The sequence below is a fragment of the Microbacterium sp. CCNWLW134 genome (assembly GCF_037083565.1).
Taxonomy (GTDB): Bacteria; Actinomycetota; Actinomycetes; order Actinomycetales; family Microbacteriaceae; genus Microbacterium.
In genome coordinates this window covers 673,295-730,965 of sequence record NZ_JBAOJU010000002.1, presented here as the reverse complement: position 1 = coordinate 730,965, position 57,671 = coordinate 673,295, and the positions used below count along the sequence as shown (strand labels likewise).

The window sequence follows — 57,671 nt, the reverse complement described above, 5'->3', positions numbered from 1 at the left end:
GTTGATCCTCACCGTGGCCGAGACCGGCGGCGACCCCGAGCGGGAGCGCAAGATCCTGCAGACCCTGCGCGGCCAGCGGCCCCAGGGGTTGATCCTCGGGGCGGGCGTCGCGGGGGTCGAAGGGCCTGTCGCGGCCGAGATCAGCGCGCTCCAGGCCATGGGGACGAGAGTGGTGACGCTCTCCCCCGAAAGCGTCGATGACGACGCGGATGCGGCGGCCCGCGCGATCCGCGTGATCCGGAACCTCCCCGAGGACTGATCCGGGCTCTGCCACCGCGTGCGGCAGGATGGAGCCATGTCTTGGCTTGTCACCGGCGGAGCCGGCTACATCGGCGCGCACATCGTCAGAGCTCTGGATGCGGCGGGCCTTCCCCCCGTCGTCATCGACGACCTCTCCAGCGGTCACCCGGGATTCGTCCCCGACGGCGTCCCCTTCGTGCGGGGCAGCATCCTCGACCGCGAGCTCGTCGAGCAGACCCTCCGCGACCACGCCGTCACGGGCGTCATCCATGTCGCGGGCTTCAAGTACGCCGGCGTCTCGGTGAAGCGGCCCCTGCACACCTACGCGCAGAACGTCGAGGGCACGCGGATCGTCCTCGAGGCGATGGAGTCGGCGGGGGTGGCGAACCTGGTGTTCTCCTCCAGCGCCGCGGTCTACGGCACCCCCGACGTGCCGCTCGTCACCGAGGACCTCCCCAAGCGCCCCGCGAGCCCGTACGGCGAGTCGAAGCTGATCGGCGAGTGGCTGATCCGCGATCAGGCGGTCGCCACCGCCGAGACGGCCGCTCCCCTTCGCCACACCTCGCTGCGCTACTTCAACGTGGTGGGCTCGGGCGACCGCGCGATCTACGACACCTCACCGCACAACCTCTTCCCGCTGGTCTTCGAAGCGCTGATCGAGGGACGCACCCCCCGCATCAACGGCGCCGACTACGACACCCCCGACGGCACGAACGTGCGTGACTACGTTCACGTCGCCGACATCGCCGCCGCGCACGCGGTCGCCGCGCAGCGCCTGACCGCGGGCGATCCTGTCGAGGCCGCCTACAACCTGGGCTCGGGCGACGGCCTGTCGGTGCGCCAGATCATGGACGCCATGGCACGGGTCACCGGTATCGACTTCACGCCCGAGATCGGCGCTCGCCGCCCCGGCGACCCCGACCGCATCGTCGCCACCGGAGAGCTCGCCGCCCGCGACCTCGACTGGAAGATGCGCTACAGCGTCGACGAGATGGTCCGCACCGGGTGGGAGGCGCGACGCGCCGCGACCGTCTGATCCGGTCAGCGCAGAGGAGCGGTGCTGGCTCGGACGATGAGCGTCGGAGTGAGCGTCTCGACCATCGGTGCCGTGACACCCGTCGACTCGACATCGTCGATGAGAACGGCGACGGCCCTCGCACCGAGGGCATCGAAGTCCTGACGAACGGTCGTCAGCGGAGGACGGTACTGCGCAGCATCGGCGATGTCGTCGAAGCCGACCACGCTGACATCGCGCGGCACCTCCTGGCCGGCGTCGGCCAGGGCCCGCAGGGCGCCGAGCGCCATCTGGTCGTTCGCCACGAAGACGGCGGTGGCATCGCCGAGGCTGCCGGCGGCGGCATGACCGGATGCTGCGCTCCAGTCGCCGCGCACCGGCGCGCCCGGCTGCAGCGCGGCCTCGGCGAGGGCCCGCCGCCATCCCCGCTCCCGCTCCGCGGCGGCGAACGAGTCGGACGGCCCGGCGATGTGCGCGATACGACGATGACCGAGGGAGAGAAGGTGGGCGGTGGCCTCGTAGGCGCCCGCCGCGTGGTCGGTCTGAACGACGTGCACTCCCGACGACTCGCCCCCGCTCGGTCGCGGAACGACGGGCGCGTCGACGAGGACGAGGCGGAAGCCCGCGGCGGCAGGAACCGCCGCGGCGAACGGCGTCGCCTCGTTCAGCACGACGGCGCCGTCGACCCCCTGATCGGCGAGTCGCGCGAAGGCGTCGTCGGCTGACTCCGGTCCGGCCACGGTGGCGACGGCCAGGCCGTACCCGCGCCCGGCGGCGGCCGCCGCCACAGCCTGCAGCATGCGGGAGTTCCCCACGGTATCGAGGGTGGCCACGACGAGGCCGATCGTCTGAGTGCGGCCGGTGCGCAGGGCCCGCGCGGCCCGGTGGGGGCGGTAGCCGAGCCGGGCCATGGCCTCCTCGACCCGTGACCGCGTGGCCGGATCCACCCGCGGGCTGGCATTCACCACCCGGGAGACGGTCTGACCCGATACCCCGGCCGCCGCGGCGACATCGGCCATCGACACTCGACGCATGCCCACTCCCACCGACACAACTCCGGCAATTCGAAGCATGTTGACGTTATCACGGCCCTCCGGCTATCGTGTTGACGTGAACATGCAGGAGTTCGGCGCCCCCGACGCCCCGTCGACGACCCCCGATGTCGAGGACCTGACCGGAGGTGTCACCAAGCGCTCGACCCGCCTCGCCGATGGACGCGAGCTGATCTACTTCGACGACCCCGACACGACCCTCGGCCCGGAGCGGTCCGTCGACGCGCGCGCTCTGGACCCTCGCCCCGAGACCGCGACCATGCGGCTGGACGTCCTGACCGGCGATTGGATCTCGGTGGCGGCCTCCCGCCAGAACCGCGCCTTCCTGCCGCCGGCCGAGCTCGATCCCCTCGCGCCGCAGACGCCCACCAACCCGTCGGAGATCCCCTCGCGTTACGACGTCGCGGTCTTCGAGAACCGGTCGCCGTCGTTCGGGCCGGCCCTGAGCACCGCGCACGGCGACGCTCCCGCCGCCGTCGACCCGCCGCTCGACCTGGAAGATCTCGGCGAGCTCTCGCTCGGCCGCACCCGCACCTCGGTCGGCCGCTGCGAAGTGGTCTGCTTCAGCCCCGCCCACGAGGGCTCGTTCGGCACGCAGACCCCCATCCGTGCGCGGACGGTCATCGAGGCGTGGGCCGATCGCACGGCCGCTCTCTCGGCCCTTCCCGGAATCGAGCAGGTCTTCCCGTTCGAGAACCGCGGCGAGGCCATCGGCGTCACCCTCGCCCACCCGCACGGGCAGATCTACGCCTACCCCTACGTCACCCCGCGCACGCAGGCGCTGCTGCGCTCGATCGAGAGGACCGGACCCGACCTCTTCTCGCGCATCCTCGACAGCGAGCGGGCATCGGATCGGGTAATCCTCGCCGGCGAGCACTGGACGGCCTTCGTGCCCTTCGCCGCCCGCTGGCCGATCGAGGTGCACCTGCTCCCCCATCGCCACGTGGCCGACTTCGCCGAGACCACGGCGGCCGAGCGGGATGAGCTCGCGCCGCTGTACCTCCGCCTCCTCCGCGGCATCGACGCCCTGTACGACTCCCCCACCCCCTACATCGCCGCCTGGCACCAGGCCCCCGTCCACGTCGCACGCGACAGCGCGCGCCTGCACCTCCAGCTGACGTCGCCGCGTCGCGCGGCCGACAAGCTGAAGTTCCTCGCCGGTTCCGAGGCGGCGATGGGGGCGTGGATCGGCGACATCCCGCCCGAGTCCGCCGCCGAGCGCCTGCGCGAGGCCGTGGCATCCGTTCCCGAGGTGACCCTGTGACCAACCCCTCCCCCGCCATGGCCGCGACCCCGGCCCCCCGCGACGCGGCGCTCGACGCCCTCGCCCGCCTCACCGACGCCGCGCCTGCCGGTGTCTGGTCGTCGCCCGGGCGCGTCAACCTGATCGGCGAGCACACCGACTACAACGATGGGTTCGTGCTGCCGCTGGCGATCCCTCATCGCACGGCGGCCGCCGTCGCCCCGAACACCGAGGGGGTGCTGCGGGTCACCTCGACCTTCGCCGACGAGCCGGTGGTCGTCGCGCTCGACGATCTTCCGACCCTCTTCCCCGCCCGCCGCGAGAGCATCACCGAGTGGGCACGTTACCCGCTCGGCGTCGCCTGGGCACTGGGCGAGTCCGCCCCCGATGCCGCAGCGGCCCACGCGACCGGGCTCGACATCGCCATCGCATCGAACGTGCCCGTCGGTGCCGGCCTGTCGTCGTCGGCGGCGATCGAGGGCGCCGTCGCCATCGCACTGAACGATCTGTGGCAGCTGGGTCTCGATCGGCCCGCCCTGGCGCGCGCGGGACGGCGTGCCGAGAACGAGGCCGTCGGCGCCCCCACCGGCATCATGGACCAGATGGCCTCGATCCTCGGGGCCGCCGACGCGGCGATCCTGCTCGACTGCCGCAGCCTCGAGGTCGAGATCGTCGACCTGGGGTTCGATGCCGCGGGGCTCACCCTGCTCGTGATGGACACCCGCGTGCAGCACTCCCACGCCTCGGGTGGGTACGGTGAGCGCCGCGCCTCGTGCGAGGCGGGTGCGGCGGCGCTCGGTGTCGCGTCTCTCCGCGATCTCGGGGTCGGCGACCTCGCCCGCGCCGAGCGCGAGCTCGATGACGTCATCTTCCGGCGTGTCCGACACGTGGTGACCGAGAATCAGCGGGTGCTCGACACGGTGCGGATGCTGCGGGCCGACGGTCCTCGATCGATCGGCGAGCTGCTCGTCGCGTCGCACGCATCGATGCGCGACGACTTCGAGATCTCGGTTCCGGAACTCGACACCGCCGTCGATGCGGCGCTCGAGGCGGGGGCGATCGGAGCGCGGATGACCGGTGGCGGATTCGGCGGCGCGGCGATCGCGCTGGTCGACCGCGACCGCGTTCCCGAGGTGACCGACACCGTGACGAGGGCCTTCGCCCGCAGCGGTTTCGACGAACCGACGATCTTCGCGGTCACCGCCGCCGAGGGCGCGCGCCGCGAGGCGTGACGCCTACTCCCCCGCCCCGCGACGCGCAAGACCTCCCGCCACCACCTCCGCCGTTCTACGCTGACGGTCGGCGCCGCGGCGCCCGTCGATACCGGTGCACATCGTGAACAGTAGGGAACCCGCATGGCTTTCGTCACCGTCGGAACGGACAACTCGTCGGACATCCAGCTCTTCTACACCGACCAGGGATCGGGTCAGGCGGTCGTGCTCATCCACGGCTTCCCTCTCGACAGCGAATCGTGGAACAAGCAGCAGGCGGCTCTGCTGGATGCCGGCTATCGCGTGATCGCCTACGACCGCCGGGGGTTCGGCGCCTCGAGCAAGGTCGGTTCCGGCTACGACTACGACACCTTCGCCTCCGACCTCGACGCGCTGATGAAGCGCCTCGACCTGGCCGACGCCGTGCTGGTGGGCTTCTCGATGGGCACCGGTGAGATCGCCCGCTACCTGGGGACGTACGGCAGCGGCCAGGTGTCCAAGGCCGCCTTCCTCGGTTCCCTGGAGCCCTTCCTGCTCAAGACGGACGAGAATCCCGATGGCGCGGCCCCGCAGGAGTTCTTCGATGAGACCGCCGCAGCGGTGAAGAACGACCGCTACGCGTTCCTGACCGGGTTCTTCACGGACTTCTACAACCTCGACGAGAACCTCGGCTCCCGCATCTCGCAGGAGGCCGTAGACGCAAGCGTTCAGACCGCCAACCGCGCGGGCAACACCGCGATCGCGGCGGCGCCGCTCACCTGGCCGACCGACTTCCGCGCCGACATCGAGAAGATCGACGTACCGACCCTGATCGTCCACGGCACGGCCGACAACATCCTGCCGATCGATGCCACGGGGCGGCGCTTCCGCGAGATGCTCCCGGATGCGACCTACGTCGAGATCGAGGGAGCCCCCCACGGCATGCTCTGGACCCACGGCGATGAGGTCAACGAGGCGCTGCTGAAGTTCCTCGCATCCTGAACCCCGCCCGGGCGGGAGCTCACTGCGAGAGAAGCCGGTCCAGCAGTGCCAGGATGCGTTCGTAGTCGAGAGTCGGCTCGAGCAGCCACTGCGACTGCAGGCCGTCGGAAGCGGCGATGACGAGAGCAGCCACCTCGTGGGGATCGACGTCGGCGCGGATCCGGCCCGACGCCTGCGTGCGGCGCACCTGCTCGGCCAGCTCCTCCCGGAGGCGCTCGAACCGCGCGGCGACGAAGTCGCGGGCGATGGGGCGGCCGTCCTCGAGCGCGGTCGCGACAAGGGTCGAATACAGCTGCACGAGACCCGGGATCTCGCGGTTGCGCTCGGCGGACAGCCGCATGAGCTCGGTCGGCGTCATCCCGGCCGACAGCTCCACGGCATGATCGCGCTGGGCCTGGCGGTACACCTCGACGAGCAGTTCCTCGAGAGACCCGAAGTAGTGGCGGAGGGCAGCGTGGGTCACCCCGACCTCGGTCGCGATCGCGCGGAGGCTCGTGCGGTCCGATCCTCGCTGCGCGAAGACCTCGATCGCGCGGTCCAGGATCTCCTGCCGCCGCGCGATGCCCTTCGGTGAGGCGCCCCGGCTCCCCGACGACGCCGACTCCGCGGCCATCTCCTCAGAGGGTCCGGGCGAAGGGGTCGAAGTCTCCGTCGATGACGGGCACCGGGTCGACGGTGCTCTCCACGCGGACCGACTCGCCGGTCTCGATCGACTGCTCCGCCGACAGCATGACGTCCAGGACGTGCAGCGCCAGGTCGCCGCTCGCGACGTGAGGACGCCCCTCGGCGATCGCGCGCACCATGTCGAGCAGGCCGAGCCCGCGCCCCACGACGACGCCTTCCTGCGCGATGTCGATCCACTCCTGCTCGACGCTCATGCCGTCGCGAAGAACCCCCAGCGGCGTGACGTAGGCGATCCGCCCCGCGAACTGGTTGGGGTCGGGCAGGACGATCGACCCCTCGGTGCCGTGCACCTCGAAGACGCCGGTGCGCTCGAGCGCCGAGTCGAAGCTCAGCAGGCTCTGCGCCTGCCGACCGCTCTCGAAAGTGGTGACCACCTGCACGGTGGTCGGCACCTCGACCGGGAACGTCGCGCCGGCGTTCGGCCCGGTGTGGATGACGCGCTCAGCGCGCGCCTTGCGGCCGACGGCCGACACCCGGTCGACGGGGCCGAAGAGGCTGACGAGTCCCGTGAAGTAATACGGGCCCATGTCGAGGAGCGGCCCGGCGCCCCGGGCGAAGAGGAACTGCGGTGCGGGATGCCACAGGTCGGGCCCCTGCGTCTGGAACACCGTCTGCGCGAAGAGCGGCTCGCCGATCACGCCCGCGGCGATCGCGCGCTTGGCGGTCTGGAAACCGGGGCCGAGGACGGTGTCGGGGGCGGAACCGACCCGGAGTCCGGCCGCCGCAGCGGCGGCGAGGAGCTCGGCGGCGCCGTCGCGATCGAGACCGATCGGCTTCTCGGTCCACACGTGCTTGCCCGCCCCGATCGCACGCATCGACACCTCGATGTGCGCAGCGGGGATCGTGAGGTTGACGACGACCTGCACGTCGGGATCGGCCAGCACATCGTCGACGCTTCCCCAGCGGGGGACGCCGTGCCTGCGAGCCTGGGCCTCGGCGCGATCGACGAGGAGGTCGCCGACGCTGACCACGTCCACATCGGGGAAGGACTGCAGGTTCTCGAGGTAGGTGTCGCTGATGACCCCGGCGCCGATGACGCCGACGCCGACCGCGCCGCTCATCGCACGAACCCCCCGTCGCGGAGGAAGGCGAGGCTGGCGGCGATGTCGTCGAAGACGTCGCCCGGCGGGTTGTCGTACTCGATGACGGCGTAGCGGATCGCGCCCTCGCCGGCGCGGAGCGCCGCGGCCAGGGGCACCTCACCGGTGCCGGCATGACGCTGCTCGAGCGCGCCCGAGCCGAAGGCGGGAGCATCGGGGGCGAAGGGATTGGATGCCGGAACAGGACCGTCCTTCACGTGCACGGCCCGCAGCCGCTCACCCAGGCGCGACACGAGGGCGGGGCCGTCCTGCCCGCCGGCGGCCGCCCAGTACAGGTCGAGTTCGAGGGCGACGCGTGAATCGGTGAGGGAGATGAAGCGCTCGTAGGCGGTGACGCCGTCGAAGCTCGCGACGAACTCCTGGGAGTGGTTGTGGTAGCCCACGGACAGCCCGAAGGTCGCGGCGAGGTCGGCGACGCGGTTCAGGCGCTCCGCGAGCTCGGCCACCGAGTCTTCGGTCAGCCAGCGCTCCACCGGCACGAACGGGTCGAAGACGGTCTGCAGGCCGATCCGCGCGGCGGCCTCGAGCACGACCTCAGGTGCCGGAGTGGGAATGGCGCCGTCCGGCGTCCACAGCTCGTCGCTGAGAAGGGGCGCATGCCCTGTCGGGGCGTCGAGCCCGCTGGCGTCGAGAGCCGCGCGGATCTCGTCGGGCCGGTCGACGAACGCGAACGCCTCGACGTGACGCAGCCCGATCTCGGCGAGGCGGTCGAGAGACCGGCCGGGATCGGCGGTGAACTGCTCGGCCAGGGTGTACAGCTGGACCGACGCTTCGGGCAGGACTTCCGGATGCGCCATCGCGACCTCTCTTCTCACGTCGATCTGTCGACCGATCGGGACGATGAGGCGAGGCTAGCAGAAAACCTCCACGTGGAGGTTTTCTGCTCTGTGGTGGCGAACGACGGACGCCGTACGATGACCAGCGTGAACGATGCGGTCATCAGCCTCTCCTGCGGCGCGGTGCGGGGCCTGTGGCGGGGAGAGCCGGGCGACCCTGGATCATCCGCAGCGTTCCTCGGCATCCCGTTCGCCGAACCGCCTGTCGGCGAGAGGCGCTTCGCACCCCCTTCCCCTGTCCCACCGTGGGACGGTGTGCGCGACGCCACGGCGTACGGTGCCACCGCTCAGCGCGGCGACACCGGGATCACGCTGATCCCCGAGCCCTCGGTCGAGGGCGAGTCGACCCTGAACGTCAATGTCTTCACCCCGCGCCCCGGCGACGCCGACGCGGCGCTGCCGGTGCTGGTCTACATCCACGGCGGCGGCTTCACCTCGGGGTCGCCGGCGAGCCCCTGGTACGACGGACGCGCGTTCAACCGCGACGGGGTCGTCACCGTCACGGTCTCCTACCGCCTCGGCTTCGACGGATTCGGTGAGATCCCCGGGGTGCCGAGCAACCGGGGGGTCCGCGACTGGCTCGCCGCGCTGGAGTGGGTGCAGCAGCACATCCGCGACTTCGGCGGCGATCCGTCCCGCGTGACGATCGCGGGGCAATCCGCCGGCGGCGGGGCGGTGCTGACCCTCCTCGCCATGCCGGCCGCCCAGCACCTCTTCCATGCGGCGTGGGCGCTCTCACCCGCCCTCGGCGACATCCCGGCGCCGCTCGCCCGGGAGCGCTCGGAGCGCCTCGCCGACCTGGCGGGCGTCGCCGCCACCCTCGAGGGGTTCCGATCCGTCTCCGAGGAGCGGCTGCTCGCGCTGCAGCGGGATGCCGCGAAGGTGGCGTCGAGGGATCCGCTGGCGCCGCTGACCGGCATCCTCCGCGACGGACTCCCCTGGGGGCCCGTCATCGACGGCGAGCTCCTCCCCCGGGCGACGATCGAATCGCTTCGCGCCGGCGTGGGCGCAGAAAAGGCGCTCGTCGTCGGGGCCACCGACGACGAATTCACGATGATCACCGACGGGATCCGCGTGCCGCTGCGGTTGATTCCGGCGGCGCTCCTGCTGCGACGGATCGGCGTCGATCCCGAGGTCGTCGGACCCTACCTCGCCGCGAACGGGTCGCAGCGGCGCAAGGGTGGCGCGGCCGTGATCGGACGCTTCATCAGCGACAGCATCTTCCGCTCGACCGTGGTGCGCGCCGCCGACGCGCGCGGCGGGGCCGACACGTGGGTGTACGCCTTCTCGTGGCCGTCGCCGACCCGCAGGTGGTCGCTGCACTGCCTCGACGTGCCGTTCTGGTTCGACGGCCTCGACCTCGACGGGGTGTCGGCGATCGCCGGCGATGACCCGCCCCGCAGTCTCGCCGACGCCGTGCACGGCTCGGCAGTGGCACTCGTCCGCGACCGTGACCCGGGGTGGCCGACGTGGGCGAGCGCCCCGGGCACGGCGCGCGTCTTCGGCGGCCCGTCCTCGGCGCCCGACGTGGTGCGGGACGCCTACGCGAGCGTCGCCGCGCTCGTGTGATGCGGCGCCGCTCGGACATCCTCCTTCGCGCGGAGATCCGCGCTCGGGCGGATCCACAGCGGGCTGAGACCCGCAGGAGCGTGGAAGCCCGCGGGAGCGTGGAAGCTCAGCGCAGCGCGGAGACGACCTGACGCTCGAACTCGCTGACGCCCGAGCGGTCGTACGCGTGCTCGGGGAAGTAGTGGATGGCGTAGCCGAGACCGCGTTCGCGGAGCGCCGCGAGGCGCTCGGCGACCTGCTCGGGGGTGCCGACGAGGCCGCGGTCTGAGCGGTACTCGGCCATGAAGGCCGCGGTGCGATCGCCCAGGTAGGGGGTGACACGCTGCTCGATGCGGTCCAGACGCGCCGCGACATCCTTCTCGTTCTCACCGATGACGGTGTTGAAGTTCGCCGACCGCACGATCTCGGCCTGGTCGCGACCGAGGTCGTCGGCGTGGGCGCGCAGGATCTCGTCCTTGCGGGTGAACTCCTCCGGCTCACTCGACCAGTTCGTGTACTGCGCGTACTTCGCCGCGATCTTGAGCGTCACCTTCTCGCCGCCGCCCGCGATCCACAGGGGGATCCCGCCCTCCTGCAGGGGCAGCGGGCGCACGAGCGCGCCGTCGACGTCGTAGTGACGACCGTGGAGCGTGGCGGTGCCGGTCGTCCAGGCCTGGCGCATGATCTCCACGCCCTCCTCGAGCATGCCGAGACGATCGCCGATCTTCGGGAACCCGTAGCCGTAGGCCCGCCACTCGTGCTCGTACCAGCCGCCGCCGATTCCCATCTCGGTGCGTCCGCCCGAGACGATGTCGACGGTGGCGGCGACCTTCGCCAGGTAAGCGGGATTGCGGTACCCCATGCACGTGCACATCTGGCCGAGACGGATTCGGTCGGTCACCGCGGCGAACGAGGCCATCAGTGTCCACGCCTCGTGCGTCGCCTCCTCGCTCGGCACAGGCACGGTGTGGAAGTGGTCGTAGACCCACAGCGATTCCCACGGACCGCGGTCGGCGTGCTGCGCGAGCTCGCGCATCACCCGCCACTGATCGGCGGGTTCGATGTCGACGAGGTCGTGGCGCCAGCCCTGGGGGATGAAGAGTCCGTATCGCACGGGCCTCAGCCTACGGGAGCGGCTCCAGGGCGGCATCCGATCGGGCGACCTGCTCGAAAGGAACGGATGTCACGAGCTCCGCGTCGGGGATGCGGCGGCGGATCACCTCGATCGCGGCAGGGTTGTCGTCGACGAGCACTGCATTGCGGCCGAGGGATGCCGCGACGGCGGCGGTCGTGCCGCTCCCGGCGAAGAAGTCGAGCACCCGGTCGCCGGGGCGGCTCGAGGCCTGCACGATGCGGCGGAGGATCCCCTCGGGCTTCTGCGTCGGATAGCCCGTCTTCTCCCGGCCGGTGGTGGGGACGATGGTGTGCCACCAGACGTCGGTGGGGAGCTTGCCGCGCGCGGCCTTCTCGGGGGTCACGAGGCCTGGAGCCATGTAGGGCTCGCGGTCGACGCCGTCGGAGTCGAACCAGTAGCGATCGGGGTCCTTGACGTAGACGAGGATCGTGTCGTGCTTGGTCGGCCAGCGGCGCCGCGTCTTCGCGCCGTAGTCGTAGGCCCAGACGAGCTCGTTGAGGAAGTTCTCGCGGCCGAACAGGGCGTCCATCAGCACCTTGGCGTAGTGCGCCTCGCGGAAGTCGAGGTGCAGGTACAGCGTGCCGTCAGGCGCGAGGAGGCGCCAGGCCTCCTCCAGGCGTGGCTCGAGGAACCCCCAGTAGTCGTCGAATCGGTCGTCGTAGGTGCGGAGGTCGCCGCGCAGCCGCTCGTACTCGCGCCCGTGGAACCCGCGCCGGACGACGCCCGCCGGGGCCTCGGGAACGGTCGCGCGGGCGCGCTCGACGCTCCGCTCCCGCATGCGTCCGGTGTTGAACGGCGGGTCGAGGTAGATCAGCGTGAACGACGCGTCGGGGAAGTTCCGGATCACGTCGAGGTTGTCGCCGTGGTGGACGGTGACCGAGCCCCGCGGCGCTGCGGGTGGAGACGGGGTGGTCACGGCACGCGATGCAGCCAGGCCGAGGTGGCGAACTTGCTCTCGACGAGCGCCTGAGCCGCGGCGTACTCCTCATCGGTGACCGCGCCGGGTTCGGCGCCGTAGAGCGTGGAGAAGGTCTCGATGAAGCGCTCGATGATCGCCTCGCGGGGCAGGCCCGTCTGCCGCCGCAGCGGATCGACCCGCTTGGCGGCCGACGCCGTGCCCTTGTCGCTGAGCTTCTCGCGGCCGATACGGAGCACCTCGGTCATCACCTGACCGTCCATGTCGTAGCTGAGGGTGGCGTGGTGGAGCACGCCGCCGTTGGCGAGTCGCTTCTGCGCGGCACCGCCGATCTTGCCCTCTGGGGAGGCGATGTCGTTCAGCGGCTGGTAGACCGCCTCGACGCCGAGCGACCGCAGGGCCTGCAGCACCCAATCGTCGAGGAAGGCGTATGAATCGGCGAAGGTCATGCCCGCCACGAGCGAGGCCGGCACGTACAGCGAATACGTGACGATCGAGTTGGCGCCCATGAGCATCGCCCCGCCGCCCGAGATGCGCCGGACGACGTCGAACCCGTGACGGTTCGCCCCTTCGGGGTCGACCTCGTTGCGATACGACTGGAACGACCCGATCACGACGGCCGATTCGTTCCACTCCCACAGTCGCAGGGTCGGGCGGCGCCGACCGTCGCCGACGCGCTCGGTGAGCACCTCATCGAGCGCCAGGTTCATCCGGGGCGAGACCGGGGCGTCATGAACGACCTCCCAGTCGAAGTCGCGCCACCCGGGCGCGGTGACGAGCGCGCGGCGCACGGCCGTCCCCACCGCCTCCGGGGTGAAGCCGAGAAGCTGCGCCCCCTCGGGGAGGGCCGAGCGCACCGCAGCCGCGATGCCGGCGACGTCGGTCTCGACGGGAAGCCCGGTGACGGCGGAATCGATGAGGGGCAGCGCGTCGTCGGGCTCGAGGAAGAAGTCGCCGGCGAGGCGGAAGTCGGCGATGCGCCCGCCCTGCACCTCGAGGTCGACGACCACGAGTTTTCCGCCGGGAACCTTGTACTCGCCGTGCATGGCCTCAGCCTATTCGCTGTCCACCCCGCGTCGGCCCGCCCGCGCATGCCGCACGCGATCGACCGCGAGCGCGGCGATGCCGGCCGCGAGCGCAGCGAAGGCGAGTTTTCCGAGCCAGAGAACGATGACCTCAGCGCCGTCCGCGCTGCGTCCGTCGTCCGTGAGGAATTGGACCAGGGGAGCGAGGCCGCGGCCTGAATACGACGCTCCGGTCATCAGGGAGTAGGCGCCCATCAGCAAGGGCGCGGTCACGACGAGAAGCAGCATCGGCGGCACGACCCACCACGACCAGGAGACGGCCTGTCCGCGCCGGTGCGCCGCGGCGAGTCGGACAGCGGTCGAGACGGCGGTGACGAAGATCGCACCGACCGACCACCCCGCGCCGTAGGCGATGGCCCACAGGCCGGCACCGAGCAGGATGAACACCAGTTCCCCCGCATCCGACACCCCGGCGGCGATGCGCACGACCGTCCGCCCCAGGGCTGCGACGACGAAGAGAGTGGCCGACCACGTGGCATCCGACAGCGATAGCGGTCCCACCACCCGAAGCGCCGCCGTCCCGGGATACCGGCCGTTGTCGGTGGTCACCGATCGCGCCAGCCCGGCCGACGAGCCGACCGGAACGGCACCCATGCGAAGCGACGAGACGACGGCGGCGAGCGCGAGGAGCACGGCGGCGATGAGCAGCGCGGGATTGCGCCGCGGTTCCTCGGCCGGATCGATCACGAGGGTCAGGATCGACGCCGCCAGGGCGCTCAGGATCACGACGGCGGCGCGCACCGCCCCCCATCGCGCCACAGCGAGCGTCGGAGAGAGCATCCCGCGACCATATCCGCTCACCTCGTCGCGCCGCTGCACCCGGCGCATTCAGCTTGGCGGTCCGCCGGCCTGCTACGGTTGTCCTGCGGCAGTTCCTTGCCGCTGCGTCGTCGTCACGCTTCCGCCTCCTGTGAGGCCACCGGCAGATTTCCCGATCCGCCACACGACGAACGGCGAACCGATGCGCGATCCCGCGCCGTCGCCTCCTTCCGCTCTTCGCTCACATCGCAGCGCCGAGCCTCACCGAAAGCTTCCATGTCTTCTTTCACCTCTCTCGGCGTGCCCGAGAACCTCGCCGCCGTCCTCCTCGCGGACGGCAAGACCGAGCCCTTCGCGATTCAGCGCGACACGCTCCCCGACTCCCTCGCCGGCCGTGACGTGCTCGGCCGAGGCCGCACCGGCAGCGGCAAGACCATCGCGTTCGCGCTGCCGCTGGTCGCCCGTCTCGCGGGGGGCCGCCGCGAGCCTCGCCGCCCTCGCGGCCTCGTGCTCGCCCCGACCCGCGAGCTCGCGACCCAGATCGCCGCGACGATCGCCCCGCTCGCCGCCGCCGCGAACCTCACCGTCACCACGGTCTTCGGCGGCGTCAGCCAGAAGCCCCAGGAGCAGGCGCTGAACCGCGGCGTCGACATCGTCGTGGCCTGCCCCGGGCGCCTCGAAGACCTCATGAAGCAGGGAGTCATCCGGCTGGATGCCGTGCAGATCGCTGTGCTCGACGAGGCCGACCACATGGCCGACCTCGGGTTCCTCCCCGGAGTGACCCGCATCCTCGCCGCCACCCCGCAGGGTGGGCAGCGTCTGCTCTTCAGCGCCACGCTCGACCGCGGCGTCGACGCGCTCGTCCGCCGCTTCCTGCAGAACGAAGTGCGCCACGAGGTCGACGAGGAGAGTGTCCCCGCCGGCGTCATGACCCACCGCGTCTTCGTCGTTCCCTCCGACGGCAAGGCGGCGCTCGTGCGCCACCTCGCGTCGGGCCGCGGGCGTCGCATCCTCTTCACCCGCACCAAGCACCAGGCCAAGAAGCTCGCCAAGCAGCTCACCGCCGCGGGTATCCCCGCGGTCGACCTGCACGGGAACCTCGGTCAGAACGCTCGTGAGCGCAACCTCGCCGCCTTCGGCGCCCCCGCCGACCAGGGCGGTGTGCGCGTGCTCGTCGCGACCGACGTCGCCGCGCGCGGTGTGCACGTCGACGAGGTCGAGCTCGTGGTGCACGTCGACCCGCCGGTCGAGCACAAGGCGTACCTGCACCGTTCGGGCCGCACCGCCCGCGCGGGCGCCGAGGGCGTCGTCGTCACCGTCGCGACACCCGACCAGCGTCGCGAGGTCGGCGATCTGCTGCGCAAGGCTCACGTGACCGCACCCCTCGAGCAGGTCGCGGCCGATGACACCACGGTCGCCGCGCTCGTCGGCGCCGTCGCCGAACACGTCACCCCGGCGCCGGTCGTCGCCTCGTCGGGTCGCGGAGGCAGCGGCAACGGCAGCGGCGGGCGCGGTCGCTCGAGCTCGGGTGGCGGTTCCGCGCGGAACGCGGACGGCGCCGGTGGCGGCCGGGGCCGCTCCCGCGGACGGCGCCCGGCGGGCGAGCGCTCCGCGCAGTCCGGCGAGCGCGCCGCAGCCTCGACCGCCGGCGCGCGGTCGGGGCAGAACGGTGCCCGCGCCGGTCAGGCCGCCGGCAGCGCCGCCCGCACCCAGACGGCTCCCCGCTTCACCACCGGCAGCACCGTCGCCGACATCCAGCGAGGCACCCGCCGGCCGCGCCGCGCGCGCGGCTGAGTCGCCTACGGCGGCCGCATCGCGGCATCCACTCGTCTGTTCCGTCATCGCCGTCGGAGAATCGCGCGAGCGTCTCAGGAATCCGTCCGGATCCTGCGACGACGGCGCGTTTCTCCGACGACGGCGACGGGCCGGCGACGAGCCGGCGACGCGCTGCGGCTCAATCCCGCGCGGGAAAGCGCGGGTCGAGCCACGCCAGCAGGTCGGCACGCACCTCGGCCTGCACCACCTCGTTGAAGATCTCGTGCCGCGCGTCGGGGTAGACGAGGGTGGTGACATCGGCGAACCCCGACCGTTCGCGGTAGGCCGCGGCGAGGCGATGGACGCTCCGCGGACCGCCCACGGTGTCATCGCGCCCGACCATCAGCAGCACGGGGATGTCATGACCGGCCGCTTGCGCGAGTCCGCGGCCCGGGCGTTCGAACAGCCGTGCGGAGTCGAAGAGTCCGAACAGCTTCCGCAGCGGCGTCGTGGTCGTCAGCGGATCGTCGAGGAAGTCACGACCGACTTCCGCGTCGGATGACAGCCACTCGACCCCGGTCGCACCCTCCCCGGCCCACGGCGCGTTCAGGTCGCCGGGATTCAGCGACCCGGGCCACATGAGCGCCGAGCCGCTGAGGACGAGGGCGTCGTAGGCATCGGGGTGACGGTTGAGCAGCATCTGCGCAAGGAACGAACCCCACGAGTGCCCGAGCAGGATCAGCGGCAGGTCCGGGTGGGCGTCGCGGATGAGCTCGGTGAACTGCCAGACCGCGTCGCGCGTGGCCGGCATGCCCCCGGGACCGAGCCGGCCGAGTCGGGAGTGGTCGCCGTCGTGCTGCCGCAGGCCCGTGCGACCGTGCCCGCGGTGGTCATCGGCGTAGACGGTGTACCCCGCGGTGGTGAGCGTCTGCGTCAGGCGCGTGTAACGTCCGGCGTGCTCGCCGACGCCGTGCAGCAGCTGTACGACGGCCCGAGGCGCGGGCGTCTCGGCCGGGTGGACGTCGTAGACGATCGCGATGCCGTGTGCGTCGATGAACTCGGGCATGGCTTGAGCCTAGCCGCGGCACCCGCCCGCGCATCCCTCGCGCTCGCGCAGGGCCCCTCCCCACCCCTCCATTCGTTCGTTCGTCGGAGGTGTACGACGTGACCCCCCTTTGGCGTACATCTGCGACGAACGAACGGCTTGGAAGCGGCGGGCGGGGTTGTGTCCACCGGCGACTGCGCGCCTCGCTGCGCGCTCGCATCCTGCGCACCGCCCCTTCCCGCTCGCCCCTCGGGCGCGACGCTTTCCGCCGCGCCCCCCCGCCCCCTCCCTTCGTTCGCTCGTCGGAAATGTACGGCGGAACCCCCCTTTTGCGTACATCTGCGACGAACGAATCGACGTGGGGGCGACCCGTGGAGCGGAGGCGTGGGAGCGGCGGCGTGGGAGCGACCGGCGTGGGAGCGACCGGCGTGGGAGGGACGGGGGACGAACGGGCCGCTGCGCAGGGCACGGGAAGAGCCGTCGCGACGCGAGCCCGTGCTGCCCGGCGGTCTTCGCACCGACTCCAACACTTAGCAAGACTAATGAGCTAGGCTAAGGAATAGCATGAGCACCCCCGAAAACCTGTCCGACGAGGCATCCGACTTCCGCATGGCGACCTTCCGCCTCGCCCGCAGGCTTCGCGCGGAACGCGCGATCGACAGCATGAGCGACGGGCAGTTCGCCGTGCTCGCCGTGCTGAAGATGTTCGGCTCGCACACCCTCGGCGAACTCGCCGAGCGCGAGCGGGTCACCGCACCCTCGATGAACCGGACGGTCAACTGCCTCGAAGAAGCCGGGTACCTCACCAGGACTCCGGATGACACCGACCGACGCAAGGTCAACATCACCCTGACCCCCGCCGGCCGCGAGGTCGTCGACGAGACCGTGCGCCGCCGCGACGCGTGGCTCGAGCAGGCTCTCTCGGAGTTGACGCCGGCCGACCGCCGCCTTCTCGCCGAAGCCGCCGACCTCATGCGGAAGGTGGCCGACCGATGAGCGCGATGTTCCGTTCATTCTCGATCTTCAACTACCGCGTGTGGTTCATCGGCGCGCTGGTGTCGAACATCGGCCAGTGGATGCAGGCCACCGCCCTCAGCTGGGTGGTGCTCACGCAGCTGACCGACAACGACGCCGCGGCGATGGGCGTGACGATGGCCCTGCAGTTCGCACCCCCGCTGCTCCTCGTCGGCGTCACCGGCTGGGTCGCCGACCGGTTCGACCGGCGGAGACTGCTCGTGGTGACCCAGAGCCTCCTCATGGTGCTCGGCATCGTCATCGGCATCCTGCTGCTGGTCGGCGTGATGACGCTGTGGCTGATGTACGCCTTCGCGCTTGCACTCGGCGTCATCGCCGCGTTCGACAACCCCGCCCGGCAGGCTTTCGTCTCCGATCTGGTCGCACGCGAGAACGCCTCGAATGCCGTGGCACTGAACGCCGCGTCGTTCAACGGCGCCCGGATGATCGGACCCGCCGTAGCCGGTATCGTCATCGTCGCCGTCGGCACCGGGTGGGTGTTCCTGCTCAACGGCGCCACCTTCCTCGCGATGATCGTCGCGCTCGCCCTCATCCGCCCGCACGAACTCATCCCCCGGATCAAGGCGCCCGGCGCCTCGCGACTCGCGGACGGCTTCCGCTACGTGGCCCGCCGCCCCGACCTCATCGTGACGTTCTCGATGGTGTTCCTCCTGGGCGCGTTCGGAATGAACTTCCCGATCTTCGCCTCGACCATGGCGCTGGAGTTCGGCCGGGACGCCGACGGGTACGGCCTGCTCAGCTCGATCCTCGCGATCGGGTCGCTGTTCGGCGCCTTGCTCGCGGCACGCCGCGACCGGGCCCGCATCCGCGTCGTGATCGGCGGCGCGCTGCTGTTCGTGGTGGCCGCCGTCGTCTCGGCATTCATGCCCGTCTACTGGTTGTATGCCGTGACGCTCATGTTCACCGGCTTCGCCGTCGTGACCATGCTGACCACCGCGAACGGATACGTGCAGACCACGACCGACCCGGCCCTCCGCGGTCGCGTGCTGGCCCTCTACATGGCGATCCTCATGGGCGGCACACCGATCGGCGCGCCGATCGTCGGCTGGGTGGCCGCGGAGTTCGGCCCCCGCGCCGCGATTCTGCTGGGCGCGGGCGCGGGCTTCGTCGCCTTCGCGATCGGTGCCACCTGGCTCATCGTCTCGGGACGCCTGCACCGCCGCGAGAACGCCCGCTTCCGCCTGACGATCGACGAGACCCGCCCGCTGTCGGTGGTTCAGGCCTCGCCGGAGGAGTTCAGCGACGAAGTCGCCGAAACCACGCCGATCGCGCTGCCGATCGGCGACAAGGGCCGACCGGCCCCCGCCCGGCGCGCCGGCTGATCCCGCCGGAGCAGACCGCTACCCGATCACACCCACGAGATCGGCATCGCCCGCGGCATCGCGGATCACCTGCTCGCGACGCACCTGGTGTCGGAAGAGAATCGTCACCGCGGCGGCGAGAAGGCACCCGCCGGCGATGATCGAGAGCGTGGCGAAGAGGCCGAGCTCTGCCTGCAGGATCGGGAAGAAGAAGGTGCCGACCGCCGCGCCGGCCTTCCCCGCGGCGGCAGCGAAGCCCGCGCCCGCGCCGCGCACCTCGGCGGGGAATGCCGCGGTCGGCATCGCGAAGGTGGTGGCGTTGGGTCCGCCGTTCATGAACAGGTTGAACGCGGCGAACGCGAGGAAGATGACCGCCACCTGCACCGGTGACGGCGCCACGAGCTGCGTCGATCCGAGCGCGACCAGGGCCACCGCCATCACGACGAACCCCACCGACTGCATGAGGATGAGTCCCAGACGCCGGACCAGCAGGATGGCGGCGGCGAAGCCGACGACGAGGAACAGGTCGAGCACGGCGGCGCCCTCGGTCGAGGTGATGTCATCGGCGATGAACGGGGTGCTCGCCGAGGAGCCGAGCGCGAGTGCGGCGATGATCGTCGGGGTGAACACACCGACCCCGTAGGTGGCGATGTCCATGAAGAACCACGGCACGGTCGTGAGCGCGGTCGCCTTCCGGTACTCGCCCGCGAACAGTGCGCGCTTGCGCACGGTCGGCACGATCCCCGTCGCACGCACCAGAACGGGGTGATCCGCCGAGGGCGAGACATCCCGGATCTCCGTCTCGACGACCTGGCGCCCGGCGAACCGGCTCATCACCGCGGCCGCCTGCAGGTATCTCGCCTGGGAAGCCAGCCAGATCGGGCTCTCCGGCACTCGCCGGCGGAGGGCCACGATGATGACCGCCGGGACGACGCCGGCCGCCAGCATCCATCTCCAGGCCTCGGGGTGCGGATCGACGGTGAGGACGACGAGCCCGACGAGCGCACCCAGGAGCTGTCCCACGGCCTGGAAGCTGAAGGCCCCGATCAGCAGCCTCGGACGCAGCCGCCCCGGTGAGATCTCGGCGACGTAGCTCGCTGCGATCGGGTAATCGGCGCCGATCCCCACCCCGAGCAGGAACCGGAAGGCGATCAGCCACCAGATGTCGGGGGCGAAGGCGGAGGCGACGGCGAAGACGACGAACATGCCGAGGTCGATGCGGAACGCGAGCTTCCGCCCGATGCGGTCGGAGAGCGGCCCCATGATCGCCGCGCCGAAGATGGCACCCACCACCGCGGCGCTGGTGAGAAGCCCCGTCTCGAGCGGGGTGATCCCCCAGTCGGCGACGATGAGCGGCACCGCGACACCGACGATGAAGAAGTCGAAGCCGTCGAGCAGAATGCCCATGGCCGACAGCCACCACACCCGCCGGTGGAGGGGGCCGAATCTCAGCCGGTCGAGGAATCGAAGGGCCGCGCGCTCTCGCATGCCCGCATCCTGTCGACACGTCATGGCCGCGCGGGGCTCCGACACGTGAATGGGGGGTGAACGATCACACCTCGGCGCCTGAGAGGATGTCGGGATGCGTGCTTCCGGTCAGCCGAATCCCCCGCCTCCCTCGGGACGCACATCCGCGCGCTCGAACTCGGGAGCCACGACCGGATCGAACGAGCCGAGCCCGTTCCCGCCACTCCGACACGTTCTGAGCAACCCGTTCGTCCTCACCGTGACGGTGCTCGCGGTCATCCTCACCGTCGTGTCCACCGTGTTCGCCGCCGCTGATGCCGACGGAGACGCTCTGATCGGCAACGGCATGTTCGCGGGTCCGATGCTCGCGACGTTCGCCGTGGTGATGCAGGTGCTCTGGCGCCGCGGCGGCAACGTACTCGACACGCTCCGTCGCACGATGGTCTACAGCCCGGTGGTCGCCTTCCTCACCGCCGTCGCGGGATTCGTCACCACGTGGGTGCCGTCCGTGGCCGGCGCGATGGCCTCGTCGCGTCGGCCGAGCGGCTTCCACTACTGGTTCGAAGAGCCGCACCCGTTCGTGCTGCCCTTCCTCGCCGGCTGGTTCCTCGGCATGCTCGCGGGGCTTGTCGCGACCCTCCTCGTCGTGCTGATCTTCGCCTACCGCCGGCCCCGCGACTTCGCCGCGGCGAACATGAACGACCTGTCGCCGAAGCACGCCGTCCGGGTGCGGCGGGCGAACATCGCCCTCGCGTGGCTGTTGATCCTCGTCTTCCTCGTCCCGACCCTCATCGTGTGGGGCGCGGAGGAGGCGCGCGCGGGGTCTGTCCTCGAAGCCGCGCAGAACACGCTTCTGTTGTTCACCGATCCGGGCTCGTACCTCGCCGACGCCGCGTGGATCGTCGGCCTCGCGCTCATCCCGGTCGGGATCGGACTGACGATCTTCATCGTGCGCACGCAGCGCGTCGACCGCGCTGCGCGTCGCGCGGCCGGGGTGCCGGTCGGACTGAGCGCGCAGGATGACGACGCGGAGCGCTCAGCCTGAAGTGAACCGGCCTCGCGCGAAGGGGAGGATCGGGGCGCGGTAGTGCAGGGTCGGCGGGTCGGCCGGGGAGAGGATCACCTGCGCGTCACCGAACCGCCAGCCGCGGGCGAACAGGTACACGCCGAGCTCGACAGGCTCGTCCGCCGCCACCTGCCAGGTGCCCGCACCCCACTGGACCGGCTGCCCGCGGCCTCCGATCACCAGAGTCGGGCGGATGCCCGCCCACAGCGTCAGGGCCGGTCTGCCGAGGGTCAGCTGGATGCGCCGGGTCGCCGGCGGCGTGGCATCCACTCCTCAGGCCATCCACGAGCGCCGGCCGAAGCGCTCCCAGCGCTCCACGACCCGCGGGGCGGAATCGTCGCCCGCGGGCTCGAGCACCGGCGCGCCTCCGATGAAGACCTGCTCGACGGCCGAGTCGACGTCGAGCGGATCGCCCGACCAGACGACGACGTCGCCGTCGAGTCCCTCGGCGAGCGCCCCCACCCGATCATCCAAGCGGAGGATCGATGCGGGGTTGACGGTGAGAGCCTCGAGCGCCGTCCGAGGGGCGAGACCTTCGCGGACGGCGAGGATCGCCTGCAACCGGATCTGCTCGATCGGCACCACGGGGTGGTCGGTGGTGATCGCGACCTTCACGCCGGCGGCGGCGATCAGCGCCAGGTTGCCGATCGCCCGGTCGCGCAGTTCGACCTTCGAGCGCGACGTCAGCATCGGTCCGAAGATCACCGGGATGTCCTTCTCCGCCAGCACGTCGGCGATCTTGTGCCCCTCGGTGCCGTGGTTGACGACGAGGCGGTACCCGAACTCCTCCGAGAGGCGGATCGCGGTGGCGATGTCGTCGTGGCGGTGGCAGTGCTGGTCCCACAGCAGGTCGCCGTCGAGGACGGACGCCAGGGTCTCCTTGCCGAGATCGCGCTCGAACGGCTCGCCCTTCGTCGCCGCGGCCGCGCACTTCTCGGCGTACGTGCGCGCCTCGACGAACGCCTGACGCAGCACCGCCGCGACCCCGAGGCGGGTCGAGGGCGTCTGCTTCTTCTCGCCGTAGACCCGCTTGGGGTTCTCACCGAGGGCGGACTTGACCGACACGTCGTGCGCGAGCACCTGCTCGTCGACCGTGCGGCCACCCCAGGTCTTCATGGCCACCGTGCGCCCGCCGATGGGGTTTCCCGATCCGGGTTTGATGACCGCTGTCGTCACCCCGCCGCGGAGCGCGTCGCGGAAGCCGACCTCTTCGATGTCGATGCCGTCGAGCGCCCGGAAGCGGGCGCCGTTGGGGTCGGTCATCTCGTTGGTGTCGTTGCCCGACCATCCCTCGCCGTCCTCGTGGACGCCGAGGTGGCCGTGGGCCTCGACGAATCCGGGGAGCACCCACTTCCCCGTCGCATCCACGACGCGGGCGCCGTCGGGAACCTCGGTCTCCGCACCACCGACGGCGGTGATGACACCGTCGACGACGACGACCGTCCCCCCGTCGATCGGGTCCCCGACGACGGGGACGACGTAACCACCGGTGATCGCGAGTGCGTCAGACATCCCTCCACCCTAGGCGCGCGGCGCTGCGCCGCCGCCGCTCGTCCGAGACGGCAGGTTTCCGCCGAGACCGACCACGTCAGGTGTCGTCTCGGCGGGGAGGTGGTGTCTCGACGCCACACGAAGCTTGACTCGAAACAATAACTAGATAATCTAGCGATATGGCAGATCTGTCGCGCCGCCGGTGGGCGGGCCTGGTGTTCATCAGCATCGCGGTGTCGCTCATCATCGTCGACTCCACCATCGTCAACGTCGCCATCCCCGCGATCGTCGACGACCTCGGCATCTCCTCCACCGAGGTGCAGTGGGTCCAAGAGGCCTACACCCTCGTCTTCGCCGCGCTCCTGCTCGTCTTCGGCAGCGTCGCCGATCGCATCGGCCGGAAGCGGATGCTGCTGATCGGCGTCGTCATCTTCGCGGCATCCTCGATCCTCGCCGCCCTGTCGACCTCGGGCGGCATGCTCATCGCCGCGCGCTTCGTCCAGGGTGTGGGCGGGGCGATGATCCTGCCGACGACCCTGTCGCTCATCAACGCCACCTTCCGGGGTCGCGAGCGGGGCATCGCCTTCGCAGTGTGGGGGTCGACGATCGGCGGGATGGCCGCCGTCGGCCCGCTCCTCGGCGGCTGGCTGACCACCGCGTTCTCGTGGCACTGGGCCTTCGGCATCAACATCCCCCTCGGCATCCTCATCTTCGTCGGCGTGATGGTGACCGTCGCCGAGTCGCGCGGCACCGACACCCGCCGCACCGACGCCGTCGGCGCCGTGCTCTCGGTGATCACGATGGCCGCGCTGGTGTTCGGTCTCATCGAGGGGCGCAACTACGGCTGGTGGACGACGGACGGCTCGATCGAGCTCGCCGGGATCACCTGGCCGTGGGATCTTTCCCCCGTTCCCATCGCCCTCGCGATCGCGGTGCTCGGGCTCATCGCCTTCATCGCGTGGGGCCTGCGACGCCGGCGGCTCGGGCGCTCGACGCTCCTGAGCTTCGACCTCTTCCGCATCCCGTCGTTCCGCAACGGCAACATCGCGGCGACGATCGTCTCGCTCGGCGAGTTCGGCGTCATCCTCGCCCTCCCGCTCTGGCTGCAGTTCGTGCTGGGCTTCGACGCCCTGCAGACGGGGTTCATCCTCCTCGCGCTCGCGATCGGATCCTTCGTGGCGAGCGGCCTCGCCGGCGCCGCGAGCGGGAGGGTCGCGCCGGTGCGGGTGGTGCGGGCGGGCCTCGTCGCCGAGATCATCGGCATCGGCGGCCTCGGGTTCGTCATCACCCCCGACGCGAACTGGGTGCTCCTGCTTCCCTTCCTCTTCGTCTACGGCCTGGGGGTCGGTCTCGCCACCGCGCAGCTGACCGGGGTGGTCCTCGCCGATGTGCCGGTCGCCGAGGGTGGCCAGGCGTCGGGCACGCAGTCCACCGCGCGCCAGGTCGGGGCGGCACTCGGCATCGCGGTGCTCGGCACGATCCTCTTCACCAGCACCTCCGCCGCCCTCACGGCCTCGCTCGATGGCCAGGGGGTCCCGGCCGCGCAACGCGATCAGGTCGTCTCGTCGGTGGTGGACAGCGCCGGGGGCGCGATCGCAGGCTTGCGTGAGAATCCCCAGACGGCTCAGATCGCGGATGCCGCGGCGGAGGCGTTCTCGGACGGCACCCGTTACGCGACGTGGGCGGCCGCCGGGTTCCTCGTGATCGGCCTCGCCGCCACGGCATCGCTGGGGAGCGGTGCCGGCGGGACCGGCGGGCGGTCACGCACCGATGAGGAGGCCGACGCAAGCCCTGCGAGCGATCGGGTGCCCGGGCCTACCGTGGAGACATGAGCGAGCATCACGACCGTCCCGACGAGCACGACCAGACCGACGAGACCCCTGTCGGCGAGACCTCCGGCGACGGACCCGCCGGCGGCGACGAGAAGACCGAGAACCGCCTCGAGGCTGACAACGCCGTCGAGGAGGATCAGATCCGCGCCCTCGACCCCGACGCACCGACCGGCTGACTCCGTTGCGGTGACGCATGGCGGGCAGACCCGCCCGGCGGCGCCTCATCCCCCACCCTGCGACACGTGCACCACGGGTCTTGCATCCGTGATCACGATCAGGTGGCGGGAACGTCCTCTCCGGGCAAGCGACCGACGGCCGCGACGATATGGCCACCGCGCACCGTGACCTCGCGCACCGAACCGGGTGCGGCGTCGCGCGCGACGAAGCGCCACGTTCGGGCATGGATGTCGGCACCTCCGAGAGCACAGGCGAGGTGCGCGAGCGGCGCGAGGATCCGCCAGCGTCCGGTCGGCGGTTGCATGTCGACCACGGCAAGAACGCCCCCGGGCCGCACGAGCGTCACCGCCCGTCGCCACGCGTCGGCGGCCCCGCCGCGCATGACGCTCAGCGCATAGGTCGACAGCACCGCATCGACGGCGCCCGCACGCCCACGCCCGGTGGCCTCGGCGACCCGCGCCCGCACGTCCTCGAGGTCGAGCTCGGCCGCGTCCGCCTCGATGAGCGTGACGTTCGTCCACCCCTCGCGGCGCACCCGCTCCCGCGCGACGGCGAGCATGTCGGTGCTGCGGTCGACGCCGACGATGCGCCCGCGGTCGCCGACGGCGGCGCGCAGCAGCGGGAAGTTCAGGCCCGTGCCGCAACCGAGGTCGAGGATGACGTCCCCGGCCCGCAGGTCCATGAGCCCGATCCCGGCGACCCGACCCGCCCGGTAGACCCAGCGCTCCCCCGAGAGCAGGTCGTACCACCGAGCGCCGGCGCTGTAGCGGCGGAAAGGCCTGGCCATCGGTTCTCCTCGGATCGGGCGGCGCGAGTCGAGCCGGTGACCTCGATGATGCCACCGGCGGCCCATCCCTCGGGCCGCCGCGTAGGCTGACGCCCGTGACCTCCCCGTCGTCTCGCCGCGCCCGCATCCTCTCCCCCGCCGACGCGTCCGGCGACTGGGATCTCGTCGTCATCGGCGCGGGGAGCGCCGGCCTGGTGGCCAGCCGGACCGCGGCCTCCCTGGGCGCACGCACCCTCCTGATCGAGGCCGCGCGGTTCGGCGGCGAATGCCTCCACACCGGCTGCGTCCCCTCGAAGGCCCTCATCGCGGCCGCGCACGCGGCCCACACCGCCCGTACCGCCTCACGCCTCGGCGTCGAGGTCACGGGGGTCACCGTCGACTTCGCGCGGGTGATGGCCCGCGTCCGCGCTGCGATCGCGCACATCGAGCCCGTCGACGCCCCCGAGGCCCTGGTGGCCAAGGGCGTCTTCGTGCTCACCGGTCGCGCGCGGTTCACCGGCCCGACGGAACTCGAGGTCGACGGACACCGCCTCCGGTTCCGCGACGCGGTCATCGCCACCGGCAGCCACCCGATGACGCCGGACGTGCCGGGCGCCGCCGATCTGCCGATCCTCACCAACGAGACCTTCTGGGATCTCGAGCGCCGGCCCGAGACCCTGCTCGTGCAGGGCGGCGGACCGATCGGGTGCGAGCTCGCGCAGGCGATGGCGCGCCTGGGCACCCGGGTCACACTGGCGCACCGGGGCGAGCGGATCCTTCCCCGGGAAGATGCCGCGGCGAGCCGGATCGTCCACGACGCCCTCGTCCGCGACGGCGTCGACGTCCGGGTGAACACGACGGTCACGGCGCTGACGCCTGTCGGACCCGCTGGTGCCGGCACCGCGCACCTCTCGGACGGAACGGAGGTCGCCTTCGATCGGATGCTGGCGGCGCTCGGCCGTCGCGCCGCCGTCGAGGGCCTGGGGATCGAAGAGGCGGGGGTGCGCCTCACGCCCGACGGCGACATCGAGGTCGACCGCACGCTGCGCACCTCCAACCCGCGCATCCGCGCGGCCGGCGACGTGACCCCGCTGCCGATGTTCACCCACACCGCGGGCTTCTTCGGCAGCACGGCGGCGACGAACGCCGTTCTCGGTCTTTCGCGCAGGGTGGATGTCGCGGCCGTGCCGCGGGTGACCTTCACCGCCCCCGAGGTCGGCGCGATCGGCGTCGCACCCGCCGATGCCCGCACGCAGGGTCTGCGTGTCGTGACCACGGAGCATGACGACGTCGACCGCGCCATCGCCGACCACGACACCGCCGGGCACACCACGCTCGTCATCGACCGCCGCGGACGGCTGCGCGGCGCGTCCGTCGTCGGCCCCCGCGCGGGCGAAGTGCTCGGGGAGGTGACGACCGCGATCGCCGCGGGAGTCTCGGTTCGTGCCCTCGCGAGCACGATCCACGCCTACCCCACCTACGCCGACGCCGCCTGGAACGCCGCGATCGGCGCCGCGCAGGACGGCCTCGATCGCGGAATCGTCGGCCGCGGCATCCGATTCCTCCGGCGGCGGCACGCCCGCCGCGCAGCGCTCTGACCCGACCCGGTCAGCGCAGTGCCCGGTAGCCGACGACGATCCGCTGCGTCGCGCTGAGCCCGACGATCACCGCCCACACCACGGCGATCTCGGCCGCCCAGAACGGCAGGATGAGCCACAGCGCGTGCACCGCGATCGTCTCGGTCGCCTCGGCGAGTCCTCCGAGGAACGACAGCGACCGCCCGTCGTCGATCCGACGACCGGCACGCTCGGCGATCGACGAGAAGGCCAGGAACGCCGTGCCGTTGATGTAGTAGGCGAGGAGCACGAGGAGGAAGGGCCACCACGGCGCGCCACCGGCGGTGGCCCCGATCGCCACGCCCACCACGGTCGCGCCGTACACGACGAAGTCGGCGGCGATGTCGAGGAAGCCGCCCGCGTGGGTGCCGCCCCGTTCCTGACCGCGAGCGGCCGCTCGGCGGCGGGCGAGCGTGCCGTCGAGCCCGTCGACGACGCGGGAGACGAGCCAGAGCACCAGCGCCGGGATCCACAGCTGGAACGCCGCGCCCACCGCGGAGGCAAGACCCAGGACGAGTCCGGCGACGGTGAGACGGTCGGGCGTGATCCCCGGCCGGTCGAGCAGAGCCGCGAGGGCTTCGAGTGGCCGCGCGAGGCGGGGTCGCAGCGCCGCATCAAGCATGCTCGGCCCCCCGTCCGCTCCGGTCTTCCAGGCCGGTCGCCGCTTTCTGTTCGGAGCCGGCGGGAGCATCGGATGCCGCGCCGGCGGCGCGCGCACGCACGCGGCGGCGCTGCACGACCACCCCGGCGGCCGCCCCGATGAGGGATAGCGCGCCGAGCGCCCCCAGAGCGACCCAGAAGAGCGGTCCTGCCTCGATGCCGAACGCGCCGAGCGCGACGTAGGCCGCCGTGCCGGGGATGATGCCGACCGCGGTCGCGGCGGCGTAGGCGGGATATCTGACGCCGGTGAGGCCGGAGGCGTAGTTCAGGGCGGTGAACGGCACGACCGGCACCAGACGGAGCCCGAGGATCGAGAGGAACCCACGACGCTCGAACAGGTCGTCGATGGCGGCGGCCCGACGTCCCATCAGCCGCGCGACGGCGTCGCGTCCGAGCAGCCGCGACGCCCAGAAGGCCAGTGTCGCCCCCAGGAGCGCCCCGGCGTAGACGGCGAGCACCCCGACGCCGAACCCCCACACCACGCCCGCACCGATGCTCAACACGCCCTTCGGCACGGGAGAGAGGGTGAGCAGCCCGTAGATCGCCGCGAACGCCACGAGACCGGTCCATCCGAGGTCGCCGAACAGGGCGCGCAGGCCGTCGACATCGAGCGGGGGCAGCAGCAGTCCAACCGAAACCGCCGCGGCGACGAAGACACCGAGAGAGATCAACCGGATGATCGCACCCCGGGAAACGCTGCGGCGATTTCGCGTGATCATGCGCCTCTCGTCGTCTGTGCTCTCGTCGGGGTTTCGGTCGGTGTGGACCCGCTCACGATAGCCGAGGCCCGAACACCTGGAAGGATCACTGCAATGAACCTCGTATCCCGCCGCCGGCGTCTCGCCGTCGCCGCCCTCGTGCTCCCCGCGCTGGCCCTCGCCGCGTGCTCCGCCCCTGCAGCCCCCGGCGGCGAGGTGCCCGACAGCTGGGATCAGGTCCTGGCCGATGCCGACGGCCAGACGGTGCAGCTGTGGATGTACGGCGGAGACGATCAGGGCAACGCCTACGTCGACGACATCCTCGCCCCGGCCGTCGCCGAGTACGGCGTCACCCTCGAGCGGGTGCCCGTGACCGACACCCGCGACGCCCTCAACCGCGTCTTCACCGAGATCCAGGCTGGACGAGACGACGGCACCGTCGACCTCATCTGGGTCAACGGCGACAACTTCCGCACCGGCAAAGAGGCCGACGCGTGGCTGTGCGGGTGGACGGATCTGCTGCCGAACATGGCGAACACCGATCCCGAAGACCCGCTGCTGCTGTCCGATTTCGGCACCGAGGTCGACGGGTGCGAGGCCCCCTGGCACAAGGCGCAGTTCACCCTCGTCTACAACGCCGACACCGTCACCGACGTCCCCACGTCGATGGCGGAGGTGCTCGAGTGGGCGGAAGCCAACCCCGGACGATTCACCTACCCCGCGCCGCCGGACTTCACCGGCTCGGTGTTCGTGCGCGAGGTGCTGGCCAGCGTATCGGGAGGCGCCGACGAGGTGCCTGTCGACTTCTCGCAGGAGGCGTTCGATGAGCTCACGCCGGCGCTGTACGACCGCCTGACCGATCTCGCGCCGAGCCTCTGGCGCGGCGGCGACACGTATCCCGCGAACGAGGCCGAGCTCGGCCAGCTCTTCGCCGACGGTCAGGTCGACATGATGATGACCTACGGCCCCGCCACCCTGACCGGACTCGTCGCCGACGGCACCTACCCCGCCGGGACGAAGGTGCTCGAACTCGCCGACGGCACCGTCGGCAACGCCAGCTTCCTCGGCCTTCCCGCCAATTCGAACGCCGTCGCCGGCGCGATGGTCGTCGCGAACGAGTCCCTGTCGGTGCAGCAGCAGGTCGCCAAGGCCGAGCCGGAGGTCTGGGGACAGTTCACCGTCCTCGACATCGAGGGCCTGGAACCGGGCGATCGGGCGCTGTTCGACACGCTGCCCGCCTCGCCCGTGGTGCCCCCCTACGAGGTGCTGTCGAAGAACGCCCACGCCGAGCTCGCCGCCGAGTGGGTTCCCGCCATCGACGAGGGGTGGCGCACGGAGGTTCTCGGCCGGTGACGCTCACCCCGCTGGTCGCCCGTCCTGCGCAGTCCGCCCGGCACCGCCGGGCGGGCGCGCTGATGGTGCTTCCGGCAGTGGCGGCGACCGCGCTCGTGGTCGGCGGAGGCCTCGGCGCGACCGTGCTGCAGAGTCTCGGGCTCCTGCCCGTCGTCGGTGAGGCCGAGCTGTCGTTCGCGGCCTACACCCGTGACCCCGACGCGCTCTGGGCGGCGGTCGGCGTGTCGTTCTGGGTGGCCGGAGCCTCGACGCTCATCGCCGCCGTCGTCGGCATGGCCGCCGCCGTCGTGATCGTCTCGGGTCGCTGGGGCGGGCGCGTCGTTGCTGCGCTCGGAGCCGCGACGGTCACCGTCCCCCACCTGATCGGCGCCGCCGCGATCGGGCTGTTGCTCGCCGACGGGGGAATGCTCTCGCGGATGCTGGGGGTTCCGCCCGAAGCCTGGCCGGCGTTCGTCGGCGGCCCGCTCTGGGCCGCCGCCATCGCCGAGTTCGCGTGGAAGGAGTCCGCCTTCATCGCGCTCGTGGTCACGGGCACCCTCGCCACCCGCATCGCGCGGTACGACGAGAGCGCCGCCCTTCTCGGAGCAGGACGCTGGCAGCGGTTTCGTCGCGTCTTCCTTCCCCTCACCGCGCCGACGCTGCTGATCTGCTCGGCGATCAGCTTCGTCTACGCCCTGGCCTCCTACGAGGTGTCGTGGCTCCTCGGCCGCACCTACCCCGAGCCGCTTCCCGTCCTCGCGGTCCGGCTGTTCCAAGGTGTCTCCCTGGATTCGCGGCCCGACGCCGCCGCCGTCGCCGTCGTCACCTCGGCGATCGCGCTGGCCGTCGTGGCCGGCACGTTCGCGATCCTGCGGCGAACGGCGGTGTGGCGATGAGTGGGGGGACGGCCTCGTCCGGATCGACCCTGGTCGTCTCGCACGGCGCCGGCCGGGCGGTGCGTCTGGCCACCGGCATCCTGCTCATCGTGTGGTTCGCCCTTCCGTTCCTGCCGCTCGTGCTCTGGGTCGGCGCCGACCGCTGGTCGTTCCCCTCGCCGCTTCCGACGGCGTGGGGCACCCGGGGTCTCGTCGCGGCGGAGGGGTTCGGTGCGGCCCCCGCCTTCGTCACTTCCACCGTCCTGGCGGTGACGGTCGCCGCGATCGCCACCCCGCTCGGCGCTCTGGCCGCCCGCGCTCTCACCTTCGGCAGCGTGCCGTGGCCCCGCGCCGTCGCGGCGCTGCTTCTGTCGCCGATCGCCTTGCCGCCCTTCGCCGCGGTGCTCGGGGTCAACGTGGTGCTGCTGCGCACCTACGTGCCCCCGGTCGCCGGCACCGTGCTGGTGCTGGTCGTCCTCGCCCTCCCCTACACCGCGTTCGTGATGCGCACCGCGTACGGCGCCTACGACATGTCGTACGAGGAGAACGCCCGGCTGCTCGGGGCGTCGCGCCGCGACGTGCTGCTGCGCGTGCAGGTGCCGCTGTTGGCCCCCGCCTTCGCGCGCGCGGCTTTCCTGGCATTCCTCGTCGCCTGGAGCGACTATCTCGTCACCGTCATCGTCGGCGCCGGCGAACTGGTGACGCTCCCCCTCGTCGTCGCGGGCGCCGCGGCCGCCGTCGGAAACGACGCCGCCGTGGCGGTCATGTCGCTCGCGGCCATCATCCCGCCCATCGTCCTTCTGCTGGCAACGGTGTCGCTCGGGCGCCGTCGGCCGACGCCGACCGCATCCACGCCCGCCGCAAGCACCAGCTCGCCCACCCCGGAGAGGATTCCGGCATGACCGCCTCACTCACCCTCGACGCCGTCTCCAAGCGCTTCCGTGGCGCGCCGACGACGGCGGTCTCGGACGTCACCCTTCACGTCGCGGCAGGGTCGTGCACCGCCGTCCTCGGCCCGAGCGGGTCGGGAAAGAGCACGCTGCTGCGGCTCGTCGCCGGGCTCGAAGCCCCCGACGCCGGGCGCGTCCTGATCGACGGCCACGACGTGGCGGGCGTGGCCGCCGAGCGCCGCGGCGTGGGGATGGTGTTCCAGAAATCCCTCCTCTTCCCCCATCTCTCGGTGCTCGACAACGTCGCGTTCTCGGCGCGGGTGCGGGGCGAGTCGCGACGCACGGCCCGATCCCGTGCCGCGGAGTTCCTCGAGATGGTGCAGCTGCGCGGTTTCGGGACGCGCCGGGTCGACGAGCTCTCCGGCGGGCAGGAGCAGCGCGTGGCGATCGCCCGGGCCCTCGCCGCGGAGCCGGCGGTGCTTCTGCTCGATGAGCCCTTCAGCGCCCTGGACCCCGCGCTTCGCGCCGACATGCATGCGCTTCTTGACGAACTGCGACTGACCGTCGGCCCCACGATCCTGCTCGTCACACACGATCGAGACGAGGCCTCGAGGGTCGCCGACCGCATCGCCGTCCTCGATGGCGGCGTGCTGCAGCACGAGAGCGACATCGCGGGGGCGTACCGCGCGCCGACGTCGGTGCGGGTCGCCGAGCTGATGGGGGCGCGGAACCTCGTTCCGGGCGTGATCGCCGGCGGAGTGCACACCAGCGCCCTCGGCGAGATCCCGGTCCCGGATGCCGCGGTGTCCGGCCCCGCCGTGCTCATCGTCCGACAGGAGGACGTGCAGGTGCGGCGTTCCGCGGAGGCGCCGACATCGCAGCATCCGCTCGCCGGCCCCGGCCGGCCGGGCCCTCGTGCGGATGGCGCCGGGCGGGCGCCACTCGCGGTGGAGACGCTCACCCCGGCACCCGCGCAGGAGGCGCGGTGGAGCGGAACCGTCGAGTCGGCCCGCGCCTCGGGCGCGCGGATGGATCTCACCGTCCGCGTGACACCGACGGTGCTGCTGCACGCCGAGGTCACCGCGGCCGGAGCACCGCGGCTGGGCGAGCGCGTCGACCTTACGATCCCCACCGGCACCGCGCACGTCGTCGCCGGCTGACCCGCCCCCGGCGCGCCCGCGCCAGCGCCACAGCGCGCCACCCTCCGGCTCCCCCGACGACATCGGCCCCGAATCGTCCCGCCACGGGGCGGAACCTGACGGGGGAAGCCCCCTCGTTCCCGCGCCACCCTCCGGCTCCCCCGACGACATCGGCCCCGAATCGTCCCGCCACGGGGCGGAACGTGACGGGGGAAGCCCCCTCGTTCCCGCGCCACCCCCCGGCTCCCCCGACGACATCGGCCCCGAATTTTCCCGCCGCGGGGCGGAACGTGACGGGGGAAGCGAAAAGGGGGCGGCGGGTCAGGCGCCGGCGCGGCCGGTGCTGCGCACCGGCGTCAGACCCGACGGGCGGGAGACGACCGACGGCGACACCGCACCGGCAGCACCGGCGCCGACGAGCGGCAGCACGCGACGCAGCTCGACGTTCTCGAGCGGGTCGAGCACGCTGTGCTGGACGCATGCCGGCACCAGTCGGCCGTCTTCGGGGTGCGCCATGGCATACATGCACGATCCGAGGCGCTCCTGCGTCTCCTTCAGCACCGGGTCATCGGAGACGACGCCCTTCTCCATGAGCTCCCACGCCGGCGCCACCTGCTCGGCGTCCATGAAGTTGTGCACGACGAACGTCTTGAACGACAGCTTCCCGCGACGGGCGGCACGGAGGATGCGGCGAAGACCACCGGCACGACGCACGACCCGGCGTGCGAGCCCGATGAGGGGCGGGATGTCGCCGGGGTGCGCGAGCGCGGCGCGGGCGACCTTGATGGCGAGCACGGGCTTGGGCACATCCCCGAACACCATTCCGCCGTGGTGGGCGAGGAATCGGTCGCGGGCGGCGATGTCCTTCGGGTCCTCGGGGTCGAGCAGCGGCGCGAAGACGCCGCCGACCCGCACCCCGACCGTGGAACGGTTGCAGCGGGGGTCGCCGAACTGCGTCGCCTGCCACGGCAGCTTCTGCCCGGCGCCCTTCTCGATGCGCTCCCAGACCTTGTCGATCGTGACCTCGCCGAAGTCCTCCCGCCAGCGCCGGTCGTCGCCGATGAAGGCGGCGGGCTGGAACGACATCATGTCGTACGGCATCTCCAGTACGGCGCGCGTGACCTCTTCGACTTCGTCGACGTTGGAGGGCGTGACGGTCATGTTGTGCGCGAGGTAACGGTTCACCCCGTGGTCGCGCTTGAGATCGACGAACATCCGCGCGAACTCCTCGCGGAACGGGTGGAGTTCCGCCTCGCTGCGGGGCCGCACCGCCCCGCGACGGCCGCGCATCAGCGAGTCGAAGTGGGCCGCGAACGACACCTTGTCGAATCGCGGACGGCCCTCGTCATCGAGGACGACGTCGAGGAGGTAGTCGTAGTCGAAGTCGCCATGGGTCATCGACATGGGCTCGCGCCCCTGGGCGCGCATCGCCAGCAGCGCTGCGGCGTGGTCGGCTGCCGGAAGGAGGCTGACCTCGCCGCCGATCAGCTGCGCGTGGGCACGCGGGCCCCGGATGCGACGGAGATACCGCATCTGCTCGTCGACGTTGTCGACGGTGTGCGCGCCGTCGATGCGCACCTTGTTCGCGTCGGCGGAGTGGTAGCACGGCGAGCAGGTGAGGTTGCACTTCGGGAAGACGCCGTGGGTCCCCTCGCATCCGACGGCACAGCGACCGAGCAGCTGATTGTCGGTCTGCGCGTGCGGCGGAAGCTCTCGCCAGCGCTTCTCCAACGCCGCCTTCGACTCGGGATGGATCGGGCGCGTGGCCAGTTCGAACTCGCGCAGACTCTGCCGGAAACTCATTGGTCCACCCTGCCGTGTCGTCGTCGTCACGTTCGGCGCCACGGCGCGAGAACGCGGAGGCGGTTTCCGCCTCGATGGTGTTTCGTCGCGATCCGCGGATCGGATCGACGCCCTGAGGGTCACATCTCCCGCGTGATGGTGACCTTCACGTTGAGCTGACTCTTGAACGGCCCCGCGTACACCCCGCGCAGCGGCGGCACGTCGTTGTAGTCGCGGCCCCGTCCGACGAGCACGTGGCGATCGCCGATCTCGATGTTGTTCGTGGGGTCGAATCCGTGCCAGTCGCCGGCGAACCACTCCACCCAGGCGTGCGACTCGCCCGTGACCGCGACACCGACCTCCGCGTCGGGCCGGGGGTGCAGGTAGCCCGAGACGTAGCGCGCCGGGATCCCCACCTCGCGGAGGGCACCGAGGGTGATGTGGGTGATGTCCTGGCAGACGCCCTTGCGCGCCGTCCATGCATCGCTCGCAGTGGAGTGCACTCCGGTGACGCCGTGCATGTACTCGACGGCGTCGCCGACGGCGATGGAGATGGCGTGGGCCGCTTCACCGGGATGGGTGTGCTCGGCGGCGATCGAGCGGGCGAGCTCCGCCACCTCCGGGTGCGGCCGGGTGCGTGCGGTCTGACCCAGCTGCTCGATGGTCGCCACCGAGGCCGCTGCCTCATCGCCGAGCCCGTGCCAGGTGAGGGGCGTGTGCGCGATCGGACGCGACCGCACCTCCACGAGGGAGCGCGCGGTGATCTGCAGTGCCGCGTGCGGCGAGAGCACGTCGAACGACGCCACACGCGTGCCGAAGTAGTCGACGTAGTGATTGACGGATGTGGACGGCTCGATGTCCAGCGAGGAGTTCAGGACGAACTGACTGTCGGTCGATCCCGGCAGCATCCGCGCCTCGTTGTAGGACGCCGAGACGTTCCCCTGGTAGGAGAAGCCGGTCGAGTGCTCGATGCGGAGGCGCTTCACGAGATCTCCCCGATCCAGCTGGGCTCGGCCTGCGTGGGGAAGAACCGCGACTTGATCGCCTCGGATGCCTCGCGCGTCACCTTCTGCACGCGCTGCATGTGATGCGGAAGCTCGTTCAGGATCTCGCTGACCGGCCGGTACTCGAGGTCGTTGCGGATGCGCCCGAGCGCGCGGAGCACGGTGTTGGAGTGCCCCACGCGATCGGCGCGGGGATCGATGGCGCTCATGCATTCCTCTGCGAGCTGGATGGAGTAGATGATCGAGCGGGGGAAGAGCCGGTCGAGCAGCAGGAACTCGGCGGCGTTGCGCGCGCTCGGCATGCCCCGGTAGGTGCGCAGGTACGCCTCATAGGCACCGCACGAGCGCAGGATGGTCGTCCAGGACGGACCGGATGCCTCGGTCAGCGACCTCGTCGCGAGCAGACGCGCGGTCATGTCGGTGCGCTCGATGCTGCGTCCGAGGGTGAAGAACTGCCAGGCCTCGTCGCGGCTGGTGGAGGAGTCGACGACGCCGACCGCGAGCGCCGCGCGCTCGCGCACCCACTGGAAGAACTCGTGCACCTTGTCGCGCTGGAGGCGCCGCGGCATCCGGGCGCTGGTGGTGTTGAGGGTCTCCCACAGTTCGGTGGAGACGATCTCGCGCGCACGGCGGGCGTTCTCGCGGGCCGCCGAGATCGAATAGGCGATGCTCGCGGGGTTCATCCGGTCGACCGCAAGACGCTGCAGCACGTCATCGCGACCGACCCGGTCTGCACCCTCGAGCGGGTACGAACCCATCACGCTCAGCAGGGAGCGGCACGCGGTGTCCTCGTCGATCCACGGGTCTTCGAGCAGCAGCTGGAGGTGGACGTCGAGGATGCGCGCGGTGCCGTCGGACCGCTCGATGTACCGCCCGATCCAGAACAGCGATTCAGCAATGCGGCTCAGCATGCGTCATCCCTCCCCTGCTGCTGCTGCTCCTGCTGCTCAGTGCGCGTGCGCGGGCGGTCCTGGGGCGAGTGGGTCACCTCGTCCTGCTCGTCGTAGATGATCGGGATGGCGGCGGTGACCGTAGCCGCCTGATCGGCGACGAGCCCGGCCAGGCCCGCCCCCTGCCCGTACTCGACGTGCGACGGCGCGGAACCACCGACGATCCAGGTGTCCTTCGAGCCGCCGCCCTGGCTGGAGTTGACCACGAGCTGCCCCTCGGGGAGCGCCACGCGGGTGAGCCCGCCGGGGAGCACCCAGACGTCCTCACCGTCGTTGACCGCGAAGGGCCGGAGGTCGGCGTGGCGGGGACGCATCCCGTCCTCGACGAGGGTGGGGATGGTCGAGAGCATGACCACGGGCTGGGCGATCCACCCTCGCGGATCGGCGAGCAGTCGGTGGCGGAGCGCCTCGAGCTCGGCCGGGGAGGCGTCGGGACCGACGACCAGGCCCTTTCCGCCCGACCCGTCGACGGGCTTGACCACGAGCTCGTCGAGGCGGTCGAGCACCTCCTCGAGCGCACCCGGATCTTCCAGCCGCCAGGTGTCGACGTTCTTCAGGATCGGCTCCTCGGCGAGGTAGTACCGGATCAGGTCGGGCACATAGGTGTAGATCAGCTTGTCGTCGGCGACCCCGTTGCCCACGGCGTTGGCGATCGTGACGTTGCCGAGTCGCGCGGCGAGCATGAGTCCGGGAGCCCCGAGCATCGAGTCCGCGCGGAACTGCAGCGGGTCGAGGAAGTCGTCGTCCACCCGGCGGTAGATGACGTCGACGCGCTTGGGCCCGCGGGTCGTGCGCATGAACACCTTGCCGCCGATGCAGAGCAGGTCGCGCCCCTCGACGAGCTCGACGCCCATGAGGCGGGCGAGGAGGGTGTGCTCGAAGTACGCCGAGTTGTACACACCGGGGGTCAGCACGACGACGTTCGGCTCTTCGACCCCGGGCGGGGCCGAGGCCCGCAGCGCCGCGAGGAGCTTGTTGGGATACTCCCCGACCGGCCGTACCCGCATCGAGACGAAGAGCTCGGGAAGGGTCTGGGCCATGACGCGGCGGTTGGAGATGACGTACGAGACACCCGACGGGACGCGCACGTTGTCTTCCAGCACCCGCATCTCGCCGTTCTCGTCGCGGATGAGATCGATCCCCGAGACCTGGATGCGCACGCCGTTGGCGCTGTGGATGCCGGCGGCCTGCCGGTAGAAGTACTGGGATGACGCGATGAGGCGCGCCGGGAGGACCCCGTCGCGCACGCAGTGCTGATGACCGTACGCATCGTCGAGGAACGCCTCGAGAGCCCGCACGCGCTGCTTCACCCCCGCCTCGATGCGCGACCACTCGTCGAAGGCGATGATGCGCGGCACGGCGTCGAGCGGGAAAGGCCGTTCTTCACCGGCGAAGTCGAAAGTCACGCCCTGGGCGAGATAGGAGCTCGCGAGCGATTCGGTGCGCCCGCGCAGCTCTTCCTGGGTCATCTGCGCCAAGGCCTGGTGGAGCTCGCGATAGGCCTCCCGCGACTCCGCCCCCGCCGAGCCGTTCCGCGACACCGCGAACATCTCGTCGAACGGGGCGACCCCCGCGGGCGACCGACGGGGCGTCAGCGTGGCACCGTAGCCGTCGAACAGGTCACCCATGCCCCGAGCCTAGTCCGGGGCGTGTTGCCGCAGTGTTTCGACCCGGCCGAAGCCGACCTCGCTAGGCTGAGCGGCACCTCGACCGGAAGGACGCCATGCGCATCCTCGTCACCAGCTCCCGCAACACCTTCGCGCTGGATCTCATCCGCAAGCTCGGGAGCATCGGACACACCGTCTACGCCAGCGACACCTATGGCGGCGCGGTCGGCAGCCATTCGCGGTTCGCCGCCGGCCACCTGGTGACCTCGTCGCCGCGGTTCGCCACCGACGCCTTCATCGCCGAGGTGTCGGCCTTCGTCGCCGCGCACGAGATCGATGTCATCATCCCCACGTTCGAGGAGGTCTTCTACCTCGCCGCGCGCCAGGACGATCTGCCCGACGGTGTCCGGGTGCTCACCGGCACGTTCGGCGATCTCGCGCGCCTCCACGACAAGGCGAGCTTCCAGCGGCTCGCCGAGGAGGCGGGCGTCCCGATCCCCGAGACGGTGGTGGTCACCAGCGACGAGGAGCTCGTCGAGACCATCGCCCGCTTCCCCCGCTACTTCGCCCGGGCGGCGTTCTCACGCGGCGGCGTGGGTCTGCTGACCAACACCGGCCCCCTCGCCGGCAAGACGCCGGTGGACGAGTGTCATCCCACCCCCGAGCAGCCCTGGCTCGTGCAGCCCTTCGTCGACGGGCCGATGGTGTGCTCGTACAGCATCATCGTCGACGGCCGTGTGACAGCCCACACGACGTACGTGGCCGCGGAGCAGTGGGCGCACAGCACGGCGATCGCCTTTCTGGCCGTGGACAGCACCGACACCCTCGGATACGCCCAGCGCATCGTCGACTCCCTCGATCCGGGGTTCACCGGCCAGCTGTCGTTCGACTTCGTCGATCACAGCGACGGACTGCGCATCATCGAATGCAACCCGCGACCCACCAACGGCGTCATCCTGCTCGATGCCGCCGACGTCGACCGGGCCCTCGCCGGCGACGTCGACGAGCCCGTCGTCGCCCAGCCCGGCGCGGAGCGGGAGATCACGCTCGCGGTGGTCGCCGACTGCTTCGCCGAACCGCTGTCGCACCTGCCGACCTCGCTGCACGACCTGCTGCACGTGAAAGATGTCGGAAGCGGCTGGCACGACAGCCTGGCGATGATGTGGAGCCCCGCGACCATCGTCCACGGGGCGAAGATCCAGCACGGTGACCGCAAGGAGATCCTCGCCGCCCTGGGCGACGACATCGTGTGGAACGGCGAGCCGATCGACGGGATGAGCTCCGCCGACGCCGCCGCACTCGACGCGGTCCACGCCGGTCGGGTCTGACTCGCGCGTTCAGCGACCGAGGAGTCCCTCCGCGCGCGACATCGCCTGGAGCAGGGCCGGAAGGCGCGCACCCGCGCCGCGGCGTGGCAGCCGCTCGAGCACGCCGCTCTCATCGGGGAGGCGGTGCTGCATGCCCCGCACGAGCCGGCGGACGGCGTTCAGGAGGGCGACCGGGTGGGTGTCCAGCGCGCTGTGTCCGTTCTCGAGCGTGACGAGCACGGCGTCCCGGGCTCTCCGGGCGGTCCGCTCGGCGATCGCCGGCGGGGTGCGGAGGTCTCGTGTGCCGCTGAGGACGACCAGGGGCCAGGTGAAGGCGGGGATCTGCGCGGGGAGGTCGTAGGGTTCCCCCGCGAACGCGGGGAACCGCGGCGCCAGCGGCGCGTAGGTCGAGGCCGGGTCCAGCGGCAGGCCGTCGAGCGGCGCTCCGTAGGCGAGCTCGCGGAAGGCGATCACCCCGGCCAGGTCGAATTCGTACACCCCGGGGATGCGGGCGATGTCGTCGCCGCGGCCGGCGTACGCCTCGAGCGCCTTCCAGGTCAGCGGCGGCCCGCGCCGCATCCGCCGGCGCGCAAGTGCGGCGGCCAGCTCGGGCCCCGCCAGCTCGTACGCCGCGCGGACCACGTCGAGCACCGACCGCTCGTCCTCACCGCGGTCCACGAGCGTGCGCACATCGGCCGAGAGCTGATCGCCCGCGTCCCAGAACAGTTCACGCACGCGCTGCCGCTCGAGCGCGATGTCGCCCGTGGACTGCAGGGGCGAGTCCAGCAGCATCCGTTCGACACGGTCGGGATGCCGCGCGCCGAACGCGGATGCCAGATAGCTGCCGTACGACGAACCGACCACGACAGCGCGTTCGATGCCTTCATGGTCGAGGACCGCAGCGACGTCGTCGAGCACGGCCAGGATGCGCATCGCCGACGGCGGAAGGGCCGCTCCGGCGAGGTCGGTCCGCGAGAGGCCGACGCCACGGTGCTCGACCATGACGACGTCCAGCCCGCCGCCCGTGGCGATCCGGCGGACGCTGCGGTAGGGGCGGACCGAGGCGAGGCCCGGGCCGCCCGGAAGGATGACGACCGGCGTCGCGCCCCGGGGCCCCGAGCGCACGTAGGTGAGGTCGAAGGCCGGCGCATCCGAGGTATCGGGGCGCCGCACCGTCTCGATGCGTTCGCCGTGCCGTGCCGCCATGGGGCTACTCTTTCGCATCCGGATGCCGCGGCGAAACGCCCGGGGCGCCGCACCGTCGGGAAGACCGGCGCGGCGCCCTCGGGTCGCCTCAGACCTCGGAGCCTCCGAGATCATGTCGACGCACGATTCGACGCAGGGCCAGGACCAGACCCGCCAGCAGCAGGGTCAGCCCGGCAGCGACTGCCGCCCACGGCCCCTCGGCGCCGGTCGCGCCCAGGACGCCTCTCGGACCTTCGCCGGCCGCGGGCTGGCCGGGAGCGCCGGCGCCGGGCACGCCGGGCTGGCCGGCGCCGGGATCGGTTCCCGGGTCGGGGCCGGGGTCGGGGCCCGGATCCACACCCGAGACGGGGTCCGTGATCTCCGTCAGCACCTGAAGGCGGTCCACAGCTACCGCCTCCGCGTGATCGGTCGACACGCGGTAGCCCGAGACCGACGTCAGCTGCAGTCCGTCGTCAGGCGCACCTTCAGGCTGCTCATCGCTGCGCTCGAAGGCGTCGAAGGGCACATCGACGTATCGCCAGCCGGCGACGTCGTCGGTGAACGAGGCACGGAAGCGCTCCGCGTCATCCGGTGCCTGGAAGACACGCAGGTAATCGACTTTCAGCTCCTGCGGGAAGGTCAGGTCGGCGCCCAGCGGTCCGCCGAAGTTGCCGCCGACGGCCATGTTCATCAGGAACGTGAATGCGTGCTCGTACACCCACTCCGACGGCGCGACGTCCTCGGGCGTGGCGGTGTGGAAAAGGATCTCCTCCCCGTCCTCGAGCTGGACGTACCAGCGGATCTCCTCGGGCTCCCACTCCACCGCGAAGGTCAGCCAGCGATTGCTGAGGTCCTCGCCGAAGTCGTAGGTCTGACCGTAGGCGTTGCCGCCGGAGTAGCCCGGACCGTGGATCGTTCCGAAGATCTCGTCGGGAAGCTTCCCGACGTACTCCATCACGTCGATCTCACCCGTCTGCGGCCATCCGACGTCGCGGAAGTCGTTTCCGAGCGACCAGATCGCCGGCCAGATCCCCGGCTCACCGTCGGGCATCTGCGCCCGCGCCTCGATGCGACCGTGGAGCGCTTCGACCTTGCCCTCGGTGATGAGGCGAGCAGAGGTGTATTCGCACGGTCCGTACCAGCACTCGAGGCCCGAGGCCGCAGGGTCTTCCACGGCACGCGTGGTGATGACCATGCTGCCCTCACCGTCGTGCGCAGCGTTCTCGGTCGAGTCGGTGTAGTACTGCAGCTCGTCGTTGCCCCAGCCCCAGCCTCCCGTCTCGTAGGTCCACCAGCGCTCGTCTGCGGGCGTCCCTGCCGGGGCATCGAACTCATCCGACCACGCCAGCTCCCAGCCCTCGGGCCCGACGCGCTCGGCGGTGCCGTCGTCGAGGCCCACCGTCACCGTTCGCCCGTCGCCGGCGCCCCGGTACCAGAACCCGAGACCCTCGCGGGCCGACCAGTCCTGCGACTGCTCGAGTTCGCGCGCGAACCCGCCCGCGCCCTCGATGTCGAGCACGTTCTCGAACGACGACTGGCCCTCATACGCGCCGTCGTCGCCCGCGGCGATCTCGCGCGTTGAGATTTCCGCTTCGCCGGTGGGACGCAGCAGACCCGCGCCCGACTCGAAGTCCTCGAGCATGCCGTCGGGGGCGACGTCGGTGTCGGTGATGCTCACCCGTCCGATCGCCGACATCCCGAGCTCGGCGCCGACAGGCTCGGACAGGCGGATGACGAACGTCTCGTCGACCTCGGCCTTGTCGTCGTCGATCGTCGCGACCTCGATTACGGCCGACTGCTCACCTGCCGGGATTGTGACCGTGCCGCTGGTCGGGACGAAATCGCGGTCCGCCGTCGCCGGCAGGTCCTCGGTCGAGGTGCGGTATTCGGCGACCTCGGTCGCGTACGAGACCGTCACGTCCTCCTCCGACACCCGCGACAGTCGCAGCTCCACCGCAGCGGTGTCACCCTCGGCCACGACGAAGGTCGATCGGGCGAAGTTCAGCTGCAGCGGACGGTTGGCATCCGATTGACCGACCAGGGTCAGGTCGTCGAGTCGGATGACGGGGGTGACGGGTGTGGAGGTCTGCTCGACGCCGATCCCGAACCCGTGCACCTCGGTCAGGGTGAGACCGTCATCGGGCGCCCCGTTGCCGATGTTCTTGCGGGCGAAGTCCTCGAACGGCAGCTCGATAAACCGCCACCCGGTGAAATCGTCGACGAACTGCACCGAGAACCGCTCCGCGTCATCCACCGTCGAACCGGGGTTGCGGTTGTCGAGCAGATCCACGAACATCGGCGCACCCGAGTTCGTGCCCTTCATCCAGAACCCCACACCCCGGTACGCCGACCAGTCCTGCGGCACCCACGAGGTCCCATCGGTGAAGTTGTCGATCACCACAGCCCACGACGACGTGTCCAAGCCCAGCTGCAGCACGTCATTGCCCTCAGCAGCACCCGGACGCGTCGCATCCGCCACCCGCTCGATCGAGGGCACATTCCCCGCACCCTGCGCCGCGAACCACCCCAACGGCGGCACCGCCGCCGGATCCCCCCACACCAACTCCGCCTCGAAATCCTCCACCGTCTGCTGGTACTCCACCAGTGCGATGTCGTCGAGTCGGATGATGGGGGTCACAGGTGTGGAGGTCTGCTCGACGCCGATCCCGAACCCGTGCACCTCGGTCAGGGTGAGACCGTCATCGGGCGCCCCGTTGCCGATGTTCTTGCGGGCGAAGTCCTCGAACGGCAGCTCGATAAACCGCCACCCGGTGAAATCGTCGACGAACTGCACCGAGAACCGCTCCGCGTCATCCACCGTCGAACCGGGGTTGCGGTTGTCGAGCAGATCCACGAACATCGGCGCACCCGAGTTCGTGCCCTTCATCCAGAACCCCACACCCCGGTACGCCGACCAGTCCTGCGGCACCCACGAGGTCCCATCGGTGAAGTTGTCGATCACCACAGCCCACGACGACGTGTCCAAGCCCAGCTGCAGCACGTCATTGCCCTCAGCAGCACCCGGACGCGTCGCATCCGCCACCCGCTCGATCGAGGGCACATTCCCCGCACCCTGCGCCGCGAACCACCCCAACGGCGGCACCGCCGCCGGATCCCCCAACACCAACTCCGCCTCGAAATCCTCCACGGTGTCGGTCAGGAGCGAGATCGGCGCCGCGGGCGCGGCGTCGTCGTCGCGGATGGTGATCGTCGCGGTCGAGACACCGAGATCGGCGCCCGCCGGGGTCGCGAGCGACACGGTCAGCGTGCGGTTGCCGTTGACCTCCTCGTCGGCAGTGGTACCCACCTCGACGTCGACGCCGGTCGTCCCCGCGGGGATCGTGATCGTCTCGGCGACCGCGGTGTAGTCCGTCCCCGCGATCGCGGTGCCGTCGGAGGTGACGACCTCGACGGTGACAGGACCTTCGGCCGCGCGGCTGAGCGAGACCGGAAGGGTCGCGGTCTCGCCCTCGGTGACGCTCGTCGCGGTGCGGTCGAAGCCGACGGTCGCGGCGACCGGTCCGTCGGCGGAGAACAGCGAGATGGCGTCCATCTTCACGGTCGCAGCTCCCGCGTTCGCGGGGAACAGCAGACCGCGCACGAAGTCGAGGTCGAGCGTGCCGTCATTCGGTGCGCCGCCGTCCTGGTAGTCGGTGGCGAATCCGAATGCCGACCAGGGGAGCTTCACGAGGCTCCACCCGTTGCCGACGGGCACGACCGTGTCCCACCGGTCGGAGACGCCGGCGTCGGCGCTCGCAGCATCCATGATCTCCACCTGGATGCTGGATTGCGTACCGTCGCCGTGCATCCAGAACTGCACGCCGTCGTAGGCCGCCCAGTCCAGGGCGGGCACATCGGCGGGCGGCTCGAACCCGATGCCGCCGAATGCGCCGGCGGCGGACACGTCGAATCCGTAGCTGAGCACGTGGGTGTTCGGCCCGGAATCGGGGTACGAGCCCGTGCCGGCGTCGGCAACGGTCTGCACCCCCGCTCCGGCCGATCCCCACTGGATGTGGTCGGAGGTTCCGGACTCGAAATCGCGGAAGGTCTCAAGGGACTCCGCCCCATGGGCGGCGGGTGAGACACCGGTGAGCAGCAGGGCCACGGCGGCGGCCGTCGCGCTCACGCGGACGAAGGGGGCATGGCGAGGCAACGTGACGTCCTTGTCGATCGGAAACGGCGGCGTTCAGCAGGACGAGCGCGCCGGATCGTGGGGGGAGGCGCTTTCTCGGCACGAGCACCGTAGGCAGAACGGCCGCGCCGCGTCAACCCGAGATCGACGTAAGCCTTCCGTAATCACCAGCCCCGCGCCCGGCGGCGCGGGGCGCCGTAGGCTCGAAACCGTGGCGAGGGCACATCGCGCAGGAACCCGGGACGGATGGCTCGCCGCGGCGGCCGGTGCCGTCGCGGCTCTTCTCGGAGCGGGCCTCGGCGAACTCTCGGCAGCGCTCATCGCGCCGTCATCCAGTCCCTTCGCCGCCATCGGCGGCGCCCTGATCGACGCCGCTCCGCCCTGGGCCAAAGACACCGCGATCGCGTGGTTCGGAACGGCCGACAAGATCGCGCTGCTGACCGGAATCGCTGTGGTCCTGCTCGCGGTCGCCGCCATCGCGGGTCTGCTCGAGCGCCGCCGCCCTCCGATGGGTGTGGTGATCGGCGTCGCTCTCGGGGTCATCGGCGCCGCCGTGGCGCTCACCCGCGCCGACGCCGGGCCGCTGTCCTGGCTCCCCTCTCTCATCGCCGGCGGCACGATGGCCGTGACGCTGCGGATGCTGGTGCGGATGTTGCCCGCGCAGCCGATCGACCGATCAGACGCGGCGACCCGGGACGCTCCGCTCGACCACTCCCCGCAGATGGACCGCCGGCGTTTCCTCGCCTGGACGGGAGGTGCGGCCGCGATCGGACTCGTCGCCGTCCTCGGTGCGACGCTGGTCAGCGGCGGCAGCCGTGCGGTGGCGGCGATTCGGTCGGCTCTGCGTCTGCCGGCACCTGCGGTCGCGGCATCCCCCATCCCCGCCGGTGCCGAGCTGAACATCGCAGGGCTGGCCGACGTCATCACGCCGAACGCGTCCTTCTATCGCATCGACACCGCGCTGGTGGTGCCGCAGGTCGACCCCGCCGACTGGTCGCTGCGGATTCATGGAATGGTCGAGAACGAGGTCACCCTGACGTGGGACGAGCTCGTCGCCCTGCCGCTGGAGGAGGGGTACGCCACGATGTCGTGCGTGTCGAACGAGGTCGGTGGCACCCTCATCGGCAACGCACGGTGGCTCGGCTACCCGCTCCGGGAGCTCCTCGCCCGGGCCCGCCCGACGGCAGATGCCGACATGGTGCTCTCGCGCTCCATCGACGGCTTCACCGCCTCGACGCCGCTCGAGGCGCTCACCGACCCCGATCGATGGTCGATCCTCGCCGTCGGGATGAACGGCGAGCCCCTGCCCCTCGAACACGGGTTCCCCGTGCGGATGGTCGTGCCGGGGCTGTACGGCTACGTCTCGGCGACGAAGTGGGTCGTCGACCTCGAGGTCACCCGGTTCGATCGGGCGACTGCCTACTGGACCGATCGCGGGTGGTCGGAGCGCGGCCCGGTGAAGCTGCAGTCACGCATCGACGTGCCGCGTCCCGGCCAGGGATTGAGCGCGGGCGACACGGTCATCGCGGGCGTCGCCTGGCAGCCGCACGTCGGCGTCTCGCGCGTCGAGGTGCAGGTCGACGACGGGCCGTGGGAGGAGGCGACCCTCGCGACCGCCATCTCGGATGACACGTGGGTGCAGTGGAGCCTGCCGTGGCGGGCGACCGCGGGGCGTCATGTGCTGCGCTGCCGCGCCACGAACGCGCTCGGCGAGACGCAGACCTCCGAGGTCGCCGGCGTCGTACCCGACGGCGCGACGGGCTGGCACGAGTTCCCCGTCGACGTCTTCTGACGCGGCTCAGCCCGCGAGGACGAGCTTCAGCTGCTCGACGGCCCAGTCCAGCTCGGTCGCGCGGATGACCAGGGGCGGCGCGATCCGGAGGGTCTGCCCCTGGGTGTCCTTGGCCAGGACGCCGCGCGCGAGGAGGCGCTCGGCGACCTCGCGGCCGGTGCCCACGGCGGGGTCGATGTCGATCCCGGCCCAGAGCCCCGCGATGCGCACCTGCGTGACGCCGTGCCCGACGAGTTCGGCGAGCCCCGCCTCGAGGTGCTCGCCCAGGGCGGCGGCGCGCTTCTGGAACTCGCCGGTCTGCAGCATCTCGACCACCCGCGCTCCGACCGCGGCGGCCAGCGGATTGCCGCCGAAGGTCGACCCGTGCTCACCCGGGCGGATGACGCCCAAGACGTCCCGGTCGGCGACGACGGCCGACACCGGCACGATGCCGCCTCCGAGCGCCTTGCCGAGCAGGTAGACGTCGGGCACCACTTCTTCGCGGTCGCACGCGAAGGTCGTTCCCACGCGTCCGAGCCCCGACTGGATCTCATCGGCGATGAACAGCACGCCGCGCCGGGTGCAGATCTCCCGCACCGCGCGGAGGTACCCCTCAGGCGGGATGATGACCCCCGCCTCGCCCTGGATCGGCTCGATGAGCACTGCCGCGGTGTTCTCGTCGATCGCGGCCTCGATCGCCGCGGCGTCGCCGTACGGGACGTGCACGAACCCGCCGCCGTACGGGCCGAAGTCATCGTGCGAGACCGGGTCGTCGCTGAAGCCGACGATCGTGGTGGTGCGCCCGTGGAAGTTCCCGTGCGCGACGACGATCGTCGCGGCATCCGGGGCGATGCCCTTCACGCGATAGCCCCACGCGCGCGCGACCTTGATGCCCGTCTCCACCGCTTCGGCGCCGGTGTTCATCGGCAGCACGAGGTCTTTCCCGCAGAGCTCCGCGAGTGCAGCGGCGAACGCGCCCAACCGGTCGCTGTGGTACGCGCGACTGGTGAGGGTCACACGGGCGAGCTGTTCCCGGGCGGCAGCGACGATGGCGGGGTGACCGTGGCCGAAGTTCAGTGCCGAGTACGCCGACAGCAGGTCGAGATAACGCTTGCCCTCCACATCGGTGACCCACGCGCCCTCGGCGCGCGAGACCACCACGGGCAGCGGGTGGTAGTTGTGGGCGAGGTGCTGTTCCTCGGCGTCGATCACCCGCAGGGTCGCGGTGTCGGTCGGGAGTTCGGAGATGCTCACGATCCCTCCGTCCCGCGGCGGAGCTCGAGGGTGCAGCACTTGATCCCGCCACCGCCGAGGAGGAGCTCGGACAGGTCGATCATGATCGGGTTGTAGCCGCGCTCGCGCAGCTGCGCTTCGAAGCCGGTCGCCCGCGGGGAGATGATGACGTTGTAGCCGTCGCTGGCCGAGTTCAGCCCGAACACCGCGCCGTCGTCATCCGACACCCGGATCGCGTCGGGATAACGCTCGGCGAGGATCGCCTGGCCGCGCTCGTCGAACGCATGCTCGAGGTAGGCGATGTTCGCCCGCTCGACCCCGCCCGGTCCCTCGACCGGGTCGAGAACCGCGATCGCGGTGTCGAGGTGGTAGAACCGCGGGTCGATGAGGTTCAGCGAGACGACCTCCTTGCCGAAGACCTCGCCCACCTCGCGGTGGCTGTCACCGGTCGAGCGGAAGCCGGTGCCGGCGAGGATGGTGTCGCCGACGAGCAGGAAGTCACCCTCACCCTCGTTGACCTCGCGGGGCACGACGACGTCGTACCCGTTGTCGCGGAACCACTCCATGAACGCCGGCCCCTCGGGCACCCGCTCGTCGAAGCGGAACTTCGCGCCGTAGGCGATGCCGTCGATGAGGAACCCGCCGTTGGCGGTGTAGACCATGTCGGGGAGGCCCTCGATGGGGTCGATCAGCTCCACCTCGTGGCCGAGCTCGAGGTAGGCGTCGTAGAGAGCCTGCCACTGCCGGACGGCCTTGGCGGTGTCGGTGGGGTTCGCCGGCTCCATCCAGGGATTGATGGTGTAGCTCACGGTGAAGAACTCGGGCCGGCACATGAGGTACCGGCGGTGCTGAGCGATGCGCCCCGTGGAGCTCGCGGTGGCGGCGGTGGCCTCGACGGTCGGCGCGGTGTTCTGAGTGGACATCGGTCTCCTTGCGAAGGTGCGGCGGACGCTGTCCAGAGGCCCGGCGGGGCTTCGAAGCCGTCGACCCGGGCACGCCGGGACCATTGTGCCACGGCACCCTTGCCGGCGCCTGGGACGCCGCGCTCAGTCGGCGACGACCACGACCTTGCCCACCGTGTGCCCGGCGTCGACATGGGCGATCGCTGCTCCGGCTTCAGTCAGGGGGTAGGTCCTCTCGATGACGGGACGGATGACGCCGGCCGCCGTCATCCTCACGAGCTCAGCCGTCACCGGGGTCTTCGTCACGGCCGTGACCGAACGGAACCGCCGCGCGCGGCGGCTGAGGAAGAGCGAGCGGATGATCCGTGGGAACGGTCCCCAGAAGGGATGACCGTCGCCCCCGACGAGGGCGACGGTACCGCCGTCGCGGAGACGGTCGCGGAGCGCCTCGAGCGGGAGTTCGCCGGCGATGTCGACGACGGCGTCGAAGGCTGCGGCGGGAAGGGAGGCGATGTCGTGGGTGCGGTAATCGAGGGCGCGCAGGGCCCCGAGATCTCGGAGGGTCTGCTCGGCCCGCGCACCGCAGGTCGCCCACACCTCCGCGCCGCGCGCGACGGCGAGCGCGGCGGTGAGGGTGCCGACTCCGCCCCCGGCTCCGACGAGCAGCACGGTCGACCCCGCCCCGACCCGACAGGTGTCGAGGATCGTCGTCGCGGTGTTGCCCGCGATCGGCAGCGTCGCGGCGACGACCGGGTCGAGGCCCGCCGGCAGCGCGGTGAGTCGCTCGGCCTTCACCGTGACGAACTCCGCCAGCGTCTCGTCGCCGGCCCCCACGACGAGATCGCCGACGGCGAGCCCCGTCACGTCGGCGCCGAGCGCGACGACCGTGCCCGCGACATCCATCCCCCGGCCCCGCGTGCGTGGGCGTCGCAGCCCGAAGAAGAGCCGGACCACGCGCGGCTCGCCGCGCATCAGGTGGATGTCACCGGAGTTCAGCGACGCGGCGGCGACCTTCAGCAGCACCTCCTTGCGACCGGGGGTGGGGACAGGGATCGTTTCGGCCTGCACGACGGCGGCCGGCCCGTAGGCGTGCTGGCGCCAAGCCGTCATGGTCTGCGGGATCGTGTGGGTGGTCATGTCAGTCCTCCGGCGTGTCGGGGTAGTGGAAGAGGTCGTCGAGGCGCGCGTCGAAGACGCGGGCGAGCTGGAACGCGAGCTCGAGCGTCGGGGAGTACCGTCCCTGCTCGATGGCGATGAGGGTCTGGCGCGTGACGCCCACGCGGCGGGCGACCTCGGCCTGCGTCATCCCGGCGGCCTCGCGGACGGCGCGGATGGTGTTGGTGACCTTCGTGGGGCGGACCATCACGGCAGGCCCGTCCGGTAGGCGCCGAGCCTCGCCATGCCTCCGAGTGCCGCGGAGAGGAAGAACCCGAGGAACAGGGCGTTGCCGATCCAGAACCAGGGCGCTTCGACCATCGCGAGGACCAGCGCGATGATGCTGCCGATCGCGAGGAAGCTCTGGCCGATCCGCTCGCCGAACCGCTCGATCTCGCGATCGCGCTGGTCGGCGGTGTGCTCGAGCTCGGGATCGCGCATCCGTGCGACCATGCCCCACACGATGCTGAGGACGATCGACAGGACGATGGCGCCGACGATGGTCCCGATCATCGGCCACACCCAGGCGATCTCGCCGACCGGGGTGGTGAACAGCTGCGGCACGACGAGCGACAGGTAGACCACGAGGCCCACGACGCTCGCGATGAGCTGGGCCCAGATCGTCCGCTCCATGTACGCCATGGCGACCTCCGATGTCAAAGATTCTTGACACTCACCGTAGGGCCGGACGCCGCGGGTGTCAAGAATCTTTTACATCGCGCGTCGCGGCGGGGCGCTGACCTGCACGACCCCTCAGAATCGGGGCCGCGCGCCCGGGCGACGGCGGTTTCTTGCCGGTTCGGCGCGGAATCTGAGGAGCTGCGCCGGCGGCCGCTGTCCTCAACTCCTGCAGAACCGACATGGAGACCGTCGGTCGGCGTTTGCAGGCCACGCCGACGCCCGATCTGCAGGAGTTCGGGACAGCGCGACCCTCGCTCAGGCGGAAGGAGCGGCCGCGAGGTCCTTCATCAGCAGCACGTCGGTCTCGGTGGCGGTGCGGCGCACGCCGCGCTCATCCACGTACTCGTACGTCGTCGCGCTCTCCTGTCCGGTCGGGCGAAACCCGAGCCGCTCGTAGAGGGCACGCGCCCGAGGGTTGTCGACACCGACGCCGACGCTCAGGCGCCCGGAAGGGGCGGCCAGCCGTTCGGCCTCCGCCATCAGCGCGGTTCCGATCCCCTCGCCGCGAGCGCGCTCGTCGACGTTGAGGTTCTTCACCTCCCACGGATCGGTCCGCAGATCGAGCTGCGCTGAGCCGACCGGCATCCCGTCGACCCAGGCGACGATCAGGACGGACTCGTCACGCTGCTGCAGCTTCCACATCGCGCGGACGAAGCCCTGGCCCGCGGGTTCCTCCGCCTCGATCCTTTCGACGTCCGTCGCCTCGAGGCGACGGACCTCACGGGGCATCAGATGACCTCGGCCGACCAGGGGTCGGGGTTGCCGAAGCGGTGCGCGGTGATGGTCACCGACTGCTCGCGCAGGAACGGCAGCAGCTCGATCCTGCCCGCCGTCGTGACCTCGCCGGCGTACACCGCGACGTCGGGGTCGCCCGCGAGGGCGTCGGCGAGCGCCGCGTGCGCCGCGTTGACGGAGGCCGGCGGCCCGACCAGCCGCACGCGCGCCGGGCGCGCCTCGACCACGCGGGCCTCGAACTCCTCGTCGCTCTCGACGAACACCGACACCTGCTCCTCGCCGAGCACGCGGCGGACCCCCGCCGGCATGCCCACCGGTGCGCTGACGGTGACCTCCGACCCGGCGCGAAGCGCCGCGACGATCACGCGCAGGAGCGCCTGCCACGGGGCATCTCCGGTCGCCCGGACGGCGACGCCGACGGGGCGGTAGCGGAAGAGGTTTCGCTCCACACCGAGCTGCGACACGTCCTTGACCCGACCGAATTCGCGGTCCCACGAGATGGCGTCCGACAGCGCCCCGCGTCGCAGCCACTCGAAGGCCTGGTAGTCGAGCGTCGGCTGCGCCGCCTCGATCAGCGTCGTGATGCGCGAATCCAGCCCACGCAGGTGCAGGGTCGCCGAGGGCGGCGCCCCGGTGGAGGGCCGCCACGATCCGAGTCCGATGAGGTAATTCGGTCCCCCGGCCTTGGCGCCGGCCCCCACCGACGATCGCTTCCACCCGCCGAACGGCTGCCGCTGCACGATCGCGCCGGTGATGCCGCGATTGACGTAGAGGTTGCCGGCCTCGACGCGCTCCAGCCAGACCGCGAGGTCGTCGGGGCTCTGGGTGTACAGCCCTGCGGTCAGCCCGTAGTCGACGGCGTTCTGCAGCTCGATCGCCTCGGCGAGCGAACGGGCCTGCATGACGCCGAGCACGGGCCCGAAGAACTCCTCGCGATGGAACCGCGACCCGGGCCTGACGCCGGTGCGGATGCCCGGCCGCCACAGGCGCCCCTCGTACTCCCCGGACGCGTCGAGCGCGCGTGGCTCGACGAGCCACTTCTCCCCCTCGTCGAGGGTGGTGAGAGCCCAGTCGAGCTTGCCCCGCGGCGCCTCGATCACGGGGCCGACTTCGGCGAGCGGGTCGGTGGGCGGTGCGATGCGCAGCGATGTCGTGGCATCGACCAGCTGCCGCAGGAATCGCTGCGAGCGGGCCACGGGCCCGACGAGGATCACCAGCGACGCTGCCGAGCACTTCTGGCCCGCGTGCCCGAAGGCGCTCTTGACCACATCGGATGCCGCGAGGTCGAGGTCTGCCGACGGCATGACGATCATCGCGTTCTTGCCGCTGGTCTCGGCCAGGAGCGGCAGATCGGGCCGCCAGGAGCGGAACAGGGCGGCGGTGTCCCACGAGCCGGTGAGGATGACGCGATCCACGCCCTCGTGCGAGATGAGGCGCTGTCCGAGCTCGCCCTCCTCGATGTCGACCAGGGAGAGCACATCGCGGGGCACCCCCGCCTCCCACAGCGCCTCGGCGACCACGGCGGCGCAGCGGCGCGCCTGCGGCGCGGGCTTGAAGACCACGCCCGACCCTGCGGCGAGTGCGGCGAGCACCCCGCCGGCGGGGATGGCGACGGGGAAGTTCCAGGGCGGCGCGACCACCGTGAGTCGCGCCGGTACGAAGACCGCACCGCTGACCCGGTCGAGTTCGCGAGCGGTGGCGGCGTAGTAGTGGGCGAAGTCGATCGCTTCGCTCACCTCGACGTCGGCCTCGGCGAAGACCTTCCCGGTCTCCGACGCGGCGACCTCGATGAGTTCCGCGCGGCGCGCTTCCAGTGCCCGGCCGGCCGCGGCGAGCACCTCGGCGCGGTCAGCGGCTGCCCTCGCGCCCCAGGCCTCCGCCGCGGACCGCACTCGGTCGATGACGGCCTCGACCTCCGAGGCGTCCTCGAGCCGTGCCGCCGCGATCGTACCGACGCCCGCCTGCGACCCCGAGACGCGACCGAGGATCTCGCGCGCCCACCCTCGGTTGGCGGGAAGCGCGGGATCGGAGTCCGGCGCGTTCGCGAAACCGGGTGCGCCGAGCGCGGCGGGTCCCGACTCGCGTGCCGCGTACACCGCGGTCTCGACGATCTCCTGGCCACCGAAGAGGATCCCGCCGACCTCGGGCGCGATCGGAATGGTCTCTCCCGGGTCGACCGAGACCGAGCGGGCGATCCCGAGCACCTCGCGGGTCAGCCCGTCGTCGTCGGCCTCCGGCGTCGGTCTCAGCAGGGCGCCTCGGGCGGCATCCGTCGCGCTGTTGTCGTCGTTTCCGGAACCGGTGCGATCCTGGGTCCGGTTCGGACCCGTCGGCAGATCGGGGTCGCTCGCGCGCGCCACCGAGGCGAGGAATCGCTCGCGCTCACGCTCGAACAGGGCGGGGTCGTCGGCGAGGTCGAACGCCGCGGAGAGGAAGTTCTCGCTCGAGGCGTTCTCTTCGAGTCGGCGGACGAGGTAGCTGATGGCGACGTCGAATTCGTCGGGGGCGACGACCGGCACGTAGAGCAGCACCGGGCCGACCTCGCGCGAGACCGCCTCGACCTGACCCTGCGCCATGCCCAGGAGCATCTCGAACTCGACCCGGTCGCGCACCCCGCGCTCGCCGGCGAGCAGCCACGCATAGGCGATGTCGAAGAGGTTGTGCCCGGCGACACCCACCCGCACGGCGGCGGCGTTCTCGGCGCGCAGCGCCTCGTCGAGGCAGCGCAGGTAGTTGGCGTCGCTGTCGAGCTTCGAGCCGTAGGTCGCCAGCTCCCAGCCGTGCATGACCGCGTCGACCCTCTCCATCGCGAGGTTCGCGCCCTTCACCAGGCGTACCTTGATGCCCGCGCCTCCCCCGCGCACGCGCGCCCGCGCCCACGCCGTGAGTTCCCGCAGAGCCGGAAGCGCATCGGGGAGGTAGGCCTGCAGCACGATCCCGGCGTCGAGATCGGCGAGACGCGGGTCTTCGAGGATGCGGGTGAAGACCGCGATGGTGAGGTCGAGGTCGCGGTACTCCTCCATGTCGAGGTTGATGAAGGTGCCATCCGACGCCGCCGACAGGTAGAGAGGCATGAGCCGGTCGACGACCTTGTCGACGACCTCGTCGAAGGCCCACATGGAGATGTGACTGGCGATCGCCGACACCTTCACCGAGACGTAGTCGACGTCGGGTCGGCGGATGAGGTCGTGAATCCCGTCGAGTCGGCGCAGTGCCTCGTCCTCGCCGAGGACGGCTTCACCGAGCAGGTTCAGATTCAGCCGCGCGCCGGACGCGCGCAGTTCGGCGATGGCGGGGCCGAGCTTCTTCGGCCGGGCGTCGACGATGAGGTGGCGCACCATCTCGCGGAGCGCCCGACGTGCCAGAGGCACCACCGGCGTCGGCAGCACCGGAGCGACCGCACCGCCGACCTGCACGGCGCCGCGCAGATACCAGGGCAGAAAGTCCGGCACCAGCGGCGCGACACGATGGAGCTGGGATGCCGCGGCGCCGAGGCTCTCCGGACGCATCACGCCGTCGACGAACCCGATCGTGAAGGGCAGACCGTTGGGGTCTTTCAGAACACCGGCGAGGCGGGCGGCGGAGGGGTCGACATCGACCTGGGCGCTCTCGGTGATCCACCGTTGCGCCAGTTGCACGGCGCTCTCGGCGAGATCGTCGCCGGATGCCGCCAGGTCGGTATTGCCCCGAAAGGGGTCGGTCACCATGGCATCCAGACTAGAACGCGATCACGCCCCGGTTGCGCCGGGATCGCGACGGTCTGTGCGCGTGTCGGTCCGGTCCGTCCTGTCACCCTCTCCGGTGTCGATGAGCGGGCCATCGTGCCGATCGTATCGACGGTCGGCGGCCGGCGCCGGCTCGTCTCCTGCATGGTCGGCGGGCGCCGTCCGCTCCCGGTCGCTCACCAGCGGATCGATCTCATCGGCCTTGGCCAGGCTCTCCTCGTATTCGGCTCGTCTCTCGGCAGCATCCGCCTCGTGCTCGGCGATGTCACCCTGTCGCCGGCGCGCTTCGACCTCCGCTCGGGCGGCATCGGCTTTCGCGCGCTCGGCGTCGGCGGTCGCAGCAGCGACATCGGCGCGTGCCCGCGCTGCCTCGGCCTCGCGTTCCTGAGCCGAGATCTCGGACTCGCGAGCCTTCTCGCGGATCTCCTCGGCTTTGCGATGCTGCGCCTCACGGTGCGCGGTGGAGCGCCGGCGAGCGACCAGCCCGATGACGATCCCCGCGATGACGAGAACGGCGACGACGGCGACGACGACCCAGATGAGAGTAGTGGTGTCCACGTTCCCACCGAACCGCGTGCAAGGGCTGCGGGGAAGGCGCTTGTGCACCGGGCGGCCCTGCGGTAGGAGGAATTATGCCTACCATGGACGCTGCGCGGATTGTGGCGTCGCTTCGGGCGGACTCTTCTCGCAAGGGAAGGCACAGGTGAACACCACCCCATTCACCCCGACGGACAGCGCGTGGGGTCCGGACGAGCATCAGCGGCTCCTCGAATGTTCGACTGAGCCGCTCGCCACCCCCGGTCGCATCCAGTCGTTCGGCACCCTGCTCGCGGTCGACGCGCAGACCGACACGGTCATGGTCGCCAGCGAGGATGCTGCCGACGTCCTCGGGCTCACGATCAATGAGATCGGCGACGACCGGCTCCGCGACGCCTACGCGCACGGCGTCGCGCTCGACCCGATCCGGGTGCGCTTCAACGACGCCGAGCACGACGCGATCGTGCACCGAGGCAGCGACCCCGTCATCATCGAGCTCGAGCCGACAGTCCCCGACCTGGAGTACGTGCGCACCGGCGTCGTCACCGCGATCCAGCGCCTCGCAGGGATCGTCGACGCCACTGAGCTGCGCCGGCGGGCCGCCGCCGAGATCAAGGCCATCACGGGCTTCGACCGGGTGATGTGCTATGACTTCTTCGACGACGGCCACGGCGAGATCGTCGCGGACGAGCGCGAACCCGATATGGAGTCGTACCTGGGTCTCCACTTCCCCGCATCCGACATCCCCCCGCAGGCGCGCGCCCTCTACCTGCAGAAGCGATCGCGGGCGATCGTCGACACCCACGACGACGGCAAGGCGCTGGTCACCCTCCTCCCTGAGCTGGGCCCCCTCGACCTGACCACCACCGAGCTGCGGGCCGTGTCACCGCACCACCTGCAGTTCATGCGCAACATGGGCCAGGCAGCCACGGTCTCGTTCGCGCTCGTCGCCGATGACCGACTCGTCGGCATGTTCACGTGCGCGCATCGCACTGTGCGGCGGGTGCCGGTGCTTCTCCGTCGTTCGCTCGAGGTGCTGGCGAGCCAGGTCACGATGCAGCTCACCGCGGCCCGCCAGATCGACGAGCTTCGTCGACAGCTCTCGGCCCGAGAGCGCCGGTCTGCGGTCGTCGCACCGCTCTACGGCGCACTCGACGTGCACGCGGCGCTTCTGGACGGGCCGAAGACCGTGCTCGACGCGGTGCCGGCCGACGGCGCCTACCTGCGCCTGGGCGGCGTGGCCCGCACGATCGGCGACGTGCCCGAACCCGAGCTGCTCGGCGCGGTCGTCGATGACCTCGGTACCGCACCCTTCAGCTCGGAGGCGCTGCCGATCGAGCGTCCCGAGCTCGCGGTCGAGATCCCCGGTGTCGCCGGGATCCTCAGCGTCTCGCTCGGGGAGCCCAACGACTGCCTCGTATTCGTGCGCGGCGAGGTGACGCGCGAGGTGAACTGGCTGGGAGATCAGACCGCCGGAAATCGCGACCACCCGCTGTCGCCGCGTCGGTCGTTCTCGGCGTGGAAGGAGAGCGTCACGGGGCGGAGCCTCCCGTGGGGCGACCTGGTGAAGGACGCCGAGGACCTGGCCCTCGACATCCGCGCGGCCATGGAACGACGAAACGAAGCGGAACTCGCCGAGCTGGCATTCCACGACCCGCTCACGGGTCTTCACAACCGCCGATTCCTCGACGACCGGCTCGAGGAGCTCCTGCGCGAGACCGAGCACGGCGTCGCCATGATCTTCGTCGATCTCGACGACTTCAAAGCCGTCAACGACACCCATGGGCACGAGGTCGGCGACGCGGTGCTCGTGGCCGTGAGCAAGCGCCTGACCCACAGCGCCCGATCCGAGGACGTCATCGTTCGTTTCGGTGGCGACGAGTTCATCCTCATCTGCCGTGAGGTGGACGAGGCCGACGCGCACACGATCGCCGAGCGCGCGCTCCTCGCCCTCGCTGAGCCGGTCGTGGTCGAGGATCTGTCGATCCGGATGACGGCGTCGGCGGGGGTTGTCG

49 protein-coding genes (2 of these 49 running past the window's edge) are annotated in these 57,671 nt (G+C 71.1%); 20 read left to right on the top strand and 29 right to left on the bottom strand.

What is annotated here, in order from left to right; translation table 11 throughout:
* Positions 1-259: the end of a LacI family DNA-binding transcriptional regulator gene (locus tag V6S02_RS14070; protein WP_336401344.1), read on the top strand. It extends 299 nt beyond the left edge of the window; 259 of the gene's 558 nt are visible here — the last part of the coding sequence; its start codon lies off the left edge, out of view; the stop codon is at positions 257-259.
* Positions 260-295: 36 nt separating this feature from the next.
* A complete protein-coding gene (galE, locus tag V6S02_RS14065; RefSeq protein WP_336401343.1) occupies positions 296-1,276 on the top strand; it encodes a UDP-glucose 4-epimerase GalE in 981 nt (326 codons plus the stop codon).
* A 5-nt stretch (positions 1,277-1,281) separates the two neighbouring features.
* Here the strand turns inward: galE and V6S02_RS14060 are convergent, their stop codons facing one another.
* Positions 1,282-2,289, bottom strand: a complete 1,008-nt coding sequence (locus tag V6S02_RS14060) for a LacI family DNA-binding transcriptional regulator (RefSeq protein WP_336401342.1) — start codon at positions 2,287-2,289, stop codon at positions 1,282-1,284.
* Between the two features lie 82 nt (positions 2,290-2,371).
* Between V6S02_RS14060 and galT the strand changes: the two genes are divergently transcribed.
* The 3 genes from galT (at position 2,372) to V6S02_RS14045 (ending at position 5,742) form a co-directional block, all read left to right on the top strand.
* Positions 2,372-3,571, top strand: a complete 1,200-nt coding sequence (gene galT / locus V6S02_RS14055) for a galactose-1-phosphate uridylyltransferase (protein ID WP_336401669.1) — start codon at positions 2,372-2,374, stop codon at positions 3,569-3,571.
* Positions 3,572-3,588: 17 nt separating this feature from the next.
* The gene (gene galK / locus V6S02_RS14050) at positions 3,589-4,782 is read left to right on the top strand and encodes a galactokinase (protein ID WP_336401668.1); all 1,194 of its coding nucleotides are present in this window, start codon (positions 3,589-3,591) and stop codon (positions 4,780-4,782) included.
* 123 nt (positions 4,783-4,905) lie between these two features.
* Positions 4,906-5,742: an alpha/beta fold hydrolase gene (locus V6S02_RS14045; RefSeq protein ID WP_336401341.1), complete on the top strand. Its 837-nt coding sequence runs from the start codon at positions 4,906-4,908 to the stop codon at positions 5,740-5,742.
* Between the two features lie 19 nt (positions 5,743-5,761).
* Here V6S02_RS14045 and V6S02_RS14040 read toward each other — a convergent pair whose 3' ends face one another.
* The 3 genes from V6S02_RS14040 to V6S02_RS14030 are packed head-to-tail and all read right to left on the bottom strand — an operon-like array spanning position 5,762 to position 8,323.
* Positions 5,762-6,355, bottom strand: a complete 594-nt coding sequence (locus tag V6S02_RS14040) for a TetR/AcrR family transcriptional regulator (RefSeq protein WP_336401340.1) — start codon at positions 6,353-6,355, stop codon at positions 5,762-5,764.
* 4 nt (positions 6,356-6,359) lie between these two features.
* Complete coding sequence (locus V6S02_RS14035) at positions 6,360-7,487, bottom strand: Gfo/Idh/MocA family protein (protein WP_336401339.1); 1,128 nt, start codon at positions 7,485-7,487, stop codon at positions 6,360-6,362.
* Positions 7,484-8,323 (bottom strand): sugar phosphate isomerase/epimerase family protein, encoded by an 840-nt coding sequence (locus tag V6S02_RS14030; protein WP_336401338.1) that lies wholly within the window; start codon positions 8,321-8,323, stop codon positions 7,484-7,486. Before V6S02_RS14030 ends, V6S02_RS14035 begins: the two co-directional genes overlap by 4 nt.
* Positions 8,324-8,440: 117 nt before the next feature.
* Between V6S02_RS14030 and V6S02_RS14025 the strand changes: the two genes are divergently transcribed.
* Entirely contained in the window at positions 8,441-9,931 is a 1,491-nt protein-coding gene (locus tag V6S02_RS14025; RefSeq protein WP_336401337.1) for a carboxylesterase/lipase family protein, read from the top strand.
* Positions 9,932-10,037: 106 nt separating this feature from the next.
* Here V6S02_RS14025 and V6S02_RS14020 read toward each other — a convergent pair whose 3' ends face one another.
* From V6S02_RS14020 to V6S02_RS14005, 4 genes are read right to left on the bottom strand one after another with little or no spacing between them, the layout of a single operon-like run.
* Positions 10,038-11,024 (bottom strand): TIGR03560 family F420-dependent LLM class oxidoreductase, encoded by a 987-nt coding sequence (locus V6S02_RS14020; protein WP_336401336.1) that lies wholly within the window; start codon positions 11,022-11,024, stop codon positions 10,038-10,040.
* A gap of 10 nt (positions 11,025-11,034) precedes the next feature.
* Positions 11,035-11,961: a DNA-methyltransferase gene (locus V6S02_RS14015; protein WP_336401335.1), complete on the bottom strand. Its 927-nt coding sequence runs from the start codon at positions 11,959-11,961 to the stop codon at positions 11,035-11,037.
* Positions 11,958-13,007, bottom strand: a complete 1,050-nt coding sequence (locus V6S02_RS14010; protein ID WP_336401334.1) for a lipoate--protein ligase family protein — start codon at positions 13,005-13,007, stop codon at positions 11,958-11,960. The genes V6S02_RS14015 and V6S02_RS14010 overlap by 4 nt, the downstream gene beginning before the upstream one ends.
* Before the next feature lie 9 nt (positions 13,008-13,016).
* A complete protein-coding gene (locus V6S02_RS14005; protein WP_336401333.1) occupies positions 13,017-13,826 on the bottom strand; it encodes a hypothetical protein in 810 nt (269 codons plus the stop codon).
* A gap of 255 nt (positions 13,827-14,081) precedes the next feature.
* Between V6S02_RS14005 and V6S02_RS14000 the strand changes: the two genes are divergently transcribed.
* Positions 14,082-15,599 carry a DEAD/DEAH box helicase gene (locus tag V6S02_RS14000; protein ID WP_336401332.1) on the top strand — a complete coding sequence of 506 codons (1,518 nt, stop codon included), beginning with the start codon at positions 14,082-14,084 and terminating at the stop codon, positions 15,597-15,599.
* 160 nt (positions 15,600-15,759) lie between these two features.
* On the opposite strand, the gene V6S02_RS13995 is transcribed toward V6S02_RS14000, so the two are convergent.
* The gene (locus tag V6S02_RS13995) at positions 15,760-16,626 is read right to left on the bottom strand and encodes an alpha/beta fold hydrolase (RefSeq protein WP_336401331.1); all 867 of its coding nucleotides are present in this window, start codon (positions 16,624-16,626) and stop codon (positions 15,760-15,762) included.
* Positions 16,627-17,169: 543 nt separating this feature from the next.
* Here V6S02_RS13995 and V6S02_RS13990 point away from each other — a divergent pair.
* Both V6S02_RS13990 and V6S02_RS13985 read left to right on the top strand, forming a co-directional pair.
* Entirely contained in the window at positions 17,170-17,601 is a 432-nt protein-coding gene (locus V6S02_RS13990; RefSeq protein WP_240638777.1) for a MarR family winged helix-turn-helix transcriptional regulator, read from the top strand.
* Complete coding sequence (locus V6S02_RS13985) at positions 17,598-18,962, top strand: MFS transporter (protein ID WP_124292401.1); 1,365 nt, start codon at positions 17,598-17,600, stop codon at positions 18,960-18,962. The genes V6S02_RS13990 and V6S02_RS13985 overlap by 4 nt, the downstream gene beginning before the upstream one ends.
* An 18-nt stretch (positions 18,963-18,980) precedes the next feature.
* Here V6S02_RS13985 and V6S02_RS13980 read toward each other — a convergent pair whose 3' ends face one another.
* Positions 18,981-20,429 (bottom strand): MFS transporter, encoded by a 1,449-nt coding sequence (locus tag V6S02_RS13980; RefSeq protein ID WP_336401330.1) that lies wholly within the window; start codon positions 20,427-20,429, stop codon positions 18,981-18,983.
* A 94-nt stretch (positions 20,430-20,523) separates the two neighbouring features.
* Between V6S02_RS13980 and V6S02_RS13975 the strand changes: the two genes are divergently transcribed.
* Positions 20,524-21,453, top strand: coding sequence for a hypothetical protein (locus tag V6S02_RS13975; protein WP_336401329.1), 930 nt, complete (start codon positions 20,524-20,526; stop codon positions 21,451-21,453).
* Here the strand turns inward: V6S02_RS13975 and V6S02_RS13970 are convergent.
* Positions 21,445-21,744, bottom strand: coding sequence for a hypothetical protein (locus V6S02_RS13970; protein ID WP_336401328.1), 300 nt, complete (start codon positions 21,742-21,744; stop codon positions 21,445-21,447). The genes V6S02_RS13975 and V6S02_RS13970 overlap by 9 nt on opposite strands.
* A 3-nt stretch (positions 21,745-21,747) precedes the next feature.
* Complete coding sequence (locus V6S02_RS13965; RefSeq protein WP_336401327.1) at positions 21,748-22,986, bottom strand: amidohydrolase; 1,239 nt, start codon at positions 22,984-22,986, stop codon at positions 21,748-21,750.
* A gap of 158 nt (positions 22,987-23,144) precedes the next feature.
* Between V6S02_RS13965 and V6S02_RS13960 the strand changes: the two genes are divergently transcribed.
* A complete protein-coding gene (locus tag V6S02_RS13960; protein WP_336401326.1) occupies positions 23,145-24,797 on the top strand; it encodes an MFS transporter in 1,653 nt (550 codons plus the stop codon).
* The gene (locus V6S02_RS13955) at positions 24,794-24,973 is read left to right on the top strand and encodes a hypothetical protein (RefSeq protein WP_124292395.1); all 180 of its coding nucleotides are present in this window, start codon (positions 24,794-24,796) and stop codon (positions 24,971-24,973) included. Before V6S02_RS13960 ends, V6S02_RS13955 begins: the two co-directional genes overlap by 4 nt.
* A gap of 98 nt (positions 24,974-25,071) precedes the next feature.
* Here the strand turns inward: V6S02_RS13955 and V6S02_RS13950 are convergent, their stop codons facing one another.
* Entirely contained in the window at positions 25,072-25,761 is a 690-nt protein-coding gene (locus V6S02_RS13950) for a class I SAM-dependent methyltransferase (protein ID WP_336401325.1), read from the bottom strand.
* A gap of 95 nt (positions 25,762-25,856) precedes the next feature.
* Between V6S02_RS13950 and V6S02_RS13945 the strand changes: the two genes are divergently transcribed.
* On the top strand, positions 25,857-27,338 hold the full coding sequence (locus tag V6S02_RS13945) for a dihydrolipoyl dehydrogenase family protein (protein WP_336401324.1): 1,482 nt from the start codon (positions 25,857-25,859) through the stop codon (positions 27,336-27,338).
* A gap of 10 nt (positions 27,339-27,348) precedes the next feature.
* Here V6S02_RS13945 and V6S02_RS13940 read toward each other — a convergent pair whose 3' ends face one another.
* Together V6S02_RS13940 and V6S02_RS13935 are read right to left on the bottom strand one after the other, a co-directional pair.
* The gene (locus tag V6S02_RS13940) at positions 27,349-27,978 is read right to left on the bottom strand and encodes a CDP-alcohol phosphatidyltransferase family protein (protein ID WP_336401323.1); all 630 of its coding nucleotides are present in this window, start codon (positions 27,976-27,978) and stop codon (positions 27,349-27,351) included.
* Positions 27,971-28,735 (bottom strand): TVP38/TMEM64 family protein, encoded by a 765-nt coding sequence (locus tag V6S02_RS13935; protein ID WP_336401322.1) that lies wholly within the window; start codon positions 28,733-28,735, stop codon positions 27,971-27,973. The genes V6S02_RS13940 and V6S02_RS13935 overlap by 8 nt, the downstream gene beginning before the upstream one ends.
* A 93-nt stretch (positions 28,736-28,828) precedes the next feature.
* Between V6S02_RS13935 and V6S02_RS13930 the strand changes: the two genes are divergently transcribed.
* Genes V6S02_RS13930 through V6S02_RS13915 form a run of 4 tightly spaced genes read left to right on the top strand, consistent with a single transcriptional unit; the run spans position 28,829 to position 32,971 of the window.
* Positions 28,829-30,067, top strand: a complete 1,239-nt coding sequence (locus V6S02_RS13930) for an ABC transporter substrate-binding protein (RefSeq protein ID WP_336401321.1) — start codon at positions 28,829-28,831, stop codon at positions 30,065-30,067.
* Positions 30,064-30,942, top strand: coding sequence for an ABC transporter permease subunit (locus V6S02_RS13925; RefSeq protein ID WP_336401320.1), 879 nt, complete (start codon positions 30,064-30,066; stop codon positions 30,940-30,942). Before V6S02_RS13930 ends, V6S02_RS13925 begins: the two co-directional genes overlap by 4 nt.
* On the top strand, positions 30,939-31,823 hold the full coding sequence (locus tag V6S02_RS13920; RefSeq protein WP_336401319.1) for an ABC transporter permease: 885 nt from the start codon (positions 30,939-30,941) through the stop codon (positions 31,821-31,823). Before V6S02_RS13925 ends, V6S02_RS13920 begins: the two co-directional genes overlap by 4 nt.
* Positions 31,820-32,971, top strand: coding sequence for an ABC transporter ATP-binding protein (locus V6S02_RS13915; RefSeq protein ID WP_336401318.1), 1,152 nt, complete (start codon positions 31,820-31,822; stop codon positions 32,969-32,971). The genes V6S02_RS13920 and V6S02_RS13915 overlap by 4 nt, the downstream gene beginning before the upstream one ends.
* Before the next feature lie 300 nt (positions 32,972-33,271).
* On the opposite strand, the gene V6S02_RS13910 is transcribed toward V6S02_RS13915, so the two are convergent.
* From V6S02_RS13910 to V6S02_RS13895, 4 genes are all read right to left on the bottom strand, one after another.
* Positions 33,272-34,753, bottom strand: coding sequence for a radical SAM domain-containing protein (locus V6S02_RS13910; protein ID WP_124292389.1), 1,482 nt, complete (start codon positions 34,751-34,753; stop codon positions 33,272-33,274).
* 119 nt (positions 34,754-34,872) lie between these two features.
* Entirely contained in the window at positions 34,873-35,718 is an 846-nt protein-coding gene (locus tag V6S02_RS13905; protein WP_124292388.1) for a transglutaminase family protein, read from the bottom strand.
* Positions 35,715-36,647, bottom strand: coding sequence for an alpha-E domain-containing protein (locus tag V6S02_RS13900; RefSeq protein ID WP_124292387.1), 933 nt, complete (start codon positions 36,645-36,647; stop codon positions 35,715-35,717). The genes V6S02_RS13905 and V6S02_RS13900 overlap by 4 nt, the downstream gene beginning before the upstream one ends.
* Entirely contained in the window at positions 36,641-38,314 is a 1,674-nt protein-coding gene (locus tag V6S02_RS13895) for a circularly permuted type 2 ATP-grasp protein (protein ID WP_124292386.1), read from the bottom strand. Before V6S02_RS13895 ends, V6S02_RS13900 begins: the two co-directional genes overlap by 7 nt.
* 95 nt (positions 38,315-38,409) lie before the next feature.
* Here V6S02_RS13895 and V6S02_RS13890 point away from each other — a divergent pair, with 95 nt between their 5' ends.
* On the top strand, positions 38,410-39,621 hold the full coding sequence (locus V6S02_RS13890) for a carbamoyl-phosphate synthase large subunit (RefSeq protein WP_124292385.1): 1,212 nt from the start codon (positions 38,410-38,412) through the stop codon (positions 39,619-39,621).
* Positions 39,622-39,630: 9 nt separating this feature from the next.
* Here the strand turns inward: V6S02_RS13890 and V6S02_RS13885 are convergent, their stop codons facing one another.
* Together V6S02_RS13885 and V6S02_RS13880 are read right to left on the bottom strand one after the other, a co-directional pair.
* Complete coding sequence (locus tag V6S02_RS13885) at positions 39,631-40,806, bottom strand: alpha/beta hydrolase (protein WP_336401317.1); 1,176 nt, start codon at positions 40,804-40,806, stop codon at positions 39,631-39,633.
* Between the two features lie 88 nt (positions 40,807-40,894).
* Positions 40,895-44,938, bottom strand: coding sequence for a carbohydrate binding domain-containing protein (locus V6S02_RS13880; RefSeq protein ID WP_336401316.1), 4,044 nt, complete (start codon positions 44,936-44,938; stop codon positions 40,895-40,897).
* Between the two features lie 190 nt (positions 44,939-45,128).
* Here V6S02_RS13880 and V6S02_RS13875 point away from each other — a divergent pair, with 190 nt between their 5' ends.
* On the top strand, positions 45,129-46,709 hold the full coding sequence (locus V6S02_RS13875; protein ID WP_336401315.1) for a molybdopterin-dependent oxidoreductase: 1,581 nt from the start codon (positions 45,129-45,131) through the stop codon (positions 46,707-46,709).
* A gap of 6 nt (positions 46,710-46,715) precedes the next feature.
* Here the strand turns inward: V6S02_RS13875 and rocD are convergent, their stop codons facing one another.
* The 8 genes from rocD to V6S02_RS13835 all read right to left on the bottom strand — a co-directional run bounded on the left by rocD (position 46,716) and on the right by V6S02_RS13835 (position 55,677).
* On the bottom strand, positions 46,716-47,942 hold the full coding sequence (gene rocD / locus V6S02_RS13870; RefSeq protein WP_336401314.1) for an ornithine--oxo-acid transaminase: 1,227 nt from the start codon (positions 47,940-47,942) through the stop codon (positions 46,716-46,718).
* Entirely contained in the window at positions 47,939-48,844 is a 906-nt protein-coding gene (ddaH, locus tag V6S02_RS13865; RefSeq protein WP_336401313.1) for a dimethylargininase, read from the bottom strand. The genes rocD and ddaH overlap by 4 nt, the downstream gene beginning before the upstream one ends.
* Before the next feature lie 123 nt (positions 48,845-48,967).
* Positions 48,968-49,960 (bottom strand): NAD(P)-dependent alcohol dehydrogenase, encoded by a 993-nt coding sequence (locus V6S02_RS13860; protein ID WP_336401312.1) that lies wholly within the window; start codon positions 49,958-49,960, stop codon positions 48,968-48,970.
* A gap of 1 nt (position 49,961) precedes the next feature.
* On the bottom strand, positions 49,962-50,186 hold the full coding sequence (locus V6S02_RS13855) for a helix-turn-helix transcriptional regulator (RefSeq protein ID WP_322411068.1): 225 nt from the start codon (positions 50,184-50,186) through the stop codon (positions 49,962-49,964).
* Positions 50,186-50,638: a hypothetical protein gene (locus V6S02_RS13850; protein ID WP_240638773.1), complete on the bottom strand. Its 453-nt coding sequence runs from the start codon at positions 50,636-50,638 to the stop codon at positions 50,186-50,188. Before V6S02_RS13850 ends, V6S02_RS13855 begins: the two co-directional genes overlap by 1 nt.
* A 276-nt stretch (positions 50,639-50,914) precedes the next feature.
* Entirely contained in the window at positions 50,915-51,388 is a 474-nt protein-coding gene (locus V6S02_RS13845) for a GNAT family N-acetyltransferase (protein WP_336401311.1), read from the bottom strand.
* Entirely contained in the window at positions 51,388-55,101 is a 3,714-nt protein-coding gene (locus V6S02_RS13840) for a bifunctional proline dehydrogenase/L-glutamate gamma-semialdehyde dehydrogenase (RefSeq protein ID WP_336401310.1), read from the bottom strand. The genes V6S02_RS13845 and V6S02_RS13840 overlap by 1 nt, the downstream gene beginning before the upstream one ends.
* Before the next feature lie 21 nt (positions 55,102-55,122).
* Entirely contained in the window at positions 55,123-55,677 is a 555-nt protein-coding gene (locus V6S02_RS13835; protein WP_336401309.1) for a hypothetical protein, read from the bottom strand.
* Positions 55,678-55,822: 145 nt separating this feature from the next.
* Here V6S02_RS13835 and V6S02_RS13830 point away from each other — a divergent pair, with 145 nt between their 5' ends.
* A protein-coding gene (locus tag V6S02_RS13830) for a bifunctional diguanylate cyclase/phosphodiesterase (RefSeq protein WP_235014991.1) crosses the window boundary here: on the top strand, positions 55,823-57,671 show its 5' portion. It continues 98 nt past the right edge of the window; the window shows 1,849 of its 1,947 coding nt (coding positions 1-1,849); its start codon is at positions 55,823-55,825; the stop codon falls past the right edge of the window.

Bases quoted from the DNA above. Each gene is read 5' to 3' on its own strand.
- V6S02_RS14040 (WP_336401340.1), bottom strand. From the start codon at position 6,355: ATGGCCGCGGAGTCGGCGTCGTCGGGGAGCCGGGGCGCCTCACCGAAG.
- V6S02_RS13895 (WP_124292386.1), bottom strand. From the start codon at position 38,314: ATGGGTGACCTGTTCGACGGCTACGGTGCCACGCTGACGCCCCGTCGG.
- V6S02_RS13930 (WP_336401321.1), top strand. From the start codon at position 28,829: ATGAACCTCGTATCCCGCCGCCGGCGTCTCGCCGTCGCCGCCCTCGTG.
- galE (WP_336401343.1), top strand. From the start codon at position 296: ATGTCTTGGCTTGTCACCGGCGGAGCCGGCTACATCGGCGCGCACATC.
- V6S02_RS13985 (WP_124292401.1), top strand. From the start codon at position 17,598: ATGAGCGCGATGTTCCGTTCATTCTCGATCTTCAACTACCGCGTGTGG.
- V6S02_RS13885 (WP_336401317.1), bottom strand. From the start codon at position 40,806: ATGGCGGCACGGCACGGCGAACGCATCGAGACGGTGCGGCGCCCCGAT.
- V6S02_RS13965 (WP_336401327.1), bottom strand. From the start codon at position 22,986: ATGTCTGACGCACTCGCGATCACCGGTGGTTACGTCGTCCCCGTCGTC.
- V6S02_RS13890 (WP_124292385.1), top strand. From the start codon at position 38,410: ATGCGCATCCTCGTCACCAGCTCCCGCAACACCTTCGCGCTGGATCTC.
- V6S02_RS14005 (WP_336401333.1), bottom strand. From the start codon at position 13,826: ATGCTCTCTCCGACGCTCGCTGTGGCGCGATGGGGGGCGGTGCGCGCC.
- V6S02_RS13950 (WP_336401325.1), bottom strand. From the start codon at position 25,761: ATGGCCAGGCCTTTCCGCCGCTACAGCGCCGGCGCTCGGTGGTACGAC.
- V6S02_RS13915 (WP_336401318.1), top strand. From the start codon at position 31,820: ATGACCGCCTCACTCACCCTCGACGCCGTCTCCAAGCGCTTCCGTGGC.
- V6S02_RS14060 (WP_336401342.1), bottom strand. From the start codon at position 2,289: ATGCGTCGAGTGTCGATGGCCGATGTCGCCGCGGCGGCCGGGGTATCG.
- V6S02_RS13920 (WP_336401319.1), top strand. From the start codon at position 30,939: ATGAGTGGGGGGACGGCCTCGTCCGGATCGACCCTGGTCGTCTCGCAC.
- V6S02_RS14035 (WP_336401339.1), bottom strand. From the start codon at position 7,487: ATGAGCGGCGCGGTCGGCGTCGGCGTCATCGGCGCCGGGGTCATCAGC.
- V6S02_RS14000 (WP_336401332.1), top strand. From the start codon at position 14,082: ATGTCTTCTTTCACCTCTCTCGGCGTGCCCGAGAACCTCGCCGCCGTC.
- V6S02_RS13975 (WP_336401329.1), top strand. From the start codon at position 20,524: ATGCGTGCTTCCGGTCAGCCGAATCCCCCGCCTCCCTCGGGACGCACA.
- V6S02_RS14045 (WP_336401341.1), top strand. From the start codon at position 4,906: ATGGCTTTCGTCACCGTCGGAACGGACAACTCGTCGGACATCCAGCTC.
- galT (WP_336401669.1), top strand. From the start codon at position 2,372: ATGCAGGAGTTCGGCGCCCCCGACGCCCCGTCGACGACCCCCGATGTC.
- V6S02_RS13900 (WP_124292387.1), bottom strand. From the start codon at position 36,647: ATGCTGAGCCGCATTGCTGAATCGCTGTTCTGGATCGGGCGGTACATC.
- galK (WP_336401668.1), top strand. From the start codon at position 3,589: ATGGCCGCGACCCCGGCCCCCCGCGACGCGGCGCTCGACGCCCTCGCC.
- V6S02_RS13990 (WP_240638777.1), top strand. From the start codon at position 17,170: ATGAGCACCCCCGAAAACCTGTCCGACGAGGCATCCGACTTCCGCATG.
- V6S02_RS14030 (WP_336401338.1), bottom strand. From the start codon at position 8,323: ATGGCGCATCCGGAAGTCCTGCCCGAAGCGTCGGTCCAGCTGTACACC.
- V6S02_RS13855 (WP_322411068.1), bottom strand. From the start codon at position 50,186: ATGGTCCGCCCCACGAAGGTCACCAACACCATCCGCGCCGTCCGCGAG.
- V6S02_RS13980 (WP_336401330.1), bottom strand. From the start codon at position 20,429: ATGCGAGAGCGCGCGGCCCTTCGATTCCTCGACCGGCTGAGATTCGGC.
- V6S02_RS14025 (WP_336401337.1), top strand. From the start codon at position 8,441: ATGACCAGCGTGAACGATGCGGTCATCAGCCTCTCCTGCGGCGCGGTG.
- V6S02_RS13935 (WP_336401322.1), bottom strand. From the start codon at position 28,735: ATGATCACGCGAAATCGCCGCAGCGTTTCCCGGGGTGCGATCATCCGG.
- V6S02_RS13910 (WP_124292389.1), bottom strand. From the start codon at position 34,753: ATGAGTTTCCGGCAGAGTCTGCGCGAGTTCGAACTGGCCACGCGCCCG.
- V6S02_RS13960 (WP_336401326.1), top strand. From the start codon at position 23,145: ATGGCAGATCTGTCGCGCCGCCGGTGGGCGGGCCTGGTGTTCATCAGC.
- V6S02_RS13840 (WP_336401310.1), bottom strand. From the start codon at position 55,101: ATGGTGACCGACCCCTTTCGGGGCAATACCGACCTGGCGGCATCCGGC.
- V6S02_RS14010 (WP_336401334.1), bottom strand. From the start codon at position 13,007: ATGCACGGCGAGTACAAGGTTCCCGGCGGAAAACTCGTGGTCGTCGAC.
- V6S02_RS13955 (WP_124292395.1), top strand. From the start codon at position 24,794: ATGAGCGAGCATCACGACCGTCCCGACGAGCACGACCAGACCGACGAG.
- V6S02_RS13995 (WP_336401331.1), bottom strand. From the start codon at position 16,626: ATGCCCGAGTTCATCGACGCACACGGCATCGCGATCGTCTACGACGTC.
- V6S02_RS13940 (WP_336401323.1), bottom strand. From the start codon at position 27,978: ATGCTTGATGCGGCGCTGCGACCCCGCCTCGCGCGGCCACTCGAAGCC.
- V6S02_RS13860 (WP_336401312.1), bottom strand. From the start codon at position 49,960: ATGACCACCCACACGATCCCGCAGACCATGACGGCTTGGCGCCAGCAC.
- ddaH (WP_336401313.1), bottom strand. From the start codon at position 48,844: ATGTCCACTCAGAACACCGCGCCGACCGTCGAGGCCACCGCCGCCACC.
- V6S02_RS13845 (WP_336401311.1), bottom strand. From the start codon at position 51,388: ATGCCCCGTGAGGTCCGTCGCCTCGAGGCGACGGACGTCGAAAGGATC.